Source organism: Caulobacter segnis (genome assembly GCF_003243465.1).
Lineage (GTDB): Bacteria > Pseudomonadota > Alphaproteobacteria > Caulobacterales > Caulobacteraceae > Caulobacter > Caulobacter segnis_A.
Map to the genome: position 1 here is coordinate 1 of NZ_QFQZ01000011.1, position 57,671 is coordinate 57,671.

Genomic DNA, 57,671 nt, shown 5'->3' on the forward strand with positions numbered 1-57,671 from the left:
CAAAGTTCAGATAGCGCTCCAGATAAAGCGCCGTCATGTCGATATTGTCCGGATTATCAAACCACGCACGCGAACGAAGCTTGGGGGCGGCGCCAGACGGAGACGACATGGGTAGTCCTGCGAAATCTATGAAGACGCCGCCCCCGAGGCCGGACGCAAATTCGGCCTCGGGGCGCGCCATCCCTAGGATGATCTTGTCTGAGTATATGGCCGCCCGTGGAGCGTCAATTCGACGTCAACGCCTAAGGGCTGCGTCGCCCCAGGTGACCGGATCAGCATTGCCCTGTCCGGTGGTCCGCGCGACCAGCTCGATCAGTTTCACGCCCGACACATCCACGTCCAGATCCTGCGGGGCTTGTCCCCATTTGGCGGGCTTCGAGCGCGCCAGCAGTTTGCCATCGCCATAGACCTGGAAGGTGACGACGCGCGCCTTATCGACCGCCGAGTCGTCGACGCCGACGATGGCGGTGAAGCGGCGGAAGCCGGCGTTGCGAACCTCCAGGCGCGAGTTCCCTAACACGCCGATCCCGGTGTCGAACGCGCGGCCGGCGATCGCCAGCTCCTGGTCGAAGGGCGTGCGGTCGGCCTGAGCCCCGCCCCAGCCGCCATAGCGAGGCCGCTCCCCAAAGCCCCGCGTGCCCCGCCAAGGTGGCTGGGCGCGATGGATGATCGGGTCGGCGATGGGCGTGATCACGCCGTCGAAGGCGGGATTCACCGCTCCCGGCTGCTCGGACAAGAAGATGCCGTCAGCCAGTCGGCGCGAGCCCTTGGCCCGGAACAGCAGGGTCTGGCGCGGCGCTAGTTGCAGCTTGCGTTCGCCCTTGAAACGCTGCGCCTCGCCAGACCAAAGATTGGTCAGGTCGACGTCAGCGCTAGCCACGAATTTCAACTGCTCCGCCGTCAAGATCACCTCAGCGGGTGCGTCCGTGCGGTTGAAGACCGCCACCGCCTTGCCGCCATCCGCGAGCGTCTTCACAAAAACCTGGACCTCGTCGGAGTCGAAAGTCAGCACCGCCTGGTTGCCGGCGGGGTCCTGGTTCAGGGCGATCACCTCGCGCGCGCCCAGGATGTCCAAAAGGGCTGGCGACGCCTTGCGCAGGTCATAGCCGATCAGGAGGGGCGCGTTCACCATGGCCCAGAGGGCGAAGTGCGACCGCGCCGCCTCCGGATGCTCGAGGCCAAAGTCACCCTTGCCGACGAACAGCATGTCCGGATCGTTCCACGTGCCCGGATGGGCGTACAGCGCGCGACGCGAAACGCTGTCGAGGTTGTGCAGCATGCGCCCCCAGGTCGGTGAAATGTCCTCGCTGGTCCGTGACATGGCGCCGACGTCCTTGCCCCAGGACCGCACGTCCGCCGAACCCCACAGGCACAGCGAGAAGATGAAGTCGCCGTCGGGATTATGCTTGTCCAGCGCCCGTCCGACCTCCTCGTAGAGCTCGCGGACCTTGACGATGTTGGTGCGCCCCAGGGAGTCGATGTCGATAATCGGCTCGAACGCGCGATACTCGCCGGCCTTCACCCGCTTGTCGCTGGACGGCAGGCCGCGGACGCCGCAGCCATCGACCTTGATCAGGTCGAAACCCCATTCTGCGAAATAGAGCGCGATGTCTTGGTCGACGTGACCGTAGAGGCCGACCTCGCGCTCGGCGACGTTGCCCTCCGGCTGGTTCGGGAAGGTCGAGGTGAACACCTGGCCGCAGCTGTTGCGGCCGATATCCGAATAGATGCCGGCCTTCAGCCCCATGCCGTGCAGGCGATCGGTCAGCGGCCGGAAGCTGGTCGCGCCATCGGCCGTGGCCGCCGACGGGAAACGCGCGGCGCGGGCGATCATCCGGCCGTCCGACTCCCGCCGCTTCAGCCACCAGCCGTCGTCGAGGTTCACATAGCGATAGCCCTTGGCGGCGAGGCCAGTGTCGACCAGGGCCTGGGCCGAGCCCATGACCTTGTCCTCGTCGAGGTCGCTGGTGAAGGCGTTCCAGCTGTTCCAGCCCATCGGCGGCGTCTGGGCCGCCGCGCGGCTATAAGCGCTCCAGCGGCCGGTGGGCGCCAGGGGATCCGCCAAGGCGGCGCTCGATGTCGAAGCCAGAAGCACGACGGCCAGGGCTGCGCCTGCGCACGAACGCCATTTCATACGCATACTCCTCGAAACCCTGTGCTTTGTTTAGCGCGCCTGGAACGCGAGATTCTTGCCGAAGAACGGCAGGACATAGTCCTGAAACCGAGTCGCCACGTCGCTTGTGTGGTCGCCAGGATAGATCTCGAAATTGTTGGCCAGGCCATAGCGATCGAAGACCTCGTGCAGCTTGGTCGCGTCGTCCTTCAGCCCATCACGGTCGCCGACGTCCATCGCGATCGCCTTATAGCGACGCAGATTACCGATATACTGGTCGACGAAAGCCAGGGGCGCGTTGGCCGCCCACTTGGCCAGGACGTCGGTCCGCACCGCGCCATTCTCGACCGGCAGGTCGAGATACAGCGGCGGACGCTTGGGATTGGGCGACCAGGCCGCGGCGGTCGCCAGCTGGGCGCGCAGGCCCCACGGCAGCTTCGTCGCCTCCTCCGGCGTCTTGATCGCGGCGAGGGTGGCGGCGGCTTCCGGATCCACCTTGCCAGGCTCGCGCGGCGACAGGCAGCAGGGGCTCATCATGTAGAGCGCGCCAAAGACATCGGCATGCCGCATGCCGATCCGGCTGGCGCCGTACCCGCCCATCGAGTGACCGACCAGCCCCCGGCTCTCGCGCCTTGGGATGGTGCGGTAGTGCTGGTCGACATAGGCCACTAGGTCGCGCGAGACGAAGGTCTCAAAATCGCCGGTGGTGGGCGAGCTCGAATACATCGAGCCGTTGTGCAGCGTCTTGCTGTCGGGCAGCACGACGATCATCTCGGCCACGCCCTTGCCGAACGCGCCCTCGACGGTCTGGGGAACGTGGATCTCGCGGCTCCACTGCTCGGCGCCGATGGAATAGCCGTGCAGGGCGTAGACGACCGGATAGCGCTTCTTCGGATTGGCGGCGTAGCCGGGCGGCAGGACCACAAGCACGTCGCGGTCAGCGCTCTCGGCTTCGAGATTGCCCTCGATGGCCACCGAATGGACCTTGATGCGCTGGATCGTCACCGGCTTGGCGCCCGCCACCACGGGCGGCGCCTTGGTGCCGACCTGCGCCAGAGAGACCGCGGGGGCCGCCAGAACGCAGGCCGCCATAAGCATCGCGCGAACTCCGCCGCGCCTGGCCTCTTGGTTTGAGTTGCGCTGCCTGCCTGCTGGCATTTGGTCCTCCCTGGCCGCCGCCTGGGCGCGTAGCCTGGCGATCTCGATGTGAGCGTTACCTTTTGTCCGCTTAAACGAAACCGCGTCAATCGTCTTTCCTTCGTCGGCAATTTCGTTGGTAAGCCCGACCAAGGTCGTAAAACGGGTATTTTCACGCAAAAATCTGACTCGCCTGCCACGCCTCACCGACCTAAGGTCGAGAAAAATAGACAGAGTAATCGGGAGGGTTCTATGCGTTACGGACTGATCGCCAGCGCCTGCATGGCCTCGGTGATGGCGAGCTCGGCGAGCGCCGCCCCGACGGCTCCGATAAAGGTGGACATCGATGGGACCCGCCGCGCGGCGGCAGTCACCAAGTACGAATATGGCATGTTCATCGAGCCGATCGGCGGCCTCGTGGCCCGCACCCTGTGGGCCGAGATGCTGGATGACCGCAAGTTCTATTATCCGGTCGTTCCGCAGGCGCGAGACACCCCTCCTCCCCTGAACGCCGAGGGACGTCCCGGCGTCTCCTATCGCAAGTGGCGTCCCGTTGGCGGCGACGATGTCGTCGTGATGGATACGAAAGCGCCCTATGTCGGCGCTCAAACACCCACCATCGCCGTGGACGCCGCCACTCAGCGCGGGCTTTCCCAGTCGGGGATCGGCCTCGCCAAGGGCAAGCGCTATGACGGCTATGTCCAGCTCTCGGGCGATCCAGGCGCCAAGGTCGAGGCGACGCTGGTCTGGGGCCCTGGCCCCGCGGATCGGCAGACGGTCAGCCTGGCCGCGCCGAGCGCAGACTGGAAGCGCGTCGACTTCAGCTTCACCCCGACGGCCGACGCTGCGAATGCGCGCCTGGAGATCACCGGTCAGGGCCAGGGCCAGTTCAAGATCGGCGCGGCTTCGCTGATGCCGTCCGACAACATCCGTGGCTGGCGCGCCGATACGACCGCCATCGCCAAGTCGCTGAACTCCGGCTTCTGGCGACTGCCCGGCGGCAATTTTCTGTCGGACTGGGACTGGCACAGCGCGATCGGCCCGCGAGACAAGCGCCCGCCAATGTTCGACCACGCCTGGAGCGCCATGCAGCCTGACGACATTGGCATGGACGAGTGGCTGGACCTGACGAAGATCATCGGCGTCGAGCCCTACATCACCGTCAACGCCGGCCTGGGCGACGCCAATTCGGCCGCCGAGGAGGTCGAGTACATCAACGGCCCGGCGACCAGCTACTGGGGTGCCAAACGCGCCGCCAACGGCCACCCCGAACCTTATCGCGTGAAGTTCTGGAACATCGGCAACGAGCCCTACGGCTGGTGGCAGATCGGCAAGACCACGCTCGACTACTACATGATCAAGCACAACCACTTCGCTGCAGCCATGCGGGCGGTGGATCCCAGCATCACCCTGATCGCCTCGGGCGCCATGCCCGACCAGCTGCACCCGCGCGACGTCAAGGAGAACTCCACGCTGGAAAGCATCGCCCACAAGTTCGGGACCGAGGAGGACTGGACCGGCGGCTTCCTGGCCAAGGCCTGGGGCAATTTCGACGGCATCTCCGAGCACTGGTACGACCGCCCCGAGGAGCGCCCCAACGCGCCAGCCGACATCGAACTGATGGAATGGGCCCGCTCGCCTTCGAACCACGTCCGGATGAAGGCCGAGGAGTGGAAGATCTATCAGTCCCGCTTCCCGGCGATGAAGGACAAGAACATCTTCCTGTCGATCGACGAGTACGCTTATTTCGGCCAGGTCAATCTGAAGTCCTCGCTGGCCTACGCCATGGTGCTGCAGGAGATGCTGCGCCACACCGACTTTTTGACGATGTCGGCCTTCACGACCGGCGCCTCGACCATGGACATCACGCCGACGACCTCGGCGATGAACGCCACGGGCCTGGTGTTCAAGCTCTATGGGGAGCGGTTCGGGGCGGGCGTGACGCCTCTGGCGGTCGACGGCCAGTCGCCGCAGCCCGCGCCGAAATATGTGGTCGGCTCAGCCCACCCGCAGGTCCGGGCGGGCAGCTCGACCTACCCGCTTGACGTGATCGCGGGCTTGAGTCCCGACGGCAAGGCGCTGCGCATCGGCGTGGTCAACGCCACCTTCGACACCCAGACGGTCGCCCTGAACCTCAAGATGCTGAAGCCCAAGAGCGCCGGCCGCCAGTGGGTTCTCACCGGCGCGTCGCTGAAAGCCGAGAACAAGGTCGGCCAGCCGGCGGGCGTCACGATCGCCGAGCGCGCCGCGAAGCTGTCGGGCGGTCGCCTGACGGCCGCGCCGACATCCGTGACCGTCTTCGAGTTCCCGCTCATCGAGCAGTGACGGGGAAGTCGACGATCCGATGACGCCATTCAAGTTTCATTTCGAGGGGAAATCCATGTCTCGGCCTTCACGGCGCCATCTGGGCGCGAGCACGGCTCTCTGCCTCAGCCTGATCCTGGGCCTGGCGCCGGTCGCCCAAGCCCAGACCGCCACACCCCGCCAGAAGGCCGACCAGATGGCTGCCGACCTCGTGGCCAAGATGACCATCGACGAGAAGCTGGACCAGCTTCTCAACACCGCCCCGGCGATCCCGCGGCTGGGCGTGCCCGCCTACAACTGGTGGACGGAGTCTCTGCACGGCGCGCTGGGCTCGCTGCCGACCACCAACTTCCCCGAGCCAGTGGGCCTGGCGGCGACCTTCGACACCAACCTCGTGCAACAGGTCGGCAGCGCGATCGGGGCCGAGGTGCGCGGGCTGCACACGCTTTCGCGCGCCACGGGCCGAATGGGTCGCATCGGCACGGGCCTGGACACCTGGTCGCCCAACATCAACATCTTCCGCGATCCGCGCTGGGGCCGCGGCCAGGAGACCTACGGCGAGGATCCGCACCTGACGACGCGCATGGGCGTGGCCTTCATCGAGGGCGTTCAGGGTCCCGATCCGGATCTGCCGCAGGTGATCGCGACGCCCAAGCACTACGCGGTGCACAGCGGGCCGGAGTCCACGCGCCACCACGCGAACGTCTATGTCTCGCGCCACGACATGGAAGACACCTACCTGCCGGCCTTCCGCGCGGCGATCGTCGAGGCCAAGGCGGGCTCGGTCATGTGCGCCTACAACCGCATCGACGGCCAGCCGGCCTGCGCCAGCGACCTGCTGCTGAAGGACCACCTGCGCGGCGCCTGGAAGTTCGACGGTTATGTCGTTTCGGACTGCGACGCGGTGAAGGACATCAACGACAACCACAAATACGCCCCAGACGCGGCCACGGCCGTCGCGGCCGCCGTGCGCGCCGGCGTCGATAACGAGTGCAACGGCGCGACCCTGACCGATACGGCGGGCCTCTCGAACCGCTACCGGGACGCGCTGCAGCAAGGCCTGATCACGATCGGCGACGTCGACCGGGCGCTGGTGCGCCTCTATTCGGCGCGCCTGCGGGTTGGCGACCTGCCCGGCGTTCGTCCCGTAGAGACCGCGCCCAAGGCGCCGACGGCGGTGGTGACGCCCGAGCATGAAGCCCTGGCCCTCGCCGCCAGCGAGAAGAGCCTGGTCCTGCTGAAGAACGATGGCCTGCTGCCGTTGAAACCGGGCCTGCGCGTCGCGGTGATCGGGCCGCTCGGCGACGCCACCCGCGTGCTGCGCGGCAACTACTCCTCGGCCCTGTCCGCGCCGCCGATCTCGGTGGTCGAGGGCCTGCGCCGCGCCCTGCCCGGCGCCAAGGTGACCTACGCGCCGTTCGCCCCGTCCTTCACCGACGGCGACAAGGTCCCGACCTCGGCCCTGCGGTCGCCGGACGGCAAGCCCGGCCTGCTGGCGCGCTACTTCAACCCGACCGAACCGCCGCCCAAGCGCTTCGAGCCGGGGACCTTCGGCCCGATCGTCGCCAAGATGCGCTTCGCCGACCAGCCGGTCGTCAGTCGCGTCGAGGCCAATGTCGCCGCCCGTAGCCTCGATCTGCCCAACGTCCTCGACCATCACAAGGTGGTTTGGACGGGCTTCCTGGTCCCGCCAGAGACCGGGACCTATCGCCTGGGCCTGACCGGTTTCAACGGCGAGATGAAGCTGGACGGGAAGCCGTTCGCCGATCTGAAGAAGTCCGGCTGGGGCAGCCTGCCGACGATGGAGACCCTCAAGCTGAAAAAGGGCCGCCGGTATCCGATTGAGGTCACCTCGGAGGCGCACGCCCTGTCCGGGGTTGATCTGGTCTGGAAGCGCGTGGCCGACGATCCGAAGGCCGAGCTGAAAGCCGCGGCAGCGCAGGCTGACGTTCTCGTCGCCGTGGTCGGCCTGACCTCGGACCTGGAGGCCGAGGAGTCGCCGGTCGAGATCCCCGGTTTCAAGGGCGGCGACAAGACCACGCTCGACATCCCGCCTGACCAGCAGGCGCTGCTGGAACAGGCGAAGGCGCTGGGCAAGCCTCTGGTCGTGGTGGCGATGAACGGCAGCCCCCTGAACCTCTCCTGGGCCAAGGATAACGCCTCGGCGATCCTGGAGGCCTGGTATCCGGGCCAGTCCGGCGGTCTCGCCATCGCCAACATCCTGACCGGCAGGACCAATCCGTCGGGCCGCCTGCCGCTGACCTTCTACAAGTCGGTCGACGACCTTCCCCCGTTCGGCGACTACCGCATGGAAGGACGGACCTATCGCTACTTCACCGGCCAGCCGGTCTATCCGTTCGGCTACGGCCTCAGCTACACCCGCTTCGACTACGCGCCGCTGAAGGTCGAGCCGGTCAAGGGCAACGCGGGCCAGGGCCTGCGCGTGACGACCACGATCCGCAATGTCGGCGCGCGGGCTGGCGACGAGGTGGCGCAGCTCTATCTGAACTTCCCCAATACGCCCGGCGCGCCGCGCGTCGCCCTCCGCGGCTTCCAGCGCGTCAGCCTCAAGCCCGGCGAGGCCAAGTCGGTGACCTTCTCGCTGTCGCCTCGCGACCTGAGTTCCGTGGACGCGGACGGGATGCGCCAAGTCGCTGTCGGGGCCTATAAGGTCAGCGTCGGTTCCGGCCAGCCGGACACCGGCGTTCCCAGCCGCTCGGCCGAGTTCGCGGTCGCCCAGTCCGTGGCCCTGCCGAAGTAGGAGAACGATTTGAGGATCCAAGCTCTTCTCGCGAGCGCCGCTCTTCTGGCGCTCGCGACCTCGTCGTTGGCCGCCCCGCTCGTCGACGGCGCCCTCGGCGACCACGCCGTTCTCCAGCGCGGCCGGCCTATCGTCCTGACCGGCAAGGCGCTCCCGGGCGAGGCGGTTTCGGCCAACCTCGCCGGTAAGACCGTCAGCGCGCCGGCTGACAAAGCCGGCCGCTTCCGTCTCGTCCTGCCTGCTCTGCAAGCTGGCGGCCCCTACCGGCTGCTGATCGACGCGCCCAGCGGCCAGCAGCTGATCGACGACCTCCTGATCGGCGACGTCTTCCTGTGCTCGGGCCAGAGCAACATGGAGCTGACGACCGAGCAGGCGCAGAACAGCTTCCAGATCTACGGCGCCAGCGATCCTCAGATCCGTCTGATGAGCGTGCCCAAGCGCCTGGCCTTCGCGCCGCTGGACAAGCCGGACGCCCCGCCGGCCTGGACCGCCGCGACGCCGGCGACGATCGGCAAGTTCTCGGCGGTCTGCTTCTACATCGGCCAATCGCTGCGCGAGACGACCAAGGCCCCGATCGGCCTGATCCACGCCAGCTGGGGCGGCTCTCGCATCTCGGCCTGGCTCTCACCGGACGGGCTTGAGCAGGCGGGCCTGGGTGAGCCGGCAAAGACGCTCGCGCTCTATACCCGCGACACGGCGGCGGCGGAAAAGGCCGCGGCGGGCCAGTGGGAGACCTGGTGGCGCGACACCTCAGGCCTTGCGCAGGGCCGCGAGCCCTGGCGGGACGATACGGGCCTGGCCTGGAAACCGGTCCCGGTGATCGGCTCCTTCAACCGCTGGGGCCTGCCCGAGATGAAGGGCTACCTCGGCATGGTCTGGTTCAAGACCGAGGTCACCCTGACCGCCGAGCAGGCCCGTCAGGCCTCGGTGCTGAATCTTGGCTCGATCGACGACGCGGACCGCACCTGGGTCAACGGCCAGCCGGTCGGCGGGACCAGCCTGGGCCGCGCGCGCCAGTATCGTCTCAAGCCAGGCGTGCTGCGCGAAGGGCGCAACGTCATCCTGGTAAACGCCGACAACGTCTATGCCGACGGCGGCATGCTGGGTCCGGCCAGCGCTCTGAAGCTGCAGTTTGACGATGGGACGAGCCTGCCGCTCGATCAGGGCTGGCTGTACGCGCCGGCCGGGCGCTCGAAGTCCAACGCGCCGCGCTCGCCTTGGGACGATATCAACGGCGCGGGCACGCTCTACAACGGCATGATCGCGCCGCTGGGGCCGGTCAGCCTGAAGGGCGTCGCCTGGTACCAGGGCGAGTCCGACACCGGCCTGCCCGGCTATGACCGTCGTCTCGCGGCGTTGATGAAGGACTGGCGCACGCGGTTCGAGACGCCGAACCTCGCCTTCGCCATCGTGCAACTCTCGGCCTATGGCGACACCGCCAAGCGGCCGGTGGAGAATGGCTGGGCGACCGTGCGCGACGTCCAGCGCCGCGTCGCCGAGGCCGACGGCCACGCCGCCGTCGTCGTGACGATCGATCACGGCGATCCGCTCGACATCCATCCGGGAGAGAAGCAGGAGGTCGGCCGCCGCGCCGCCCGCGCCATGCGCGCCTTGGCCTATAGCGAGGCGGTCGCGCCCTCCGGCCCCCGCATCGCCGGCGCTGCCCGCGACGCCGGCGGCGGCGTGACCCTGACCTTCAAGGATGTCACCGGCGCCCTCTCCCCGCGCAGCGGCGCGGTCGCGATCGGCTTCGAGCTCTGCGGGGCCGGCGTCTGCCGCTTCGCGAACGGCCTTGCGGAAGGCGCCAAGGTGGTGCTGAGCGGTGATGGCCAACCGATCGACCGCGTCCGCTATGCCTGGGCCGAAAGCCCGGTGGTCAATCTGTTTGATGACGCGGACCTGCCGGTCGGTCCGTTTGAGGTTGCCGTGCCCTAAGGCCGGGAGCGGTCGCCGCTTCCATACGCGGCGGCCGCGAGCACCCTACTTCTTGCTCATATAGCCGTGCATCGCCATCCAGCTCACGTAGGCGTCGAACCAGCCCGTGCTGGTGGTCTTCTTCCTGTACATGCCAAAGCCGTGGCCGCCCTGTTCGTAGAGGTGGAACTCCACGGGCCGCTTGGCCGCGCGCCAGCTCTCGATCAGGCCAAAGCCGCTGTTGCCGAACAGCGGGTCATCGGCTGCGAGGGCGAAGAACATCGGCGGCGCGTCGGCCGGCACAGTCGCCGGCGCCAGGGAGCCGTAGATCAGGCCGATGAACGCCGGCTTGGCGTCCTCGACGGCCAGGGTGGTGGTCAGGGTCAGCATGGCGCCGGCCGAGAAGCCGACCATGCCGATGCGGTCGGGATCGACATGCCACTCGGCCGCCCGCGACCGGATCAGGGCGAAGGCGGCGCGGGAGTCGGCCAGTTGCGGCTGGAGAGCCTGGACCGCCGACTGCGGATCCATGCGCGGCGCGCGGGCCATGCCTGAGAACATCGCCTTCATCGAAGCTTCGAAGCCGGGCATGTCAGCGGGCGTCTGGTTCAGGCGGTACTTCAGGACGAAGGCGGCGACGCCCTTGTCGGCCAGGGCCTTGGCGACGTCCCAGCCCTCGTTCTCCATCGACAGGGTCCGGAAGCCGCCGCCCGGCGCGACGATCACGGCTACGCCGGTGGCCTTGGCGGGATCAGGCAGGAAAGGCGTCAGCGTGGCGACCGTCACGTTGCGCGCGAAGACGCTCCCATACTGGCTGTGCCAGCTCTCGGCGTTCGTCGCGCCGGGCAGCGGGCCAGTGTTCAGAGTTATCGCGTTTGGCTGGGCCGGAATGGCGATCGGCGTCATCTTATCGGCCTGCGCCAGGGCGGGCGTCGCCATCAAGCAGGCCATCACCAGACCCGTCGCGATGGCCCCGGCCCGCGCGCCTCTCTTCCCTATGAACCCCATATCGTTCTCGCTCCCAATGCTTGTCGTTCGGCCGCTTTTTGGCGCGGCTCGGCTTTACTCCTACAAATTCTGGAGCGCCTGTCACGACGATTGTTAGCGGTCCCATCAATTTATGGGCCTTGCAGCTTGGCCATCGAACCTAGGGGCGAGCAGTTGAGCCAAGCGTCCAATCGATCACGTCACCCTCGTAGGCGTCGGCGCCCCTGCCGATCGCTGCGATGGCCGAACGCATCGCGCCGCAGCGGTGGAGCATTGTATCCGCCAACGAGATCATCAAGGCGTTTGGAGTCGCCTTCGGCGCAGCTGCGCGAAGCCGATAGGCGATCGACAACTCCTCCCCTGGGACGCTCGCGGCGCACGCCAGTATGTAGGCGGCGGCCGGCGAGCGACTGACACCGGCGAAACAATGGATGAGGAGCGTCGCATTCTCAGGAAGTTCGCGACCCAACTGTATGATCTCACGGATCATTTCAGCGCTGGGCTCCACCAGCCCTGAGCGCGGCCCTGCGATGTCGTTGAACCGCAGCACCGTGTGGGGCACGCGGCGCGCGCTTACCGAGGCGTCCGGGGAAATCAGCGTCAGGACGTGGTCAATAGGTGCGCGCGCCAAGAGCGTCTCGACGGCGGAGCCTGGACAGACAAGAAGCCTCAAGTGAGCGCCGCCACGCCGAGCAGGAAGCCGACCTCGAAGACCTGTTCCACCGCGCCGAGCACGTCGCCCGTGTGGCCGCCAATCAATCTCGTAGCGGTCCTAGTGAGGATCAACGCCGCCACGAGCCCCAGCGCCAGGCCTGCCCCGACGGCTCGCGTCGGCAGAAACAGTAGCGGCCAGGCCGCGATGACCAGGGCGACGACAACCTCCACGGTCCGAACGCCCATCGGCGTCGGCTTCCACTTGCCGGCCTCGCCGGAAGGGGCATAAGGCGTGGACCGCATGACGAAGACCGCCGCCGCTCGTCCGACACCATGGGCCGCCAACAGGGTGACGGCGCCGGCCGACGCGGTGAAGGTCGCGAGCAGCGCCGCCTTGAGACCAAGAGCGACAACCAACGCGCAAACGCCGTAGGTTCCGATGCGGCTGTCCTTCATGATCTCCAGGCGGCGCTCAGCGGTCTGCCCGCCGCCCAGACCATCGACGGTGTCGGCCAAGCCATCCTCGTGGAAGGCGCCGGTGATCAGCAGGCCAACGCCGATCGCCAGCGCCGCCGCCACGCCGACGCCCCAGACTTGAAAGCCAAGGAAGAAGACGCCTGCGGAGATCGCGCCAACCGCCTGGCCTGCAAGCGGAAAATAGCGCGCGGCTCGCGTGATCCATTCGGGCTCGAAGCCCTCCAGCGACGGCGTCGGAATTCGCGTGAGGAACTGGATGGCGCAGAGCAGCAGTTGCGCCTGTCGCCACAGCCAACCCATGGTCACAGCCGCCCGTTAAGAACGTCGTCGAGGTTGGCGACGTCGGTCAGCAAACGCGAAGCCGCGCGGACCAGCGGCAAGGCGAGCAACGCGCCCGTGCCCTCGCCTAGCCTCAGGTCCAGCGCCAGCAGAGGCTCGACATCCAGGGCCGCCAGTAATCGGCCGTGACCCTGCTCGGCCGAGCGATGGCAGAAGATGCAATAGCCCCGGGCTTGTGGGACAAGCCGGATCGCGACCAAGGCCGCGGCCGAGACGATGAAGCCATCGATCAGGACCGGAATTTTGGCCGATGCCGCGCCTATGATTGCGCCGGCCATCATGGCGATCTCCAATCCGCCGAACTCAGCCAGGACGTCCAGCGGCGCTGTCGTGGCGCTGCGAGTGGCGGCGCGGTGCAGGATCGCGACCTTGCGCGCCAAGCCCGCGTCGTCATGCCCAGCCCCGCGCCCGACACAGTCGGTCAGCGGCGCTGGCGCGAGCCGGTGCATGATCAGCGCCGCCGAGGCCGTGTTGCCTATGCCCATCTCGCCGAGCGCGAGGATCTCGAAGCCCTCCTCGACAGCCTCTCGGGCTATGGCGGCGCCGCGCCCCAGCGCCGTCTCGACCTCGGCCTGAGTCAGGGCGGGTTCGACAGCGGCGTTGCGGCTGCCGCGCCGGACCTTGGCGTCCAGCATCTTCGGATGGGGCGGCAAGTCGGCGTCCACGCCCGCGTCGACGACCCGCAGGTCCGCGCCGACCGCCGCTGCGAAGGCGTTGGCGCTGGCCTTGCCGGCCAGGAAGGTCGCCACCATCGCCTGGGTCACGGCCGAGGGATAGGCCGAGACGCCCTCGGCATTCATGCCATGGTCGCCGGCGAAGACGAGCAATAGCGCTCTGTCGAAAGTCGGCGGCTGGCCGCCCGCCATCAGGCCAAGCCGCACGGCCAGATCCTCGATCCGCCCCAGCGCGCCCAGCGGCTTGGCCTTGGCGTTGAGCAGCGCTCGAAAGGCGTCGGCGCCGGAAGGGTCGATCAGGGAAACGGCAGGCAGGTTCATCGGGATGTCTCCAGGCCGGCGATGACCGCGAGGGCGGGAATGTCGAAAGCCGCTTCCAGGGCGGCGGCGATTTCGTCTAGCGCCTGGTCGACGCGCGAGGATTGATCCAGGCGGTCCGAAACCGCGCCGAGCTCGGCCAACAGCTCCGCCCTCGCCTCTCCGTTATCAAATAGGCCGTGGACGTAGCAGCCGCTCACCTTGCCGTCGGCCGAGATCGCGCCGTCCTCTCCGCCATCGTCGAACCGCAGCATCAGACGCCCGCCGCCCTCGGTGCGCCCCACGTGCATCTCGTAGCCGGCGAAGGACGCGCCGCCCGGCAGTCGGCCGGCGACCTGACGCAAGGTCTTTCGCCCGGTCATCACCGTCTCGACGTCGAGCAGACCAAGACCCTCCACCGAGGCCGGCGCGCCCTCGATCCCGTCCGGATCTGAGACGCGCCGACCCAGCATCTGGAAGCCGCCACAGACTCCCAGCACGCGCCCGCCGCGTCGGACGTGGGCCAGGAGATCGATGTCCCAGCCTTGCGCCCGGAAGAAGGTCAGGTCCGCGAGGGTGGCTTTCGTCCCCGGCAGGATGACGAGGTCAGCATCGCCCGGCAGCGGCTGGCCAGGCGGCACGAAGGCGAAAATCACGTCCGGCTCGGTTCGCAAGGCGTCGAACTCGTCAAAGTTGGCGATGCGCGAAAGCATCGGGACGACGATACGGACCTTGCGTCCGTCAGAGCGCGAGGCGCCGTCCAATACGACCGCATCCTCGGCCGGCAGCCGTCGCGCCGCCCCCAGCCAGGGCGCCATGCCGAGGTCAGGCCAGCCCGTCGCCTCGACGATCATCCGGCGACCATCCTGGAAGAGTTTGGGGTCACCCCGGAACTTGTTGATCAAGAAGCCGCGCACCATGGCGCGATCGGCCTCGTCGAGCACGGCATGGGCGCCGACCAGGGCGGCGATAACATGGCCGCGATCGATGTCGCCGACCAGCACGACCGGCACGTTCGCCGCCCGCGCGAAGCCCATATTGGCGATGTCGCCTGCGCGCAGGTTGACCTCCGCCGGGCTCCCCGCGCCTTCGACAATGACGAGGTCGCTTTCCGCCTCCAGCCGCCGGAAACTGTCGACGACGAGGTCCAACAACTCGCCCTTGCGCGCCTGATAACCGCTGGCCTTCCAGGTTCCCGCCATCTGGCCGCGCACGACCAACTGGGCGCCGACATCGCTCTGGGGCTTTAGCAGCACCGGGTTCATGTCGACGGTCGGCGGCGTGCGGCAGGCGATGGCCTGCAGCGCCTGGGCGCGACCGATCTCGCCGCCCTCGGCGGTCACGGCGGCGTTGTTGGACATGTTCTGCGGTTTGAACGGCCGAACGCGAAGGCCGCGATTGGCGAACAGCCGGCACAGGCCCGCGACCAGAACCGACTTGCCGACATCGGAGCCGCAGCCCTGAATCATCAATGCGGCCATGCTAAGCCTCCGCACGCGAGAAGCAGCCACAGGAGCCCGCAGGCCGTCAGATAGACGCGCAGCGCGCGCGGCAGGTCCTTGGTCTCGACCTCCGGGCCATCGCCGAACACAGGGCGATCGGACCGCTCGCCATCGTACCAGGCTTCGCCGCCCAGACGGACGCCCAGCGCGCCGGCCATCGCCGCCTCGGGCCAGCCGGCGTTGGGCGAGGCATGCTTAGGCGCGCCGCGGACCATGACCGACCACCCACGGCTGCCCGCCATGACGATCAGGGCGCCCGCCAGCCGCGCGGGCGCCAGGTTGAGCAGATCGTCGAACCGCGCCGAGGCCCAGCCGAACGCCCGCCAGCGCGGCTCGCGATGGCCGACCAGGCTGTCGGCCGTATTGACCGCCTTGTAGATGAACAGGCCCGGCAGACCGGCGACGACAAACCAGAAGACCGGGGCGACGACGCCGTCATTGAAGCTTTCGGCGAGGCTTTCGATCGCCGCCGCGGCGACGCCGCCGGCTTCCAGGCGCTCAACGTCGCGCCCCACGATCATGCTGACCGCGTCCCGAGCCCCCTCAACGTCTCCCGATTGCAGCGGTCCCAGGACGGCGGCGACATGCTGGTGCAGGCTACGCTGCGCCAGGCCCAGGCTTCCAGCGACGACCACCAGGATGGGACCGCCAAGACGCGTCAACAGCCAGCCCGACAAGCCGCTGACCAGCACGATCGTCAGCAAGGTCGCGACACCTGCGGACCGGCGCTTAAGGTCGCTCCAGTTAGGACGGTTGAGCGCCCGCTCCAAGCTTGAGATCAGTCCGCCGATCCAGACCACGGGGTGCGGGACGCGCCGATGCAACGCGTCGGGATAGCCGACCACGGCTTCCACGGCCGCGGCGGCGAGAACGATCCACGGGCTAGTCCACACGACGCAGGATCTCGATCAGTGGGCCCGCCGCGCCGGCATGTGTGCGAGTTCTTACGCCATACGCCTTCGCCAAAGCCTGAGGCGTCAGAGCCTGCCTGGGCGGACCGTCGGCGACCAGAAACCCCTTGTCGAGCAATAGCACCCGATCAGCGAAGCGCGCGGCTAGCGTCAGATCATGCAGCGTGACGACGACACCCTTGCGCTGCTCGTGAGCCAGCCGCTGGAAGAGGCCGACCGTATCGAGGGCATGTCCGGGATCGAGGCCCGTCAGCGGCTCGTCCGCCAGCAGCCAGTCGGTCTGGCCGGCAAGAGCGCGGGCGATCAGGGCCCTCGCCCGCTCCCCACCCGACAGGCGCGTGATCGCCCGTGCCGCGAAATCATCGAGCCCGGTCGTCGTGATCGCTTGCTCGATAGCGGCGATGTCGTCGGCGCCGGGTCCGAACGCGCCGAGGTGCGGCGTGCGTCCCAGGCCTATGAAGGTTCGCACATCGACATCCCAGGCGATCTCCGGCGTCTGGGCCAGGAACGCCAGCGCCTTGGCCCGTCGGCGCGCCGGAATGTCCGTGACGACCGCTTTTTCGAGCTTGATCTGTCCTTGAGCCGGCCTTCTCAGGCCGGCCATGCATGACAGCAGGCTGGACTTGCCGGCGCCATTCGGACCGACGATCGCTACCAGCTCACCCGTGCGGAACGTGGCCGTGATGCGATCCAGGACGAGGCGGCCGCCAAGGCTAAGACTTACGCTTTCCGCGGACAGCGCCTGGTTCACGCCAGCCTCCTGCGCATAGCCATCAACATCCAGAGGAAGAAGGGCCCGCCAACAGCCGCCGTAGCCACGCCCAGCTTCACCTCTTCGGCGGCCGGGGTTAGGCGGACAAGGATGTCGGCGCCCAGGGTCAGCGCCGCGCCGCCGAGCAGCGACGGCCAAAGCACGGAACCCGGCCTCGAGCCAACCCAAGGCCTTAGCAGGTGCGGCACGATAAGCCCGACGAAGCCGATGACGCCCGTCACTGCTACGCTGGAACCCACCGCCAGAGCCACGCCCAGAACCAGCAGCAGGCGGGTGCGCGACAGGCGGACGCCCAGTGACCGCGCGCCTTGCTCGCCTAGAGTCAAGGCGTCGAGCGCTCGGCCCTGCGTCAGCAAGATAATGCTGCCCGCAAGGATTCCCGGCGCGGCGATGCGGACCTCTTCGACACTGCGGTCCGCCAGCGAGCCCATCACCCAGCTGACGATCTCGTCCACCGCCCACGGGTTAGGGGCTAGATTCAGCGCCAGCGAGATGCCCGCCGTGCAAACGGTCTGGATCACAAAACCCGCTAGGATGAACGTGACGACGCTGGAGGTCACGCCCGACAGCGCCAGCAAGGCCGTGACGCCCAGACCGGCGCCGACCATCGCCGCGGCGGGCAGAACCCAATGCGCGGTGCTCGCCGTTCCCAGATAGAGCGTTAGCACCGCGCCCAGGGCGGCGGATGACGACACGCCTAGGGAGCCAGGATCCGCCAGCGGGTTGCGGGTGTAGCCCTGTAGCGCCGCGCCGCTCAGCCCCAAGGCGCCGCCGACCAGGAGCGCTAGGATGGTGCGGGGTAGCCGCAGGCCAAAGACGATCGCCCAGCGGGGATCTGCGCCGTTGGACACCCAAGCGCTCCAGGGCGTCCAAACGCGCCCCGCGCAGAGGCTGAGTGCGAACAGGAGGATCAACAAACCTGTCAGCAGGGCGCAGGCGAACCAGGTCGATCGTAAGCTCATGCCGCCCCTCGCAGAATTTGAGTCCGCGCCCGAGCCATGGCCTGGGCGGACTCGATCAATACGGGGCCGCCGCAGTACAGCAGGCGCTCGGGAAATCTCGCCTGCCTCATCCGCCCCCTCAGCGCGCCCAGCGCGGGGTGAGTCATGACCCGGTCGGCCCAACTGCGGGCCCCTGCCGCAGGGACACCGACCAACAACACCTCCGGCGGGGCGGCCAGCAACAGCTCAAGCGGCACATTGCCCCAGGACTTCAGGCCGTATCGGCGCGCGACGTTGTCGAAGCCCGCCAGGGTCATCAGCTCGTCCACCAGCGTGTGAGGTCCAGCCGCGAAACCGTTGGGTTGATAGATCAAAGCGGTCAGCCGGCGACTCCCTGGGCGCGGCGTGGCCGCGGCCAGGGCGGCCTGGATGCGTGCCGTCAACCGCTCGCCGCGGTCAGGATGACCGATCAGGCGCGCGACGCGCCGAACCTGGGTGAGGCTCTCGTTGATCGTCTTGGGCACCGCGAAGCGCTCCACCGGCACGTGCAAGCGCTTCAACGCATTGCGGGTGGCCAGCGCCGAGTGCTGGCTGGCCAGAACCAGGTCGGGCTGCAGCGCGATGATCTCCTCGGCGCTCTCCCAGGTGAACGGCAAGGCGCGGGCCTCGGCGGCGACGGTGGAGCCCTGATCCTCCCGCGCATAGTGGCTCAGCGCGGCGATCTGTCCGCGATCGGCCAGATGCACGAGCATGGCGTCCAGGCAGGCGTTCAGCGAAGCGATCCGCCGAGGGGCGGCCGCGGCGGGCGTCGCGGCCCCCAGGGACAGAACCCCGCCGACGATGATCCGGCGGCTAGGCGTCATGGCGCACCGCCTGCAGGGCCTCGCGCAGCCGGTCGAGGTTCCGGCGCGCCGGGATCCCGAAGCGAAGCCGCGTCGGATATTCGGCGAAGGGCCGGGTCAGCACGCCTTGCCGGCAGAGGCTGACGAATACGCGGTGCGCATCCGGAGTCTCGACCCATCGGAAGAGATCGCAGCCGCCGACCACACCGAACCCGGCGGCGCTCAGGACGGCGTCCAGATTGCGCGCCTGCGCCGCCAGGCAGACGGCGGTGGTCGAGCGCCAAGCGTCATCGGCATACCCGCCAAGCCCCAGGGCGAGCGCGTCGGCGCAGACAGGCCAGTCGCCGATCGACGTACGAAGTTTTCGCCCCAACGCCTTGTCGCAAATAACAAATCCGAGCCGAACTCCTGGCAGGCCGTAGAACTTGCCGAACGAGCGAAGCACGATCAGCCGCTCGATCTCGAGATCCGCGACGCTGATCGCGGGCGTCACCTCGGCGAAGGCCTCGTCGACGATAGTCCAGCGCCCCGAGGCTGCTCGCCGCTCGGCGAGCTCAGCGAGCTGGGCCCGCGAGATCTGGCGACCGTCCGGGTTGTTGGGATTGACGAGGACGAGCACATGCGCGTCGACGGCGCGCCGGTCGTCGATCGAGGCGACCATCAGCGGTCTGCGATCGGACCAGGCCTCGACATGACCGCCATAGATCGGCCCGACCAGGGCGACCTCGCCTTCGCCCAGCAAGGTGGGTAACACCCGCAAGGCAAGGTCCGCGCCGCCCAGCGCAACGACGCGCGCGCGATCAGCCACGTTGAAAGCGCGACCGGCGACCGCCTCTAATTCAGTCAGCAGCGCGGGATCAGGCAAAGTTCGCAGCGCGTCTTCCGAGGCCCGCGCGCCCGGCCAAGGCTCCGAGTTGATCCCGGTCGAAAGGTCGAGCCAGGGGCCGCGCGCGTCCGGATAGGCGGCCGTCGCCTCGCGGAGACGGCCGCCATGTCGGAAGGCGCCGAGGTGGGGGATCGACGCCATCTCCGAGCTCTAGAAGCGGGCCCGCAGGCCCACGAAGGCGCCGCGACCGGGCGTCCCGTAGTTCAGGATGGTCTGGTAGTCCTTGTCGAACGCGTTCTCCACGCGGCCGAACACTTCCAGCCCGTCCCTCAGCGGATAGGACGCGCGCAGGTCGACCAGGATGTAGTCTTTGACCACCTGGGTGTTGGCGTCGTTGTTGTAGGTCTTGCCCACGTAACGGACGGCAACGGTGGTCGACAGCTTCACCGGCCAGACATAGGTCGCCGACAGGTTGCCCATGTTCTTCGGGCGACGCGTCAGCTGTTTGCCCTTGTTGGCGCCGGAATCGGTTTCGGCGTCGGTGTATGTGTAGTTCCCCGTCAGAGTCAGGCCTTTGATCGGCTTATATTCACCGATCAGCTCAACACCTTTCGCATTAGTCTTCAGAACATTGTTGTAATAGCCGTAGCGGAAGACGCCGCCGGGCGCGCACATCGGCTGAGCCGCGCTCGAGCACGAGAAGTAGCGGATCTCGTTGTCAGCCTCGCGGTGGAACCAAGTCGCCACGGCGCGGGCCTTGCCGCCGAGGAAGCGCTGCTCGATCCCGGCGTCCCAGCTATCGAACTTCTCGGGCGAGAGGTTCAGATTGCCGTACTCGCTGAACAGCTCATAGAGGCCCGGAGCCCGGAAGCCCTGGCCAAAGCTGGCGCGCAGAACCGTGTTCCCCTCGTTCAGCGCCCAGGCGGCCGAGGCCTGACCCAGGGTATGCGTGCCGTAAGTGTCGTGGTCTTCATAGCGGAGGCCCGCGGTCAGGGTCAGGCCCGGAACCACCTCTGCCTGCAACTGGCCATACAGGCTGTCGACGCCGACCTTGCCGGTGGCGAAGGCCGGGTTCGGCTTGCTGACCGACGGGGAGCGCGTGCGCATCCGGGCTTTTTCCGTCTCGGCGCCGAAGGTGGCGGTCACCAGATCGGTCACCGCGAACACGCCCTGATATTCCCAGCGCTTGTTCTTGCCGGCGGCGTCGAAGGTCAAAGGGACCGCCGGGCGCGCGGGATTGATATTCTCGCGATCGGTGTCGGTGTAGGCGTAGCCCACCCGGTTGTTCCAGCGGCCATCCAGCAGGCCGAAGTTCAGGCCGGTATAGACCACCAGTTCCTCGGTGCGGCCGAACTCGGGGCTGTCGACGCCAAAGCCGTCGAAGTCGTTCTTGCCCTTGGAGTAGACCGAGCGGACCTCGGCGGAAACGTTCTCGGCCAAAGCGACGCGCAGGCGGCCCGAGAGGCCGGCGTTCTGATAGCCGTCCTTCTCCCTGCCCGGCTTGTAGGCCGAGAACCCGTCGGTCGTGTAATAGCCGCCCGCGACGCGCCAAGTGATCTTGTCGCCGGCTCCGCCGACGCCGGCCCGCAGATAGCCGGTCTTGCGCGCGCCGGCTTCGGCGTCGATCGAGCTGGAGAACGGCGTGGTTGGCTCGGCGGTTACGATGTTGACCACGCCGCCAATGGCCTGGCTGCCCCACAGGGTCGACTGGGCGCCGCGCAGGATCTCGATGCGCGAGATGTCGCCGACCAGCAGGTTGCCGCTGTTGAAGCCGCCTTGAGTGGAGGACGGGTCGTTCAGCTTGACGCCGTCGATCAGGACGACCGTGTGCTGGGTCTCGGCGCCACGGATGTTGAGACTTGTGGTGGCGCCCGGACCGCCGTTGCGCGTGAAGCTGACGCCCGGCGCCTGGGCCAAGAGCTCGACGATCGAGATGGCCTGGCTGGCCTCGATCGCAGGCTGGGTGAGGACGGTGACCGACGCGCCGACCTTCTCGATGGGCTGGGCGGTGCGGGTCGCGGTGACGACCAATTCGGCGACGCCGTTGGCGCCACTCGCGCCGGCGACGTCGGCCTCGGGGGCCTTCTGGTCGTCGGCGAACGCGGCCCCGGCGATCAGGGTGGTGGCTAAGGCGGTGGAGCTCAGAAAAGCTCGGATCATGGTTCGACTTCCCTACTGAACGACCCACGCGCCAAGCCGGCCCGCGAGAACACGCGGACACGGACCGTCGCGCGGTCCTTTGACTGTCGCTTCTCGGGAGATCCCGTTCGATCGGCGCACCCCGGCCGAGCGATGAACGACTGCGCCGGGCAGGTCTCCTGGCTCGCGGGTCAATGCTCTTGGCGCCGCCTTCCCAGAACCCGAGGATCCCAGTGGCGTATGGCGCTAAAACTCGCCGCTAACAGTTGCGGGGGCAGCCGAGGCCTTGAACCTCGTTCCCTTTTAATCCTCTTTCGAGGAGCCTGACGCGTCGCAAGGCCTATATGCTGCGTCGCACACCGTCAATGTGGAGCTTTCATGACCGTCACTCTGGTGCTGGGCGGCGCGCGCTCGGGAAAAAGCGGCTTCGCCCAACGGGCGGCCGAGTTGGCGGCGCGCGGAGAGCGAACGGTGATGATCGCCACGGGCCAGGCTTTCGACGACGAGATGGCCGACCGCATCGCCCGCCACCAGGCGGGTCGCGGCGAATCATGGACGACGGTCGAGGCGCCGTTCGAGCTCGCCGCCGCCATCGCCGGCATCCCCTCAGATGCGGCCGCTGTCGTTGATTGTCTGACGCTCTGGCTCTCGAACCACATGCTCGCCGGGCACGATCTCGAGGCGCTCTCGACCGAGCTGGTGGAAGCCGTCGCCGCCTGCCGCGCCCGCCTTTGGCTGGTCAGCAACGAAGTCGGCCTCGGCATCGTTCCGGAAACGCCTCTCGGCCGCCGGTTCCGAGACGAGGCTGGGCGACTGAACCAACGGCTCGCGGCGACCGCCGACGAGGTCTATTTCCTGGCCGCCGGCCTGCCGCTGCGGATGAAGCCGCACGCCTGAAAGTGGCGGGGGGCTGCAAAGTCCAGCCGCTTGTGTTGCCCGGCCTTACTGATCATCTTCGCCACGACCAGGAGAACATCGCGGTTGAACGCCAAGAGACCGACCATCGACGACGTCGCCCGCCTGTCCGGCGTAGCCCGCGTGACCGTTTCCCGGGTGCTGAACGGTGGCCCCAACGTTCGCGACGAAGTTCGCGCGCGCGTGATGCGGGCGGTCGAGGCGCTCGACTATAAGGTCAATCCTCAGGCTCGAAGCCTGGCGGGCGGCGCTAGCCGACTGCTGGCCTTTGTCTTCGCCTCGGACCCGGAAAACGAGCCGAACTCCTATTACGAGTCGGCGCTGGAGCTCGGCGCGCTGCGCGCCTGTCTCGCCCTGGGATACCAGGTACTAGTGCAGAACGTGCCTCATCAGACGCCTGACCGTCACAAGCGGGTGATGGACTTGGTTACCAGTCAGAGGTGCGAGGGCCTGATCCTGTCCCCGCCCTACAGCGACGACGTTCGGCTGATCGAGACGGCGCTGGCCCAGGGCTGCAAGGTCGTCACGGTCTCGCCCGGCGGCCCCGGCCGAGGAAAGGCCGATGCGGTAGGCGTGGATGACGAAGCCGGGGGGCACGATATCGCCCAGGAACTGCTGCGGCTCGGGCACCGGAGATTCGGCTTCATCGCTGGTCTTGAGGGGCACTTGTCGGCAGATCGGCGGCTGCAGGGCTTCCAGCGCGCCTTGACGGAACAAGGCCTGGACGAGGCGGACTATGTGGTATCGCGCGGCGACTTCACGTTCCGCTCCGGCGTCAACCTCGCCCCCTGCCTTCTGGACCATCCCCTGCGTCCGACGGCGATCGTCTGCGCCAACGACGACATGGCCGCCGGTGTCCTCTCGGCCGCTCACGCCCGTGGCTTGCGCATCCCGCAGGATCTCTCGATCACGGGCTTCGACGACGCCCCCGTCGCCGCGATTGTCTGGCCGCCGCTGACCACGGTGCACCAGCCGGTGAAGGTGCTGGGCCAGCGGGCGGTGGAGCTGATTGTCGGTCGCCTTACGGGCGCGCAGGGCGAGCCAGACCCGGTCTTTCTGAAACTGGAACACGCCGTGGTCGCTCGCCAGACCACCGCCATCGCCTGATCTCCACGCCGTTTCGACCTTGACAACGTTGTCGCCTTGACAGCAATTGGAAGCGCTTCCATTGAAGCGTTCCACAGCCGGTTTCGGCTGCATGACAAGCAAGAAGATGGATCGCCTGCCGCAGGCGGGTCAGAGGGGAGAATTCATGCAAAACCGCACCAGCGGCGCGCGTCCGTCCGCACAGAGCTTTTTCGCCACGGCTTCCGCCGTCGCCATCACGCTCGCGGTCGCCGGGCCAGTCTCAGCTCAGACGACCTCGACGCCTGCGAAGGCCGAGGATGACACCGTCGAGGCGATCGTCGTGACCGGCATCCGCGCCGGCATCCAGAACTCGATCAACATCAAGAAGAACGAGACCTCGATCGTCGAGGCCGTCTCGGCCGAAGACATCGGCAAGCTGCCGGACGTTTCGATCGCCGAGTCGATCGCCCGCCTGCCCGGTCTGGCGGCGCAACGCGTCAATGGCCGCGCCCAGGTGATCTCGATCCGCGGTCTGGCGCCAGACTTCACCACCACCCTGCTCAACGGCCGGCAGCAGGCGAGCTCCGGCGACAACCGCGCTGTCGAGTTCGACCAATATCCGTCCGAACTGCTGTCCAGCGTAGTGATCTACAAGACGCCGGACGCCCAGGTCTCGGGCATGGGCCTGTCGGGCACCGCCGACCTGCGAACCGTGCGTCCGCTCGAGTACGGCAAACGCGCCCTGGCCGTGAACCTGCGGGGCGAGAAAACCTCGGGCAAGAAGCTGAACGACGACTCCCGCAACACCGGCGGTCGCTTCAGCGTCAGCTACATCAACCAGTTCGCCGACGACACCATCGGTGTCGCGCTGGGCTATGCGCACCTGGATTCGCCCTCGCAGGTGAAGCACTACAAGGCTTACGGCTACGAGGCGTTCCCCGCCGAATCCACCTCGCCGGATGCGGCCGATGGCGCCCTGATCCTGAACGGCCAGGAGATTTTCGCCACCTCGCGCAACAACAAGCGCGACGCGGTTATCGGCATCTTCGAATACAAGCCCAACGATCGGCTGCATTCGACCCTGGACCTCTATTACTCCTCCTTCAAGCAGAAGGAGCGGACGCGCGGCGCCCAGTGGTTCTCGAACCCCTACGCCGACGGCGTCACCTATTCCGGCGTGACCACCGACACGATCGGCGGCTCGAAGTTCGCGTCCGGCGGCACGCTCAATCACGGCGTCCTGCAGCTGCGCAACGACTACAACAGCCGCATGGACCAGCTGTTCTCGGCGGGCCTGAACAACGAGTACAAGTTCAGCGACACCACCCGGCTGGTCGCTGATCTGTCCTACTCGTCGAACAAGCGAAAAGAACAGATCATGGAGACGTACGCAGGCTATGGCCGCGGCGTCGGCGGCGTGACCCCCGACACCCCGGATGTTGGCCGCACCTATGACACGATCGGCTTCAAGGTCGCCGACAATGGCTTCTCGCAGTATGACGAAGGCCTGAACTACGCCGACTCCAGCAAGGTCACGCTCGGCGACCGCGCGCCTTGGGGCGGCTGGGGTCACGACGGCGCTATCCGCTATCCGCACGTGAAGGAAGACGTTACCGCGGTTGACGTTCGCCTCGAGCACGACATGGATGGCTTCATCACCCAGGTGTCGGGTGGCGTGAACTATACCAAGCGCGACAAGGGTAAGACGGTCTCAGACAATGACCTCTTCCTGAAGAACGGGCGTCAGCAAGTTTATGTCGACGCCGGGGACCTCGTCGCTCCGACCAACCTGGGCTTCGCGGGCTTTGGCGACGTACTGGCCGTCAAGATCGGCGATGTCTGGAAGAAGTACTACAACTCCGCGCCCATTCTGGACGCCAACTATTACGACAAGAACTGGGACATCACCGAGGAGGTCGCGACCTTCTTCGCCAAGGCTAACTTCCAGGCCGGCGACCTGCGCGGCAATGTCGGCGTCCAGGTGGTCAAGCAGAAGCAGGAATCCAGCGGCGTCGTGATCAACGGCCTGGCTTCCGGCCAGCCGATCGTTCCGACCCGGATCGACGCCAAGGACGACTACACCGACGTCCTGCCCAGCATGAACCTGATCTACGACCTGGGCGGCGGCCATCGCCTGCGCTTCGCCCTGTCCAAGACCATGGCTCGTCCGCGAATGGACGATATGCGCGCCAACGTGACGCCGGGCTTCAACGGCCTGGTCTGCTCCAGCCAGCCTTGCGGCCCCGGTACGACGGTCAACCCGTGGTCGGCGTCGGGCGGGAATCCGCACCTGAAGCCCTGGATGGCGAAGGCGGCGGACCTGGCCTACGAGTGGTATGTCAGCCCTGCGACCTATGTCTCGGTGGCCGGCTTCTACAAGAAGCTCGACACCTACATCTATCAGCAGTCCGGCACGTTCGACTTCACGGGCATCCCGCTGCCGCCTGGCGCGAACATCCCGTCGGGCACGACGATCAACAACATCGGCCAGATCACTCTGCCGGCCAACGGCAACGGTGGCACGGTGAAGGGTCTGGAGTTCAGCGGCGCGCTCGACTTCGGTCAGTTCGCCGACCTGATGAAGGGCTTCGGCGTGCAGGGCAGCCTGTCGCTGACCAAGTCGAACCTGAACCCGACCACCAGCACCGATCCCAAGCAGAAGGTGAGGATCCCTGGCCTGTCGGGCACGGTCTACAACGTCACGGGCTATTACGAGCGCGGCGGCTTCCAGGCGCGCATCAGCCAGCGCTACCGCTCAGCCTTCAAGGGCGAGGTGGTGCAGCTGTTCGCGACGCGAGGCTTCACAGAGATCCTGGCCGACAAGCAGGTGGACGCCCAGATCGGCTACACCTTCCAGGAGGGCCCGCTCGAAAACCTCGGAGTCCTGCTGCAGGTCAATAACCTGACCAACTCGCCCTATCGCACGCGGCTTGGCCTCGACGATGGCGGCACCAAGACCCAGAACGGCGGCTCGCTGCCGGAGACCTACGAGAAATACGGTCGCCAGTTCCTGTTCGGCGTCAACTATCGGTTCTAAGCGGGATCGCCCCGCCGCATTCCCCCTTTGCGGCGGGGACGTCCACTAGAACCATCGGAGGCGGGGCCGCACAGCCAGCGGCCCCGACCTTTGACCAAAACGGGAGGCGGGTGGTTGCAACCGCTCAAGAAGATACTGATCGCCGGCGGCGGATCGGCCGGCTGGATGACGGCGGCGCTCTGCGCGCGTCTGTTCCAAGGCCTCTACGAGATCGTTTTGGTCGAGTCCGAGCAGATCGGCACGATCGGCGTCGGCGAAGCGACCATTCCCGCGATCAAGAAGTTCAACGAACTGCTTGGCCTCGATGAGGACGACTTCCTGCGCAAGACGCAAGGCTCGTTCAAGCTGGGCATCCAATTCCGCAACTGGTGGCGTAGGGGCGAGAGCTACCTGCACGGCTTCGGCGTGATCGGCCAGGATCTGGGTTGGTTGCGGGCCCATCAGTATTGGCTTCGCATGCGCGAGCTGGGCCAGGCTCCGCCGTTCGACAATCTTGCGATCAACAACGCCATGGCGCTGAGCGACAAGTTCATGCGCGCCCGCGGGGACATGAGCGAATCCCCGATCGGCCATATCGCCCACGCCTTCCACTTCGACGCCGGCCTCTACGCCAAGCACCTGTCTACCTACGCCCAGGCGCGCGGCGTCAAGCGCAGAGAGGGCAAGATCGTCGATGTCGCCCTTCGCCCCGACGATGGCTTCGTTCAATCTGTCACTCTGGACGATGGCGAGACGATCGAGGCCGACTTCTTCATCGATTGCTCGGGCTTCCGGGGGCTGATCATCGAGCAGGCCCTCAAAACCGGCTACGAGGACTGGACGCACTGGCTGCCCTGCGACCGCGCCATTGCGGTCCCCTCCGAGCGTTCCGAGAACTTCACGCCCTATACCCGCTCGACCGCCCACGACGCCGGCTGGCAGTGGCGGATACCTTTGCAGCACCGAACCGGCAACGGCCACGTCTACTGCAGCCGCTTCATCGACGACGACGACGCCGAGCGCGTCCTGCTATCCAACCTGGACGGCGCCCAACGAGCCGATCCGCTGCGCATCCGCTTCGCAACCGGCAAGCGCAGGAAGATCTGGAACAAGAACTGCGTGGCCGTGGGCCTGGCCGCCGGCTTCATGGAGCCGCTGGAGTCGACCAGCCTGCACCTGATCCAGTCGTCGGTGATCCGCATGGTCCGCCTGTTGCCGGACGCCGGCTTCGATCAGGCGACGATCGACGAGTTCAACCGCCAGACCGACTTCGAATACGAGCGGGTCCGCGACTTCATCATCCTGCACTACAAGGCCACCGAGCGCGACGACACCGCCTTCTGGCGCCACTGCCGCGACATGGTCGTCCCCGCGACGCTGCAGCGGAAGATGGACCTGTTCCGCGCCAACGGCCGTGTCTTCCGAGAAGACGACGAACTCTTCACCGAGGAGAGCTGGATCCAGGTGTTCTTGGGCCAGGGCGTCATCCCGCGGGGCTACGACCCGCTGGTGCGCGTCCAGTCCGACGAGGCCATCGCCCAGTACCTTCGCAACATCGAGACGGTGATCGGCAAATGCCTCGCCGTCATGCCCAGCCACGCCGAGTTCGTGGCCCGGACCTGCGAAGCGCCGTCTCCGGCGGCGCTGCAGGCCGCCACGCTGCTCGTTCCCACCCCCTGACGATGGCACGGAGTAACGCCATGACGACCGCCCAGCCTTCTTCCGCGCTGCGGATCCTGTGCCGGACTAGCGCCGCCGTGGCGTTGCTTTCACTCGCTCCGGTCGCGAGCGCCGTCGCCGAGGTCACGCCGACCAAGGACAGCGCGCCCCTGGCTCCCCGGGTCAACGATCCGGCGTGGGCCCGGGCCGACGCGCTCGTCAAGCAGATGACCCTGGACGAGAAGATCACGTACTTGCATGGCCTCTTCCCGCCCAACACCAGGCCCGCGCCCGCCGACATGATTCCGTCGGCCGGCTATGTTCCCGGCGTGCCGCGGCTGAAGATTCCCACTCTGCGCGAGAGCGACGCCAGCCTCGGCGTCGCCAATCAGGTGGAGCAACGCAAGGGCGACGTCGCCACCGCCCTGCCCTCCGGCCTCGCGCTCGCCTCGACCTTTGAGCCGAAACTGGCCTACGCCGGCGGCGCGATGATCGGCGCCGAGGCGCGCGCCAAGACCTTCAACGTCTTGTTGGCCGGCGGGGTGAACCTGACCCGCGATCCGTGGGCCGGCCGCAATTTCGAATATCTCGGCGAAGACCCGCTGCTGGCTGGCGAAATGGCCGGCGAGTCGATCAAGGGCGTGCAGAGCAACCACATCGTCTCGACGATCAAGCACTTCGCCTTGAACGCCCAGGAGACAGGCCGCCACGTGATGGACGCCCAGATCGGCGAGGCGGATCTGCGTGAAAGCGACCTGCTGGCCTTCCAGATCGCCATCGAGAAGAGCAATCCCGCCTCGGTCATGTGCGCCTACAACAAGGTCAACGGCGACTGGGCCTGTCAGAACGACTTCCTGCTAAACAAGGTCCTCAAGCGCGACTGGAACTATCCAGGCTTCGTCATGTCCGACTGGGGCGCGGTGCATAGCACGGTCAAGGCCGCGCTCGCCGGCCTCGACCAGCAGTCGGGCCAGGAGCTGGACACCCAGATCTTCTTCGGCGACGACCTCAAGGCGGCCGTCGCCAGGGGCGAGGTCAGTCGGGCGCGTGTCGACGACATGGTCCGCCGCATCCTGCATGCCGTGATCTCCTCGGGCCTGATGGACAATCCCACGCCGAGCACGGCCCAGCCCATCGACTACGACGCCCACGCCAAGGTCGCCCAGGCCGTGGCCGAACGCGGCTCGGTGCTGCTGAAGAACGACCGCAGCCTGCTGCCGCTTGCCAAGACGGCCAAGAAGATCGTCCTGATCGGCGCCCACGCCGACGTCGGCGTGCTGTCGGGCGGCGGCTCGTCCCAGGTGCGCTCCGTCGGCGGCGCGCCGGTCGAGATCCCGCTAGACGGCGGCGAGGCGGCTTCGTTCGTCCGCGTCACCTGGCACGCGTCCTCGCCGCTGGAGGCGATCAAGGCCGCCGCGCCGGGCGCGCAGGTAGTCTATGTCGACGGCAAGGACCCGGCCGCCGCCGCGGCCGCCGTCAAGGACGCCGACGTCGCCATCGTCTTCGCCTGGCACTGGCAGACCGAAGCCCAGGACGCGCCCTCGATCGCCTTGCCCGACAACCAGGACGCTCTGATCGACGCCGTGGCGGCCGCCAACAAGAACGCCATCGTGGTGCTGGAGACCGGCGGCCCGGTGCTGATGCCGTGGCTGGACCGCGTCGGTGCGGTGCTGCAGGCCTGGTATCCGGGCCAGCGCGGCGGCCAGGCGATCGCTCGCCTGCTGTTCGGCGAGGTCAATCCGTCAGGTCGCCTGGCCATGACCTTCCCCAGGTCGGCAGACCAGGCGCCGCGCGCGAGCGCGCCGGGCTTCGCCGAGCAGGCCGCGATCGACGAAGCTCGCCGCGCCGGCCAGAACGTGCCCGGCAGCAAGGGCTTCCCGGTGAAGTATGTCGAAGGCGCCGCCGTCGGCTATCGCTGGTACGCTCAGGAGAAGCGCACGCCGCTCTATCCGTTCGGCTACGGTCTCTCCTACACCTCGTTCGCCTACAAGAACCTCAAGGTCGAGGACTCGGCCGGCCTGACGGTCAGTTTCGATGTCACAAACACCGGCAAGGTCGCCGGCGCCGACACGCCCCAGCTCTACGTCAGCGCCGGCAAGCGCAAACCTATGGTAAGGCTGGCGGGCTTCCAGAAGGTCGACCTCGCCCCAGGCCAGACCCAACGCGTGACCCTGAAGGTCGAGCCGCGCATCCTGGCCGACTACGATGTGTCCAAACCTGGCTGGACGATCGCGGCGGGCAGCTATCCGCTCTATGTCGGCCGCAACGCCGGCGAGCCGGTCCTGACTGGCAGGGCCACTCTGAAGGCCTGGTCGCGGAAGCCCTGATGCGTACGCTCCGCACCGCCCTCGTCGCTCTGGCCGTGGCCTTTCCGGCCGCCGCCGCGCCCAAGCTGCAAGCCTGGGTGACAACCGGTGACAAGAGCCAGTTGATGGCCGCCCATCCCTCGTCTGGCCCCGTGTCCGCAGAGGCCGTCAAAGGCCTCCCCCTGATTTCGGTGGACGCTCAGGAACGCCATCAGACGATCGTGGGGTTTGGCGCGGCGATCACCGACGCGTCGGCCTGGCTGATCCAGAACCGGATGAGCCCAGCGCAGCGCGATCAACTGCTGCGCGAGCTATTCGGCCGCGCCAATGGCGGCCTTGGCTTCAGCTTCACCCGCGTCACGATCGGAGCCTCGGATTTCTCGCTGGACCACTACAGCTTGGACGAGACGCCAGAGGGTGCGCCTGATCCAACGCTGGAGCACTTCTCGCTGACGCGGCCCGAGCAGTTCGTCTTCCCGACTGTCCGCGCGGCGCTGAAGATCAATCCGAACCTGAAGGTCATGCACTCGCCTTGGAGCGCCCCGGCGTGGATGAAAACGACGGGGTCTCTGGTCAAAGGCGAACTGAAGCCCGAGGCCTATCCGGTCTACGCCGACTTCTTCGCCCGCTACATCAAGGGGGCCGAGAAGATCGGCGTACCGGTTGACTATCTCAGCATCCAGAACGAGCCGGACTTCGAGCCGGACAACTATCCGGGAATGCGCTGGAGGCCCGAGGGCCGCGCGCGCTTCTTCGGCGAGAACCTGGCGCCGGTGTTCAAGCGCGAGAAGATCACCACCAAGGTCCTCGACTGGGACCACAACTGGGACAAGCCGGAACAGCCGATGACGGTGCTGGCCGATCCCAAGGCCAACGCCTTCCTCGCGGGCGTCGCCTGGCACTGCTACATGGGCGACGTCTCGGCGCAGGAGCCTGTGCGGGCGGCGCATCCGGACAAGGAGATGTTCCTCACCGAGTGTTCCGGTGGCGAGTTCGCGCCGAAGTTCGACGACAGTTTCTCCTGGATGATGGAGAACCTGATCATCGGCTCGACGCGCGGCGGCTCTCGTGGCGTGCTGATGTGGAACCTGGCGCTCGATGAGAAGTACGGACCGCATAAGGGCGGTTGCGGCGACTGCCGTCCCGTCGTGACGATCGACAGCCAAACGGGGGCGGTCACGCGCACTCAGGAGTACTATGCCTTCGGCCACGCCAGCCGCTTCGTAAAGCCTGGCGCGGTGCGGATCGGCTCCCCCGCCAAGTTGGGCGATCTGCGAACCGTGGCGTTCAAGAACCCTGATGGCGGCCGGGTGCTGATCGTGCTGAATGTCGGCCAACAGCCCACAGCCTTCGCCATCGGGGACGCGGGCGAGCGGTTCAAGGCCTCGTTGCCCGCGAGGTCCGCCGCCACCTTCCAGTGGTGAACGGGCTTATGGCTCTGAGACTATAGCGCGATGATGCCGCGGCGATGCGCGACGGTGACCGCCTGGGTTCGATCGGTCACGTCCAGCTTGGCGAAGATGCTGCGCATGTGGCCCTTCACCGTGTCTTCGGAAAGGCGCAAAGCGCGGGCGATCTCCTTGTTGGCTGCGCCACGAGCGACATACCGCAGCACATCCGTCTCGCGATCGCTCAGCGCGTCGGCGATCGCGTTGACGGCGATGTCGTGGGCGACCTCCGGATGCAGATAGCGTTGTCCGCCGATCACCGCGCGGATGGTGTCGATCAGCTCGCGTCGCAGACTGCTCTTCAGCAGATAACCGCTCGCGCCGGCCCGCAAGGCGCTGAGGGCGCGGACATCCCCCGCATAGGTCGTCAGCACGATGATCCGCGCATCGGGCGCGATGGACCGGATGGCGCCGATCGCTTGGACACCATCCATGCCGGGCATCTGCAGGTCCATCAGCACGACGTCAGGGCGCAGTCGCTGAAACTGGTCGACGGCGTCATGGCCATCCGCGGCTTGGCCGACGACCTCAATGTCCTGTTCGGCCTGAAGCACGGCGGCGACGCCCTCACGCAGCAGCGGATGGTCATCGACAATCAGAACCGACAAGGTGCGGCTCATCGCGTCACGTTCTCCCCCTTGGCGGCCGTCAGGCCGGCCAGCAAGCGCGGCCAGCTGCGGCGACGCGCATAGGCCACACCGCCCGGCGTCACCAGTTCCACATCCGTCCCTTCCCCTGGACGGCTATGAACGACAAGGCTAGCCCGAATCTTCAGAGCGCGTTCGCGCATGCCAGCCAAGCCGAAATGACCATCGCGACCGCCGACTTCCAGGATCGCCGGCTCGATGCCGACCCCGTCATCCCGGATGTTTATCCGCAGGCGCTTTCTTTCGAAGGTCACGATCACTTCAATGCGCGACGCATGCGCATGACGGTGAGCGTTGAACAAGGCCTCGACGACGATACGCTCGACCTCGTCCAGGACCAGGGGGTGTAGATCAATCGGTCTGCCCACCGCGGTTGTCACGACCTCCGTGGTGTCCGCGGACCGCATCGACTGGACGACGTCTCGCAGGGTCGTCATCAGATCACCGCCCGCCGTGACGCGAAGACTGCGAACGCGGTCACGGGCCTCGACGACCACCGCCTCAGCGCGGTCGAGCGCGCGCTCGAGCTGACCGCGCGCTGGAAGATCAGGGGGCACTTGCCGCGCCGCGGACTGGAAGGTGAGGATCAAGCCCTGCACGCCCTGCAAAAGCGTGTCGTGAAGTTCGCGCGCGATGCGCTCACGCTCGGCGATCCGTTCTCGCAGGCGAGCGTGGAGGCGCTCGCTCAGTTGCCGCATTCGCCATTGGAAGACGAGTGTCAGCAGCGCGAGGCCTAGCGCCACGCAAAGCACCTGGAACGGCCAGCTCTGCAGCAGGGTGGGAGGAAGCGCGAGCGCAACGCTGGCGCCGTCCTCGTTCCAGACCCCGTCAGCGTTCGCCGCGCGGACGCGAAACACGTACTCGCCCGGCTTGAGGTTGGCGTAGAAGGCTTGCCGGCGTCCGCCAGCGTCGATCCAGTCGTCGTCAACGCCCTCGAGACGGTAGCGGAAGCGCACGCGCTCCGGCGTCGACAGGCTCAGGCCGATATAGTCGATCTGCACCGACCGAGCGCCCTTTGGAAGCCGGACAACCGTGCCTTCCGGCGCGCGCTTCCCGTCCACCCAGACAGCCTTGATGGAAACCGGCGGCGGCACGGTGTTGAAAGGCGCTCGAGAGGGATCAAGCGAGGCGATCCCTGCTGTCGTGGCCACCCAGACGCGGCCATCGCCGCCCACCGCCAGATCGGCGCGGTACTTGTATGACGCCGGACCCGGCAGCCCGTCCTTGAGGTCATAGATACGGGCCGGCAGGCCGGCGGCCGGGTCGGCAAAGGCGCGATCCAGGTCGGCGTTGCGCATGCGCACGAGACCGGCGGCGCCGAGCAGCCATGTCTCCGTCGATGTCTGCGCCAGGCCATGGCTCAGCCCGATAAAGGGGAACCGATCGCGGGAGATGAATTGCGACCCTGTTTCGCGAAACCGTGTCAGGCCAAAATCGCTGCCGGAGATCACGCCTAGCGGACCGTTGGCCATGGGCATGGTCCCACCGCGCTGGGAACGCGGCGTGGTCTTGATCGTCATGACCTTGGGGCCGTCGATAAGCACCGCTTCCCGTCCCCCGTCGGCGATGATGCGGCCGCGAGAATCCGCCAGCAGGGCGGTGACCGCTCGGCCCAACTGCGGAGGCATGGTGTGGGTCCAGGTCCGCCCGTCCCACTTGACGAGGCCGCCGATAAAGCCTGCGCCCCAAAGCGCCCCGCCCGCGTCCATCGCGCACGCTGTTACCTGCACATTGGGGAAAGGCGGCGGCGGCAGGCGGGTGACCCGATCACCGTCGACGCGCAAGACCTCGGTTCCCAACCCCATCCAAAGGCCGCCGTCGGGCGCGTCGCACATCGAGGTGAACGGGCCGAGGCGCCGGATCAACGGCCTCAGTGGTTGGCCGGGCAAGGCGCGGTACAGCGTGTCGCTGTCATGGATGTAGACCACGCCCCCCTTGCTCGCGAACACCCCGTAGCCATAAGGCGAACTGGTGGGCACAACCGGCTCCGGCGCAATGGCGGCGGGGCGGAACCTGTCCAAGCCGCCAACGGTGGCGACCCAGATGTTGCCTTCCCGATCCTCCAAAGCCCTGTAGGCCATGTCGGAGGTGAGCCCCTGCTTGGCCGAGAACGACTCAACCTCAGGCGAGGCCGCGCCGTCCTGTCCTGGCCGGATCCGGAAGACGCCGTCAGGGTGCCTCGCCCCCCATAGGCTGTTGTCGCGATCAAAGAATATGCGCGTCTGGCGGCTGGTCGTTGGCAGTCGGTAGTCTATCCGCCCCGCGCCCTGCCCTTCGACAATCCGCAAACCTCTTGCGTCGGCGGCCCAAAGGCGGCCCTGCGCGTCCTGCGCCAGGGCGACCTCTTCGACGAAGCCGGACTGGATCGTGGTGAAGCGCGCCTCGCCCGGGCGCATGCGGGCCAAGCGGCCCGACCCACATATCCAGACCGCGCCGTCGCGCGCGACGAACACCCAATCGACGGCGTCGGGCATATCGATGAGGGAATCCAGGATCTGCCAGGCGCCGTTCGAGAACCTGACCAGCTTGGCCTTAGGATTGGAGGTGGTCGCCCAGATGGCGCCGTCTCGGCCTTCAGCCAGGGAAACGACCGTGAACTGGAAAATCCTAGGATCGAAGAGAAGCTTGATCTGCCCCTTCTCCAGGACAGCCACGCCGCCCCTTTCGTAGCCGACCCACAGCGCGCCGCTTCGCGTGACCATCAGTCGAACGACGCGATCATTCAGGGTGTAGGTCTTTGGCCGCTGTGGCCTGACGGGTTCGAACGCAACGCCGTCGAAGCGATAAAGGCCCAGCGGCGTACCCAGCCAAAGATATCCGTCGGGCGTCTGGGCGAGGTCCTCGATCGCGCCAGGCGCGCCGTCCTCGACCGTCCATCGGGTGTGCTTGTATTGTGCGATCGCGCGCTGCGGGTCCAGCGCCAGCACTGGCGACGTCAGCAGAAAAGCGGCGAACAGGGCCGCCCAGCCAATCCTTGCAACCGCGTGCGCCATGACCGCCTTCTGTCCCAAGCGTCATGCCTAAGCTCTGACCCGCAAGGCATTCAATATCGATCGAGCTAGATCAAGCCCACCCTTTTGGGAGCGGTGAGCCGGCGAGCGCCATTCTGGTGAAGATCTGCCGCCCAAGGGTGTCATCGCCGCCTAACCCGCCCGAGATTTACCCTATCCCCCCATCGCGAGACGCTTGGCGGCAAGAACGACCAATGCCGACAAGACCCCCGACATCCTTGCGTGTCGTCTGGGCCTGATCGCCGCGGCTTTTTCCATCCAGCTCCGACCTTCTCCCCGAGGGACCAAGATGACTGATCAAGACCCAGAAAACGCGGACGCCACCCGGCGCCACGTTCTCGTCGCCGGCGTCGGCGCCGCGGCCCTGGCGGCTCTGCCGTCCGTTTCCATGGCGCTGGCGAAGCCCGCGCCGTCCACCCAAGCCAAAGGAACCCACGACATGAGCAGCGGCTACGTCACGACCAAGGATGGCGTGCAGATCTACTACAAGGACTGGGGCCCCAAGACCGCCCAGCCGATCGTGTTCCACCACGGCTGGCCCTTGTCGGCGGACGACTGGGACAACCAGATGATGTTCTTTTTGTTGAAGGGATATCGGGTCATCGCCCATGACCGTCGCGGGCATGGTCGTTCGACCCAGACCGACACGGGCAACGAGATGGACACCTACGCCGCCGACGTCGCGGCCCTGACCGACCATCTCGACCTTAAGAACGCGTTCCATGTCGGCCATTCGACCGGCGGCGGCGAAGTCGCTCACTACGTCGCCCGCGCCAAGCCCGGTCGCGTCGGCAAGGCGGTGCTGGTGGGCGCCGTGACGCCGATCATGCTCAAGACAGCCGCCAATCCCGGCGGGCTTCCGATCGAAGTTTTCGACGGCTTCCGCAATGGCACCGCCTTCAACCGCGCCCAATTCTTCCGCGACGTCGCCGCCGGTCCGTTCTACGGCTTCAACCGTCCGGGTGCGAAGGTCTCTGAAGGCGTCATCGACAACTGGTGGCGCCAGGGGATGCAGGCTGGCGTGAAGCCGCTCTACGACTGCGTGAAAGCGTTCTCGGAAACCGACTTCACCGAGGACCTCAAGAAGATCGACGTGCCGGTGCTGGTGCTCCACGGCGAGGACGACCAGGTCGTGCCGATCGACGCCAGCGCCCGTCTGGCGATCAAGCTGCTCAAGCTTGGCAAGCTGATCACCTATCCAGGCTTCCCACACGGCATGGCGACCACCCAGGCCGACGTCATCAACGCTGACCTGCTCGCCTTCTTTAAGGCGTAGCGAACTTGGGGACGCCGTCATGCGCCAAGCAGGCCCTACCCGAACGGTAGAACACGCTTGCGCGCGTGACGGCGGACCTTGGCTCGTGCTTGGGCTCGTCACCATCCGGACGCCTGAAGGCGTCCTCTTCGGACGATTGGAGGCCCGCGTCTCGGATGCGGGTATTCGTCCTGAAAAGTGCATGAAATGGAAATGATGAGTTTCGTTCATTTCCATTTATGAGCCAGGCGGACAGCGGCACAGTCTCCCCATCAGACACCGACACGGCGGCTCGGGGCACGGCCCGCCAAACTTCAAAGGACCAAGACCATGACCCTCCAAGCCAAGGCCATCCCTGGCGCTCGTCTCCTGACGCCGGCCGATCACACGCTGATCATGATCGACTTCCAGTCGCAGATGGCGTTCGCCACCAAGTCCATCGACGCCAGCCTGCTGCGCACTAATGCTGCGCTGGTGGCCAGCAGCGCCGCCGGCTTCGGCGTTTCGACCATTCTCACGACCGTGGCCGAGAAGAGCTTCTCGGGTCCGATGTTCTCAGAAGTCACCGCCCCGTTCCCGGGCAAGCGGCTGCTGGACCGCACCTCGATGAACACCTGGGAGGACGCTCCGGTGATCGCCGAGGTCAACGCCATCGGCAAGTCGCGGATCGTGCTCGCCGGTCTCTGGACGTCGGTCTGCATCGTCGGTCCCGCCCTGTCGGCGCTGGAACAGGGCTTCGAGGTCTTCGTGATCACCGACGCCTGCGGCGACGTCTCGACCGAGGCCCACGAACGCGCCGTCACCCGCATGGTCCAGGCCGGCGCCCAGCCGATGACTTCGCTGCAATATCTGCTTGAGCTGCAACGCGATTGGGCGCGTTCCGAGACGTATGACATCACGACCGGCGTGGCCAAGACGTTCGGCGGCGGCTACGGCCTCGGCATCATCTACGCCAAGACGATGTTCGGCGCGTCGGAAGGTCACGCCTCGGCCTGACGCCCGTTCCGGGGCGGGGTCCCCATGGCTCCGCCCCACCCTTCCTCCCCGACAGGACCGCCGTCATGAAGCCCTATCTGCTGTCGCTCGGCGCTGGCCTGCTCGTCGGCGTCCTCTATTCCCTGATGGGCGTCCGCTCGCCCGCCCCGCCCGCCATCGCCCTACTGGGTCTGCTGGGCATGCTGTTGGGCGAGCAGGCCGTCCCGATCGCCAAGCGCCTGCTGACCAAGGCGCCGGTCAGCGCCTATCTACAATCGTCCGACTGCGCGGGACGGGTGCTCGGCCCTCACGTCGACGCCAAGACGCCCGAAGACCAAGCATGACGCCCCTCAACCGCCGCCAGGCGCTAGCCCTGGGCGCGGCGCTCCTTCCTAATCCCCTTCTCGCTGATCCTCGGAGGTCCGGTCCCATGTCCGCCCAAGCCGATCTGCTGCTCATCAATGGCAAGTTCACGACCCTCGATCGCTCCAATCCGCGCGCGGACGCCGCCCTGATCCGCGACGGCAAGTTCGCCGCCGTCGGCGAGGAGGGCGAGGTCCGCGCCGCCGCCGGCCCGAACCCGACGATCATCGACCTGAAGGGCCGCCGGGTGATCCCGGGCCTGATCGACAGCCACATGCACATCATCCGTGGCGGGCTGAACTACAACATGGAGCTGCGCTGGGATGGCGTGCCGACCCTGGCCGACGCCATGGCCATGCTGAAGAAACAAGCGGCCAACACTCCGCCGCCCCAGTGGGTGCGCGTGGTCGGCGGCTTCACCGAGCATCAGTTCACCGAAAAGCGCCTGCCTACCCTGGACGAGATCAACGCCGCCGCGCCCGAGACGCCGGTGTTCATCCTCCACCTCTACGACCGCGCCCTGCTCAACCGCGCCGCCCTGCACGCCGTCGGCTACACCAAGGACACCCCCAATCCGCCCGGCGGCGAGATCCAGCGCGACGCCTCGGGCGAGCCGACCGGCCTGCTTCTGGCCCAGCCCAACGCCACGATCCTCTACGCCACCCTGGCCAAGGGCCCCAAGCTGCCGCCCGAATACCAGCTGAACTCCACCCGCCACTTCATGCGCGAGATGAACCGCCTGGGCGTGACCGGCGTGATCGACGCCGGCGGCGGCTTCCAGAACTATCCCGACGACTACGAGATCATCGAGAAGCTCCACGCTGACGACCAGCTGACCCTGCGGATCAGCTACAATCTCTTCACCCAGAAGCCCAAGGCCGAGCTGTCGGACTTCCAGACCTGGTCCAAGCAGGTCAAGCCCGGCCAGGGCGACGACAAGTACCGCCACAATGGCGCGGGCGAGATGCTGGTCTACAGCGCCGCCGACTTCGAGGACTTCCGCGTCGCGCGGCCCGAAATGCCGCCGAACATGGAGAGTGATCTCGAGCCGGTGATCCGCCACCTAGTCGAGAACCGCTGGCCCTGGCGGCTGCACGCCACCTACGACGAGACGATCTCGCGTGCTCTGGACGTCTACGAGAAGGTCAACCGCGACATGCCGTTCGACGGCCTGCACTGGTTCTTCGACCACGCCGAGACGATCAGCGACCGCAACATCGACCGGATCGCCGCCCTGGGCGGCGGCATCGCCGTACAGCATCGCATGACCTATCAGGGCGAGTACTTCATGGAGCGCTACGGGGCTAAGGCCGCCGAGGCCACGCCCCCGATCGGCAAGATGCTGCAGGCCGGGATCCCAGTCGGCGCCGGCACCGACGCCACCCGCGTCGCCAGCTACAATCCGTGGGTCTCGCTGAACTGGCTGGTGACCGGCAAGACGGTGGGCGGCACGCGTCTCTATCCGCCGACCAACCGCGTCGATCGCGAGGAAGCCCTGCGCCTTTGGACGACCGCCAACACCTGGTTCTCCAACGAGGAAGGCAAGAAGGGCCAGATCGCCGTAGGCCAGCTGGCCGACCTCGCCGTGCTCAGTGACGACTATCTGACCGTGCCGGAAGACGAGATCCCGCACCTGTCGTCGGTGCTGACCCTGCTGGGCGGCCGGGTGGTCCACGGCGAAGGCGACTTTGGCAAGCTCGCGCCGGTCTTGCCGCCGCCGATGCCTGATTGGTCCCCGGTGCGCACCTTCGGTGGCTATCAGGACCGCTCGCGCGGCCATGCGCGGGCCATTGCCTCGGCCTGCGGCTGCGCCAGCAGCTGCAACGTCCACGGCCACGACCACGCGGCGGCCTACGCCCGCGAAGCGCCCACGTCCGACGCGCGCTCGTTCTGGGGCGCCATGGGCTGCGGCTGCTGGGCGGTATGAGGTGATGCGCTCGCGAGAAACCCCGCGCTTCGTCGCGACCATCCTCGACTGGCCGCCGACGGCGTCCCTGGCCCGCCTGGCCCTGGTGAGCGCCTATCTGCTGGGCGCGGTCGTCAAGGCCGCCGACTTCCCCGGCGCGGTGGCGGAGCAGGCCCACTTTGGCATGGCGCCGCCGGCCTTCTGGGCCGTTTTGACCATCGTCGTCGAGATCGTCGGGCCGTTGCTGATCCTGACCCGTCGCTGGCTATGGCTGGGCGCGGGGATGCTTGGCGTCTTCACCCTGTTGGCGGCCATCAAGGCCAACGCCTTCTGGACGATGCCCGCAGGCCAGGACCGCTTCATGGCCATGAACGCCTTCGTCGAACACATCGGCCTGATCGGCGGCTTCGTCCTGGTCGCGTTGCTTGATCGTCGGGAGCGCGTCGCGTGAGCGCCCAGCGCCCCGTTCGTCTGGCAGGCGTGACCAGCATGAGCATGGCCTTCGTCGGCGGCTACATCGACGTGATCGGCTTCGTGCTGCTGTTTGGCCTGTTCGTCGCCCACGCCACCGGCAATATCGTCATGCTGGGCGTCGGCTTGGCCGGCGACGCCAGCGGCCTGACGACCAAGCTGCTGGCCCTGCCGGTGTTCATCGGGACCGCCACGGCCACCTACGCCCTGATCCGCTGGCGCAACGCCAAGGGGCAGCCGTGCGAGGTGCTGGTCCTGGCGCTGCAGGCGGTCCTGTTGTTGGTCTTCATGATTCTCACGGCTCGCGCCCTGCCCGCCGCCGACGCCAACGCGCCCGCCGTCATGCTGGCCGGTCTGGTCGGGGTCGTCGCCATGGCCGTGCAAAACGTGGCCGCCCGCGTCGTCTTCGCCCATCTGGCGCCCACGACCATGATGACCGGCAACGTCACGCAGATGGCCATCGACATCGTCGATCTGATGGCGGCGCGCGGACGACCAGACGACGCGCTGAAAGCGCGGATCCGCAAGACCTGGCCGCCCGTGCTTGCGTTCGCCCTCGGCGCCATGGGCGGCGCGCTGGGCGTGCTGTTTGCTGGGCCCTGGAGCCTGGCGCTGGGTGTCGCCATAGTCGCCGTCTTGGCGGTGCTGCACGCGCTGCGTGGAGAGCGATCGTGAAGCTGGCTACATCCTTCTTGCTGGCTGTGCTGGCGAGTGCTGGCGCCGCCCAAGCGTCCGAGCCGCCGGCTTTCAAGCTCGTGCGGTCCGACGAGGACTATGGCTATCTGCGCAAGGTCGCCGATCGCACCGGACTGGATCCGCTGCGCTACCTTCCCCTTGGAGGCGACGCCTATCTCAGTTTCGGTGGCGAAGCCCGCCTGCGCGTGGACGCCGTCGACACGCCGCGCTTCGGTCTGGGGGGCGCGCAGACCGACACCTTCGCTCTGGGCCGGCTGCTGCTGAGCAGCGACCTGCACCTGGGACAGGCTTTCAGGGTCTATGGCGAGCTTGGCCTGCACCGAGATTACGGCAAGAAGGACAAACCCGCCGCCACCGATCGCGACGGCGTGGACGCCCAGGCGCTGTTCGTCGACGTCGCGCCGGCCGCCGGCTGGCGCCTGCGCCTGGGTCGGCAAGAGCTCCAGCTCAACGCGACCCAGCGGTTCGTCGCCGTGCGCGAGGCGCCGAACATTCGCCAAAGCTTCGACGGGCTCCGCGTCACCCGTACGCAAGGCGCGTTGAAGCTGGACGCCTTCTATCTCCAGCCCGTCGTTATCTCGACCGGAGCCTTCGACGACACCCGCAGCCGCACCCAACGCTTCTACGGCGTCTATGCTTCGACGCGACTTTCGCCCCGCCAGACCCTGGATCTTTACGCCATGGAACTTGAACGGGACACTGTCCGCTTCGGGACAATCACCGGCGACGAACGCCGGACCAGCCTCGGCGCGAGACTCTCGGGAACCGAGGGCCAGGTCGACTACGAGGTCGAGGGCGTCGCGCAAGGCGGTCGCTTCGCCGGCCGACGCATCCGCGCTTTCGCCGCGTCTGCGGGGGGCGGCTACACGCTGGAACAGCCTTGGAGGCCGCGCCTGGGCCTGAGGTTGGACATTGGATCCGGCGATCGGAATGCGGCGGACGGGCGGCTTGGGACCTTCAATCCGATGTTCCCGAAGGGCGCCTACTTTAACGAGACGGGCCTCTTCAGCTGGGGGAACCTCGCCGCCCTGCGCACCAGTATTGGCGCCGCGCCGTCGAAGGCCGTCACCGTCGAGGCCAGCTATACGCTGCATCGCCTGGCGACGAACGCGGACGCCATCTACCTGCAGCCGCTCGTTCCGTTCGCCGCGGCGCGTCGCGGCCAGTCCAAGGACGTCGGCGACACCTTACAGCTGGACGCGAGCTGGCAGGTGAGCCGCAACCTGAAACTTCAGGGGCAGCTGGCGCGACAAGACGCCGGCCCCGCCGTGCGAGCGCTGGGCGGCAAAGCCACGAACCTTGCGGTGCTCTTCGCTCAGTTCAGGTTCTGACGGTCCGTTAGCGGGTCGCCCAGGCGCGCCCGATCTCCGCCAGAGGCACGCAGCCGTGATACTCGCCGGGCACGGGGTCGTACTTCAACGCCATCGTGGCGCCAGGCTCGGACGTGAAGTAGCCGACCGTCACCCAATCCTCCAACGCCGCGAAGAAGTGCGGCTGGCCGGGATTCTGCCCCTTGGCGACGGCCGCCTCCTGGTCATAGGCGGTCAGCATGGCGACCTGTTGCTCGGGCTTCAGCGCGACGAAGACGTCGCCATGTGAGGCGCGGGCGTCAGCATCCATCCGCGTCAGGCCGCCGATCAGCAAGTCCTTCTGGGACTTGTCGCAATAGTTCGCCAGGGCGCGGTCGATGAACTGCGGCACGCCGGCCTCGCGAGCGCCCGGCGTGTCGGTCGCGGGGATGATCAACTCGGCCACTACATCGACCAGGCGGGCCTGATCACCGGTCAGCGCGGCGGGAGTCCAATTCAAGGCCGGCGCGGCCGCGGCGGCCGCGCGTCCGGCCCATCCGGTGGCCGCCGCCCCGGCGACAAGCGCCAGGCCCTTCAGGGCGTCGCGTCGATGCAGCATCACAGATCTCCCCGCTTGCGAGCCTTCACCGCGTGGTCGGCCGCCCTGGCAGTCAGCGCCATATAGGTCAGCGACGGGTTCACGCAGGAGGCGGAGGTCATGGCCGCGCCGTCCGTCACATAGACGTTCTTGCACTCGTGAACCTGGTTGAAGGCGTTCAGCACGGAGGTCTTGGGGTCACGTCCCATGCGGGCCGTGCCCATCTCGTGAATCCCCAGCCCAGGCGCGAAACCGTTGTCGTAGCCGCGAACGTTCTTGAAGCCGGCCGCCTCCAGCATTTCGGCGGCGGCGTTCTGCATGTCCTTGCGCATGGCCAGTTCGTTCTCTCGAATGGTCACGTTCATGGTCAGGGTCGGCAGCCCGAACTCGTCCTTCACGTCCCGGTTCAGGGTGACGCGGTTGTCCTCGTAGGGGAGGATCTCGCCAAAGCCGCCCAAGCCCATGCTCCAGGGACCCGGCTGCGTGAGGGCGGCCTTGCGATCGGCGCCGAACCCCCGCCCGGCCTTCCTCAAGTCGCGCTCCCAGCCCGCCCGCGAAGCGCCGCCCTGGTAGCCGAAGCCGCGCAGGTAGTCAGAGCGCTTGGTCGCCGCGTCGCCGAGGTTCCGGAAGCGCGGCACGTAGATCCCGTTGGGCCGGCGTCCCGAGTAGTACATGTCAGCGAAGTCGGTGGCCTCGCCGCTGGCGCCGACACCCAGATGGTGGTCCATCACATTGCGGCCCAGCTGGTCGCTGCCGTTGCCGAAGCCATTCGGGAACCGCGAGCTGGTCGAATTCATCATCAGCCAGGCCGAGTTCAGGGCCGAGGCGCACAGGAAGATGACGTCGGCGTGGAATTCCTCGTCCTTGCGAGTCGTCGCGTCGAGAATGCGCACGCCGCTGGCCTTGCCCGCCTTCTCGTCATAGATCAGTTCGGTGACGATCGAGTTCGGCCGGATCACGAGATTTCCAGTACGTTCGGCCGCCACCAGCCCGCCGGAGTTGGAGCTGTAGTAGCCGCCGAACGGACAGCCCCGCATGCACATGTTGCGGTACTGGCACTTGGTCCTGCCCAGGCTGAGCTGCTCCTCGGTCGGCGCCGTCAGGTGCGCCGTGCGGCCCATGGTGATCCGCCGCTCGGGGAAGCGCGCCTCGGACTTGGCCTTGAACGCCTTCTCGACGCAGTTCATCTCCATTGGCGGCTGGTAGACGCCATCGGGAAGCTGCGGCAGGCCCTCGGCTTGCCCGGAGACGCCGATGAAGCGCTCGACATGATCGTACCACGGCGCCAGGTCCTCATAGCGGATCGGCCAATCCACCCCGATCCCCTCGCGCGCATTGGCTTCGAAGTCGATCGGGCTGTGGCGATAGCTTTGCCGACCCCAGGTCAGCGAGCGGCCGCCGACATGATAGCCACGGATCCAGTCGAACCGGTTTGTCTCGGTGTAGGGATTGGTGTCGTCACGGACGAAGAAGTGCTGGGTGTACTCCGTCATCGTATAGCCCGTCCGGCGCTGAACCTTGTAGCGCTCGGCCAGCTCGTCGGGCGGCAACTGCCCCTGGGGGTACTTGGTCTGCCAGGGGTCGAGGGTGGCGGTCGGATAGTCCTCAAGGTGGCGCACCATGCGCCCACGCTCAAGCACCAGAACCTTCAGGCCCTTCTCCGTGAGTTCCTTGGCGGCGATCCCGCCGGTGATGCCGCTTCCCACCACGATGGCGTCATAGGTGTTCTTACGCCGCGCTCGACCGTTCAGGTTGGCCATGTTCGCTCCCTTTGCGGTCCGCTCGCCAGACCGCGCCGGCATGCTTACGCAACACGACGCCACCTCTGGATGGAACCCATCATTCTTGCCTGGAGGCTTCCATGAAATGGGTTACATTGCAAGAAAGCTCGACATTCGATCGTGAAAAGTGGGCGTAAGGGAGGAAAAGCCAGTCATGACCATCTTATCCGGTTCTGCGCGTTGCAGCCTGGCCGCCATGGCGCTCGGCCTGGTCGCCACGACTTCGCCTGTCCAAGCTCAGGACCTGAAGGCGGGTCCCTGGCGTTCGCTGTTCGATGGCAAGAGCCTGAATGGCTGGATCCCGAAGATCGCTAAACACCCGGTGGGTGAGAACTATCAGCAGACTTTCATCGTCGAAAACGGCGCGATCCGCGTCTCCTATGCTGGCTACAAGACGATGGACGGCCAGTTCGGCCACCTCTTCTACAAGGCGCCGTTCAAGGCCTACCGCCTGCGATTGACGTACCGCTTCCTGACGGACGGAGCCTTGCCCGACACGCCTGCCTGGGCCCGCAGCAATAGCGGCGTCATGTTCCATAGCCAGAGCCCGGAGAGCATGACGGTCAACCAGTCGTTCCCGGTTTCCGTCGAGTACCAGTTGCTGGGCAAGGACGGTGACGGCCGGCGCGCGACCGCCGCGGTCTGCACGCCAGGCGTGACGATCACGATCGACGGCCAGAAGGTGAAGGAGCACTGCACGCCGTCAGCCAACGCTCCAACGATCCCGAACGGAACCTGGGTTAAGGCCGAGCTGGAAGTGCGTCCGAACGGCGAGGTGTTCGAGAAGATCGATGGCGTCGTCGTCCACCACTATGCCGAAATCACGCTGGATCCGGAAGACACGGTCGCCGACGGCGCCAAGCCCTATATCATGGCGCGCGGCGCGCAGCGGGTGACGGAAGGCTACATCGCCCTGCAGAGCGAAGGCCATCCGATCGAGTTCAAGGACATCGAAATTCAGGAGCTGACGGCGCGCTAGGCGCCGTCAGCGACGGCGCTACTTCTTCACCGTCGAGAGGTATTGGATAACCGCCGCGCGATCTTCCGGGTTCGGGGCGCCCAGCAACATCTTGGTCCCCGGCACAGCCTTGCCCGGCGCCTTCAAGAAGGCGTCCAGCTGGTCCGGCGTCCAGGTGATCCCGGAGGCCTTCAGGGCGCTGCTGTAGGCATAGCCGGGCGCGGCGCCAGCCTTGCGGCCGACGACGCCGGCCAGAGGCGGCCCCATCTTGCCCGGCGCGGGCTGGACCGAGTGGCAGACAGTGCAGCGTTGCTGGAACACCTGATCGCCGGACGGCGGCGCGGCGGCGGCGCTGGTGGTCAGGCCCGCGAGGACGGCGGCGAAGGCAAGCAGGAACTTCATCGGATACTCCGTCGGAATCGGCGGCTATAGGCCCAGAAGGCGGCGGTTGCGACCAGGATGGGATGCGCCGCCGGCGAAGTCGTCAAACGCCTTGTCCGTCACCTGGATGATGTGGTCGCGAATGAATGGCGCGCCTTCTCGGGCGCCCTGTTCGGGATGTTTCAACGCGCATTCCCACTCAAGCACCGCCCAGCCGTCGTAGTCGTACTGGGCCAGCTTCGAGAAGATAGCCTTGAAGTCCACCTGGCCATCACCCAAGGAGCGGAACCGGCCTGGGCGCTCGGCCCAACCCAGATAGCCGCCATAGACACCGGCCTGGGCCGAGGGGCGGAACTCGGCGTCCTTGACGTGGAACGCCTTGATCCGCTCGTGGTAGCGATCGATGTAGCCGAGATAGTCCAGCTGCTGCAGCACCAGGTGGCTGGGATCGTACAGGATGTTGGCGCGCGGGTGGCCGCCCACCTCGTCCAGGAACCGCTCGAAGGTCGCGCCGTCATGCAGGTCCTCGCCCGGATGGATCTCGTAACAGGCGTCGACGCCGTTCTCCTCGAAGACGTCCAGGATCGGTTTCCAGCGCCGACCAAGCTCGGCGAAGGCTTCTTCGACCAACCCCGCCGGCCGTTGCGGCCACGGATAGAAATAGGGCCAGGCCAGCGCGCCCGAGAAGGTGGCGTGGGCGTTGAGGCCCAGGCGCCGGCTGGCGACGGCGGCGGCCTTGACCTGCCCGACCGCCCATTCCTGGCGTTCCTTCGGCTTGCCGCGAAGCTCCGGCGGGGCGAAGCCGTCGAACAGCTCGTCATAGGCCGGATGCACCGCGACCAGCTGGCCCTGCAGGTGGGTCGAGAGCTCGGTGATCTTCAGGCCATGGTCGGCCAGCAGGCCGGCGATGTCATCGCAATAGCCTTGGCTCTCGGCCGCGCGCGCGAGGTCGAAGAATGAGTCCGCCCCGCCCGTCGGCATCTGCACGCCGACATAGCCGAGGTCCGCGACCCATTTGGCCATGGTCTCGAGCTTGTCGAAGGGCGGCTTGTCGCCGATGAACTGGGCCAGGAAGATGCCAGGTCCCTTGAGCGTTTTCATCACGCGCCTCCTTCCAGGCTCACCCAGCCGGCGTCCTCGTGGCTGGCGGCCACGGCCCGCTCGACGAAGGCCATACCCCGCAAGCCCTCGCCGATGTCGGGAACCAGCACGCCCTCCGCGCCCTCGATGGCGTCGGCGAAGTCGCGATAGATGTTGGCGAAGGCTTCGATAAAGCCCTCGGGATGACCGGTCGGCAGGCGGGTCACCGCACGGGCGGCCGGGCTCAAATAGCCGGAGCCAGCGTGCAGCACCTGGCTGGGACCGTCCAGCCAATCGAGGGTCAGGACGTTGGGATCCTCATGCGACCAGGTCAGGCCGCCCTTCTCCCCGTAGACGCAGAGCTTGAGGCCATTGCGCGCCCCCGCGCTGATCTGCGAGGCGATCAGCACGCCCCGCGCGCCATTGTCGAAGCGCAGGAGCACGTTGCAGTCGTCGTCCAGCGGACGCCCCGGCACGACCGTGGCGACATCGGCGCACAGGCGTTCGACCCGACGCCCCGTCACGAATTCGGCGATGTTGAAGGCGTGGACCCCGATGTCGCCGATGCAGCCGCCGACGCCGGACTGCGTCGGATCGGCGCGCCAGCTGGCCTGCTTGTTGTCGGCGTCGCGCTCCAACGGCTGGGACAGCCAGCCCTGCGAATACTCCACGACCACCTTGCGGACGGCGCCGAGGTCGCCGCGCGCGACAATCTCCCGCGCCTCGCGGACCATTGGATAGCCCGTGTAGGTGTAGGTCAGGGCGTAGCGCTTGCCGGAGGCGGCGACGATGCCGGCCAATTCCTTGGCCTCAGCCAGGTTCAGGGTGGCCGGCTTGTCGCTGATGACGTTCAGTCCACCGCGCAGGGCCGCGGCGGAAACATCGAAGTGCAGGTGGTTAGGCGTGACGACCGACACCAGCTGAATCCCATCGGCCCGTGCGGCTTCGGCGGCGATCATCGCATGATGGTCAGGATAGACCCGGTCGCGAGCAACGCCCCAGGCCTCCGCGGCCTGCGCGTTCTTGGCCGGATCCCGGCTGAAAACGCCGGCGACCAGGCGTATGCGGCCATCCAGCTCGGCGGCCATGCGATGCACGGGGCCGATGAACGAGCCGGGGCCGCCGCCGACCATAGCCATCCGCAGGCTCATCAGGCGACGACCTTGGCCAGGTAGTCGAAGCTGATCTTGGCAGACTCCAGCCGCGTGTGGGCGAACGGCGGCTCCTGCTCGTAGAAGAAGCCGCGCACGCCGGCCGCATAGGCGGCGGGGAGGAGTTTTGGCCAATTGATCATGCCCGAGCCGACCTCGGTGGGATCCTGACGCAGTTCGAAGTTCGGCTTGGTCGTCGGCTTGATGTCCTTGACGTGCATATGGGTGAAGCGACCCGGATACGCCTTCAGCATGGCGAAGGGATCCTGGCCGGCGGCCGTCACCCAGCCGGCGTCCATCTCGAAGGTCACCAGGCTCGCATCCGTACCCTTCAGCAGGATGTCCATGCCGGTGGTGTCGCCCAGGGGCGCCAGCTCGAAGTTATGGTTGTGGTAGCCTGTGGCGATACCGGCCTTCTTCAGGACGGCCGCCTTCTCGTTCAGGAAGTCGGCGTTCCACTTCCAGTCGTCGGCGGTCATCTGGGTTCCAGCCTTCCGCAGATCGGCGCCGGTGAAGCGGTCCGGGATGTAGAGGATCGGCATGATCGCCGTCTTCACGCCGATCACGTGCAGATCGTCAGCGAGCTTGGCCAGGTCGCCGCTGAAGGTGGGGCCGGCGCCCTTCGGCTGAACGTGGGCGCTGGTGCAGGCGAGGCCCGCGCGATCAAAGGCGGCTCGCAGTTCCGCCGGGGTGCGGCCAAGGTAACCCGCCAGCTCCACCGTCTTGAAGCCGATCTTGGAGACCGTCGCCAGCTGGGCGTCGAGCTCCTTAGCCAGATCCGGACCCAGGCTGTAGAGCTGGATGCCCAGCGGCAGCTTGCGGCTCTGGAAGAATGTCTTGCCGGCCGCGCCGGCGGCGCTCGTCCAGCCCGCCGCCAAGGCGGCCACGCCGGTCGCGATCAGCCCGCGCCTGGAAAGGGCGGCGGCTCGGGTTTCGTCAGCAGTCGTGCGCACGAGGCTTTCCTCTCAGGCTTAAGGTTGGGCTGGGCTGGCGGCGCCCACTGGTTCGTCGGCTTGCATCTCGGCGACCGGACCACGCGACGGGGGACGGAAGAAAATGGCCAGCAGCAGGGTCGCGACCAGGGCGAGGCCGGTCGGGACCATGAACAGGCTGGTGTAGTCCACTTGGCCGTTCGTGCTGAGACGGCTGATCAGCTCGGGGAACAGGAAGCTGGCCGCGACATTACCGACGCCCAGGATCAACAGGTTGAACAGGCCCTGGGCGCTGGAGCGCACGTCCTTGGGGAACACGGCGTCGACGAAGATGTAGACCGTGGCGAAGAAGAACGCGTAGCAGATCCCGTGCAGCAGCTGGACGGCGACGATGACCGGGATGCTGTCGGCGAAGAAGGCGAACACGGCGAAACGGGCGGCGTGCCCCAGCACGCCGATGATCATGGTGACCTTCCAGCCTAGCCGCGCCAGGACGCGCCCCAGGAAGAACATGGTCAGGATTTCGGCGACCTGCCCGAGGCTCAGCACGACCATCGACAGGTTGCCGGCGATCCCGACGCGGTTGGTCAGGAAGGCGTCGGCCATCACGAAGTAGCCGTTGTGGATCACGGAATCGATGAAGGTGACGATGAACAGCACCAGCACGAACGGGGCGCCCAGTAGCTTGAAGGCTCGCCGCCAGGCCAGTTTGTCGACCCCCGCCTCTTCCTTGCGCGGCGGGGTGTGCGGCAGGGTCAGCGAATAGGCGGCGAAGGCGAAGGACAGGATCGCCGCAACCAGGAAGATCCATCGCGTCTGCTCGGCCGTGGCGTGCGCGCCGAGCAGGAAGACGAAGGGCCAGCTGACCAGCACCCAGCCGACCGTGCCGCCCATGCGCACGGCGCCGAACTCGCCGGCGGGATCGCGCAGGTTGGCGAAGGCGATCGAGTTGGTCACTGACAGCGTTGGCACATAGACCAGACTGAAGATCAGATAGCAGGCGAAGAACGGCCAGAAGCTGGTCGAGAACGCTGTGCCGACCAGGGCCAGGCCGCCGATCAGGTGGCTGGCGGCCAGAAACCTCTCGGCCGAGAAATTGCGGTCCGCGAACTGGTTCGAGAAAAAGATGCCGACAAGGGCCGCGACGCCCCACGCGCTGCCGACCAGCGACTGCTGCCAGGGCGCGAAGCCCAGCATGCCCATGTAGGGAAAGATCTTCGGCGCCCAGGCGCCCCAGATCGCCAGCTGCAGCACCATCATCAGGAAGAGCCTGAAGCTCGTCTTCATGGTCCCTGGTCCTCCCCGACCGTCTGGGCGGCGTTTCGGGTGCATTTATGCCCCAGCCGCTCCGATGTAATCGAAATCATGGATAACAGGGGTCGTGCCCCTCGGCAACCGACTCATCCTGCGTTCACCACTCGAGCTTCGCCTTGCCAAGCCACGGAGCAGTCGCCAGTGTCGCCACGATGGCGACCATTCAAGATGTTGCGCGGGCCGCAGGCGTGTCGACGGCCACGGTCTCGCGGGTGTTCAGCGCCCCCGAGCTGGTGATCGAGCCAACGCGCCAGCGCGTGATGGCGGCGGTCGCCCAGCTGGGCTACGAGCCCAACTTCGCCGCCAAGAGCCTGCGCACCCTGCGGACCGAGAAGATCCTGGTCACGGTCCCGGATATCTCCAATCCCTTCTTCTCACAGGTCATCCGCGGCGTCGAAGAAGCCGCCCTCGCCGCCGGCTATTCTGTGCTTTTGGGCGACACGCGGCACGAGGAAGCGCGCGAGGAGCAGTATGCGGCCATGTTCCGGCGCAAGGAGGCCGACGGGCTCATCATCCTGGGCCACCGGCTCCCCGAGACGCTCGCCGAGATGGTCGCCGCCAAGGGGGTGAAGGCGCCCATCGTCAATGGCTGCGAGTTTCGGCCGGGCCTGGCGGTCTCCAGCGCCCACATCGACAACGAGGGCGCCGCCGCCGAGGTCATGGAGCATCTGTACGGCCTGGGCCACACACGGGTCGGTGTCGTGACGGGTCCGTTGGCCAGCCCGATCAGCAGCGACCGCCTGTCCGGCGTCCTGGCGGCCGCCCAGCGTCACGGTCGCGCCAGCGCCCTGCGCATCTCGATCGGCGACTTCTCGATCGAGTCGGGCGTACGGCAGGCCGGCGAGCTGCTGGACGAGCCCGGCCCTCCGACCGCGATCTTCTGCTTCAGCGACGAAATGGCGATGGGAGCGCTGGAAGCGATCCGTCGGCGAGGCCTCGCCTGTCCGCGCGAGGTCTCGCTGGTCGGCTTCGACGACATCCGCTTTTCCCGCCACCTCGATCCGCAGCTGACGACAGTCAGCCAGCCTATGGAGGAGATCGGCCACGAGGTCGTGCGCCTTCTGCTCGACATCCTGGCCGGCCGCGCCACCACACTCCAGAACGTGACCCTGCCGCACCAGCTGATCGTGCGCGGCAGCACCTCGGCGCCGCAGCCTTAAGGCCTTGGCGGAAGTTCGCGCACCCAGATATTGCGGAAGCTGATCGGCTTGCTGGGATCGCCATGCGCCTGCAGCTTGATCGGCGCGGGGGGGTGTGGCTTGTAGGCTGGCTTGCCTATGTAGACCGTCTCGCCCGCAAGGACGGCGTTGTCCTGCACCAGGACACCATTGTGTAGCACGGTGACGGTCGCCGGGGCGGCCAGGGTCCCGGTGGCGGTGAAGCGCGGCGCGCGCCAGACGATGTCATAGGTTTGCCACTCGCCCGGCCGGCGACTGGCGTTCACAAGCGGCGGATGCTGCTTGTAGACGCTTGCGGCCTGACCGTTGACGTAGGTCTGGTTCTCGAAGGAATCGAGTATCTGAACCTCATAACCCTCGTCCCGTGACCCAGTGGACGCGAGGAAGACGCCGCTGTTGCCGCGCCCCTGCCCGCTCCCGTGGATGTCCTTCGGGACCCGCCACTCCAGGTGCAACTGGTAATCCTGGAAAGCGCGCCGCGTCTCGATGTTGCCGCTGGACTTGTCGACCGTGAACACGCCGTCGCCGACGGTCCACTTGGCCGGCGACCTGTCTTGGCTCGACACCCACTGATCGAGTGACTTGCCGTCGAATAACACGATCGCGTCGGACGGCGCCGCGCCGGCCAAAGCCCCGGGCGCCACGGCGGCCGGCTTCGGGCTCCAGACCTCCGTGTCTTCGGGACGCGCCTGAGCGAGCGCCGACGATGACGAGAAAAGACCCATCAGGCCAAATGCGCCCAGAACAAACCGGATCATCGTGCGCTCTCTCCCAGCCCTGTCTTCATTCGGCAATGCGGATCGACGAAGGCTCATGGCGGCAGGGCGCAGAGCACTTCGATCAATCCGCCCGACCGATGCTTGGGCGTCATACGGGAAGAGATCAGGCTGCGAAGCGCGCGTCCAGGGCTTCCAGGCGGACCAGGATGCGATCCAGGGTCGATCGTTTGACCGGCTTGCCGTCCCTCAGCTTGGTCCAGGTGGTCTCGCTGATCGCGTAGCATTCGAACAGATGCTCACGCGTGACGGCGGGCAGACGCGCCCGCAGGCGCTGAAAAATTTCTCGGGAGGCGGTGACGGTTTCGGCCATGGAATAGCGTTGAGCAGTTACGCGCGAGAAAGATGTCTCTACCGCGTCCGTATGACGGTCTTGTTGGTCGGTCGTATTTCAACGCTGTTACTTAGGGCCAAGTTTCGAACGAAATCGGCTTGGATCACAGGTCCAGCGCTGGCATCTGGAACCGCATGCCGTCATAGGCCGGCTCTACGCCCGGCGGCAGCCGCGCGGCCAAGGCGTTGTAGTCGAGGTCGATGTGCAGGTTCGTCAGGATGGCCCGCTTCGGCTTGGCCCTGGCGATCCATTCCAGAGCCAGGTCGACATGGGCGTGGGTTGGGTGCGGCGTCCAGCGCAGCGCGTCGACGATCCAAACCTCGAGATCAGCCAGATCGGCCCAGCTGCTTTCAGGGATAGCGCGGACGTCTGGCGTATAGGCTACGTCGCCGATCCTGTAACCAACGGCGCGGACCTCACCGTGATCGACGTCAAAGGTGTGCACAGAGATGTCGCCGCTGGGTCCCGACAGGTTGAAGTCGTGACCCAGGGGCGGCAGGAGCCTGGGCTCGCAGATCGCGGGATAGCCGCCTTGGGTGCGGAAAATGTACTCGAAGCGCCTCAGCAGGCCGTCGTGCGTGGCCTGGTCCATGTAGGTGGGAATGCGGACACGCTGGTTCAGGAAGAACGGCCGCAGGTCGTCGACGCCGTGGGCCTGATCCGCGTGATCGTGCGTGAAGAGCGCCGCATCGACGCGCCGGACGTTGGCGGCGGCGGTTTGAAGACGCAGGTCGGGCGCGGTGTCGATAATGACCGTCGTCTGGTGGGGCCGCCCCCCCTCGCCCAGTCGCCGCACCAACAAAGAACAGCGCGAGCGATGGTTCTTGGGCTCGGCCGGATCGCAATCGCCCCAGTTGCCGTCGGCGCGGGGAACGCCGCCGGAAGAGCCGGAGCCCAGGATGGTGAACTCCAGCGTGGCGGTCATGGGTGTGGGATCCGATCGAACAGGGCGAAGAAGGCGTCCTCGGTGCGTTGCTCGGTCTCGGACCGGCTCCAGCCTCGGATTTCGGCCAGCTTGTCGTAGATATGCGGCAGATAGGCGGGCTCGTTGCGGCGTCCGCGCATCGGGACGGGCGCCAGGTACGGACAGTCGGTCTCGACGATGATCCGATCGGCGGGCATATCGCGGATAAGCGCTCTCACCTCTTCGGCGGCTTTGAAGGTGGCGATACCGGAGACAGAGAACCAAGCCCCAAGATCGGCGGCGCGCCGGGCGAGCTCGGGACCGCTGGTGTAGCAATGCATTAGGATCTTGAACGGTCCCGCCGCATACTCGGTCTCGAGAATCTCGGCCATCACGTCGTCGGCTTCGCGGGTGTGGACCACCAGCGGCAGGCCGCTTTCCCGGGCGGCGACGCAGTGCTGTCGGAAGACCTCGGCCTGCACATCGCGTGGCGACAGATCGTAGTGGAAGTCGAGGCCGCACTCGCCGATGCCGATTACGCGCGGACGACGGGCCAGCTCGACCAGACACGCGGCGGTGAGGCCGGGATCTTCCTTTGCCTCGTGCGGGTGCGTGCCGACCGTGCACCAGATGTCAGGCTCGGTCATGGCGATTTCATGCACCGCTTCGAACGCCGAGACCTTGTCGCAGATGGTGACCATGAGGCCGATCCCCGCCTCTCGGGCCCGGGCGATCACGGCGTCGCGGTCCTCGGCGAACTGGGGCGCGTGGAGATTCACATGGCTGTCGATGAGCATGCGGCTCACATCGCCGCCTTGGCCGCCGCGCGCAAGTCCGAGATGACGCTCCAGAACACATCGCCTCGGTCCAGGTTCACGGCTTCGGCCTCGCCGGGCACGCTGGACAGCCTCTCCCAGGCCGCCGCCCAGCGGTCGAGACCGGGCGAGTTCTTGCCATCCGCTGCGACCTGGGTAGCGAAGATCCGTACCTGGTCGGCCATGCGGTCCATCAGCAGCTCGAAGCGCGCCGCGCCTTCCGCGCCTCGGAAGGTGTCGGCCATGGCCAGCAGTGCGCCTTCGTCGATCTTCGGCAGAGCCCGCAGGATCTCGTTAGCGGCGTCGTCGATCGCGATCGCGCCCGCAGCGGCCAGCTGTAGCGCCTTGCCGGGCGCGCCGTGAGCCATCCGCGCCAGACGTTCCGCCTCCCGGTGCGGCAGGTCGGCCATGCGCTCCACCATGTCGGCCGCGGCGGCCACGCCCGGCGCCGGAACCGGCAGGCGGCGGCAGCGGGAACGGATGGTCGGCAGCAGCTTGCCAGGCGCGTGGCTGATCAAGAGGATCGCCCCGCGGGCGGGCGGCTCCTCCAAGGTCTTGAGCACGGCGTTGGCAGCGTTGACGTTCAGGTCGTCAGCGGCGTCGATGATCGCCACCCGGTAGGGCGAGACAGCCGGCGAGTTGGCGAAGAACTCCGGCAGCTTGCGCGCCTCGTCGACGGGAATGGCCTTCCTCGCCTTGCCGTCGTCCGTCAGTCGCTCCAGAACCATCAGGTCGGGATGCGATCGCGCCGCGACCTGGCGGCTGACGACGTCGGACGGCGCGGCGCCCAGCAGGCCGAGCGACGGCTCGGGCCGCGCGCCCAGCAGACGCCGCGCCATGCGGTAGGCCAACGTCGCCTTGCCCACGCCTTCCGGTCCCGTCAGCAGCCAAGCGTGGTGTAGGCGTCCGCGATCGAGCGCGTCGAGGAACGCCGCCTCGGCCGCCGATTGACCGTCTAGCGTATAGACGTCGCGAGGATGCGCCGGCGCGTGCATCAGCGCGTCAACCTCTGGTCGACCGCCTCGCCGATGGCGGCGGTCACGTCGTCGATAGCGGCGTTCGCCTCGATCACGACGCAGCGTTCTGGCTCGCGCCGCCCGATCTCCAGATAGCCGGCGCGCAGACGTTCGTGGAAATCCAGGCCCTTCGACTCAAAGCGGGCCGCGCCGCCCCGCGCCTCGGCGCGCTGCAGGCCGACCTCGGCCGGAAGGTCGAGAATAAGCGTGAGGTCTGGAACCGTGTCTCCGAGAACATGGCCCTCTAGAGAGGCGATCAGGCTGGCGGGCGCGTCGCCGCCGGCGCCTTGGTAGGCGCGCGTCGAGTCGGCGAAGCGGTCGCAGAGGACGATGGCGCCTCGGGAAAGAGCTGGCCGGATCACCCGCTCCACGTGATCCCGCCGGGCGGCATACATCAGCAGGGTCTCCGTGACCGGCGACCAGCGATCGGCGGCGCCATTGACCAGGAGCTCGCGGATCGCCTCCGCGCCGGGGCTGCCGCCCGGCTCACGGGTCACGACGACGTCATGGCCGGCGGCCTGCAGCCGGTCGGCCAAGCGGCGGATCTGGGTGGACTTTCCAGCCCCCTCGCCGCCTTCGAAACTGATGAAGAAGCCCTGAGTCACTGGTCTCCATTCGACCGGATTCCGAGGCTTGTCCAGAGGCTCTAGGGACGAAGAACCGTGGCGCCCGCATAGCCCAAGGCTTCGACCCGCTGGCGCAGGCTCCAGGCCTCGCCCTCATCGTCGCCGGCGGCCACCACGACCCGGTACAGGGTGCCGCTGGCGCGCTCCAGCGGCTCGATCCTGGCACTTCCCGCCAGAGCCAGCTGCTGGACAGCCTTCTCGGCGTTCTCACGGCTTGCGAAGGCCGCGGCCTGTATCCGGAAGCCCGACTTCGGGGGCGGCGCCGTGGCCGGAGTCGATTTCACGGGATCAGGCGGGTTGATTGGCGGCGCGGAGAGCTCGGGCGCCGCGGCTGTCGACCATTCTGGCTCGGGCTTCGGCGGCAAAACCTGAACGCGCTGCTGCGGCTCCCGAATATCCGCGAAGCTGCGCGTCGGCGGATCGGCGCGAACAGTCGCCTGCGCGTACTGACGCGGCGGATCGAAGATGCTCTTCGGCGCAGGCCCAATATACCTGACCCGCACCTTGGCTACGCCTTGCCGACGATAGCCCAGCTCCTCGGCGGCGGCCTTTGAAAGGTCGATGACGCGATCGCCGACGAACGGCCCCCGATCATTGACCCGCACGATCATCCGCCGGCCGTTGTCGAGATTCGTGACCTCGACCAGACTGGGAAGAGGCAGTGTCTTATGGGCGGCCGACGGGATATCCATGTCGAAGACTTCGCCGTTGGCGGTGCGGCGATTGTGGAACTGCTCGCCATACCAGGAGCCGATCCCGACGACGTTATAGTCGCGGTCTTCCTTCGGATAGTACCAGACGCCGTTGATCTGATAGGGCTTTTCGGTGCCGCGCAGGGGTTTGCCGTTGGAGCCGATCATGTCACTGGCGCGCGGCGCGCTATTACGGGCGCCGATCGCGGGGCGGCCTACGTCGTATTTGGGCGTGGCACAGGCGGCGAGGCTGAGCGCCGCGAGAACGAAGAGCCCGTGGATGCGGACCAGCCGCCAGATGCGATCGATGTTCTGGTCCATGCGCAACCGCCTAGACGAGAGGCGCGCCCCTCTCAGCGTAACAGGGTGAGCGAATTGTTTTGAAGTCTGGTTAATAGTCTTTGGCGTCTGGTTAAGACCCTGCCGCGCTGATATAGCCGCCTGCTCCGGACAGGTGGCCGAGTGGTTTAAGGCAGCGGTCTTGAAAACCGCCGTAGGTGGAAGCCTACCGTGGGTTCGA

At 66.9% G+C, this 57,671-nt stretch carries 48 protein-coding genes, 1 tRNA gene and 1 riboswitch (1 of these 50 running past the window's edge); of the genes, 19 read left to right on the forward strand and 30 right to left on the reverse strand.

Going from position 1 to position 57,671, the window contains the following annotated elements:
- The 3 genes from DI526_RS05385 to DI526_RS05395 all read right to left on the reverse strand — a co-directional run.
- A partial coding sequence (locus tag DI526_RS05385) for a hypothetical protein (RefSeq protein ID WP_304275176.1) occupies window positions 1-109 on the reverse strand: 109 nt, incomplete at its 3' end.
- A gap of 126 nt (window positions 110-235) precedes the next feature.
- Entirely contained in the window at window positions 236-2,134 is a 1,899-nt protein-coding gene (locus tag DI526_RS05390) for an NPCBM/NEW2 domain-containing protein (RefSeq protein ID WP_304275036.1), read from the reverse strand.
- A 30-nt stretch (window positions 2,135-2,164) separates the two neighbouring features.
- Window positions 2,165-3,205 carry an alpha/beta hydrolase family protein gene (locus DI526_RS05395; RefSeq protein ID WP_304275179.1) on the reverse strand — a complete coding sequence of 347 codons (1,041 nt, stop codon included), beginning with the start codon at window positions 3,203-3,205 and terminating at the stop codon, window positions 2,165-2,167.
- A 297-nt stretch (window positions 3,206-3,502) separates the two neighbouring features.
- Between DI526_RS05395 and DI526_RS05400 the strand changes: the two genes are divergently transcribed.
- The 3 genes from DI526_RS05400 to DI526_RS05410 are packed head-to-tail and all read left to right on the forward strand — an operon-like array spanning window position 3,503 to window position 10,250.
- The gene (locus DI526_RS05400) at window positions 3,503-5,575 is read left to right on the forward strand and encodes an alpha-L-arabinofuranosidase C-terminal domain-containing protein (RefSeq protein ID WP_304275038.1); all 2,073 of its coding nucleotides are present in this window, start codon (window positions 3,503-3,505) and stop codon (window positions 5,573-5,575) included.
- Window positions 5,576-5,630: 55 nt separating this feature from the next.
- A complete protein-coding gene (locus DI526_RS05405; RefSeq protein ID WP_304275041.1) occupies window positions 5,631-8,315 on the forward strand; it encodes a glycoside hydrolase family 3 C-terminal domain-containing protein in 2,685 nt (894 codons plus the stop codon).
- A gap of 9 nt (window positions 8,316-8,324) precedes the next feature.
- Window positions 8,325-10,250 carry a sialate O-acetylesterase gene (locus DI526_RS05410; protein WP_304275044.1) on the forward strand — a complete coding sequence of 642 codons (1,926 nt, stop codon included), beginning with the start codon at window positions 8,325-8,327 and terminating at the stop codon, window positions 10,248-10,250.
- Window positions 10,251-10,295: 45 nt separating this feature from the next.
- On the opposite strand, the gene DI526_RS05415 is transcribed toward DI526_RS05410, so the two are convergent.
- From DI526_RS05415 to DI526_RS05465, 11 genes are all read right to left on the reverse strand, one after another.
- Complete coding sequence (locus DI526_RS05415; protein WP_304275046.1) at window positions 10,296-11,168, reverse strand: alpha/beta hydrolase; 873 nt, start codon at window positions 11,166-11,168, stop codon at window positions 10,296-10,298.
- A 208-nt stretch (window positions 11,169-11,376) separates the two neighbouring features.
- Window positions 11,377-11,847 (reverse strand): tyrosine phosphatase family protein, encoded by a 471-nt coding sequence (locus tag DI526_RS05420; protein ID WP_304275049.1) that lies wholly within the window; start codon window positions 11,845-11,847, stop codon window positions 11,377-11,379.
- A 38-nt stretch (window positions 11,848-11,885) separates the two neighbouring features.
- Window positions 11,886-12,647 (reverse strand): adenosylcobinamide-GDP ribazoletransferase, encoded by a 762-nt coding sequence (gene cobS, locus DI526_RS05425; protein WP_304275051.1) that lies wholly within the window; start codon window positions 12,645-12,647, stop codon window positions 11,886-11,888.
- A gap of 2 nt (window positions 12,648-12,649) precedes the next feature.
- The gene (gene cobT, locus DI526_RS05430; RefSeq protein ID WP_304275053.1) at window positions 12,650-13,681 is read right to left on the reverse strand and encodes a nicotinate-nucleotide--dimethylbenzimidazole phosphoribosyltransferase; all 1,032 of its coding nucleotides are present in this window, start codon (window positions 13,679-13,681) and stop codon (window positions 12,650-12,652) included.
- Window positions 13,678-15,138, reverse strand: a complete 1,461-nt coding sequence (locus DI526_RS05435) for a cobyric acid synthase (RefSeq protein ID WP_304275056.1) — start codon at window positions 15,136-15,138, stop codon at window positions 13,678-13,680. The genes cobT and DI526_RS05435 overlap by 4 nt, the downstream gene beginning before the upstream one ends.
- Complete coding sequence (gene cbiB / locus DI526_RS05440) at window positions 15,126-16,052, reverse strand: adenosylcobinamide-phosphate synthase CbiB (protein WP_304275058.1); 927 nt, start codon at window positions 16,050-16,052, stop codon at window positions 15,126-15,128. The genes DI526_RS05435 and cbiB overlap by 13 nt, the downstream gene beginning before the upstream one ends.
- Complete coding sequence (locus DI526_RS05445) at window positions 16,042-16,821, reverse strand: ABC transporter ATP-binding protein (RefSeq protein WP_304275061.1); 780 nt, start codon at window positions 16,819-16,821, stop codon at window positions 16,042-16,044. The genes cbiB and DI526_RS05445 overlap by 11 nt, the downstream gene beginning before the upstream one ends.
- The gene (locus tag DI526_RS05450; RefSeq protein WP_304275063.1) at window positions 16,818-17,804 is read right to left on the reverse strand and encodes an iron ABC transporter permease; all 987 of its coding nucleotides are present in this window, start codon (window positions 17,802-17,804) and stop codon (window positions 16,818-16,820) included. The genes DI526_RS05445 and DI526_RS05450 overlap by 4 nt, the downstream gene beginning before the upstream one ends.
- The gene (locus DI526_RS05455) at window positions 17,801-18,646 is read right to left on the reverse strand and encodes an ABC transporter substrate-binding protein (protein WP_304275066.1); all 846 of its coding nucleotides are present in this window, start codon (window positions 18,644-18,646) and stop codon (window positions 17,801-17,803) included. Before DI526_RS05455 ends, DI526_RS05450 begins: the two co-directional genes overlap by 4 nt.
- Window positions 18,636-19,652 carry a threonine-phosphate decarboxylase gene (locus DI526_RS05460; RefSeq protein ID WP_304275068.1) on the reverse strand — a complete coding sequence of 339 codons (1,017 nt, stop codon included), beginning with the start codon at window positions 19,650-19,652 and terminating at the stop codon, window positions 18,636-18,638. Before DI526_RS05460 ends, DI526_RS05455 begins: the two co-directional genes overlap by 11 nt.
- A gap of 9 nt (window positions 19,653-19,661) precedes the next feature.
- Window positions 19,662-21,611 carry a TonB-dependent siderophore receptor gene (locus tag DI526_RS05465; RefSeq protein ID WP_304275071.1) on the reverse strand — a complete coding sequence of 650 codons (1,950 nt, stop codon included), beginning with the start codon at window positions 21,609-21,611 and terminating at the stop codon, window positions 19,662-19,664.
- Between the two features lie 130 nt (window positions 21,612-21,741).
- Window positions 21,742-21,932, reverse strand: a riboswitch (cobalamin riboswitch).
- Between the two features lie 36 nt (window positions 21,933-21,968).
- On the opposite strand from DI526_RS05465, the gene cobU reads away from it, so the two are divergent.
- From cobU to DI526_RS05495, 6 genes are all read left to right on the forward strand, one after another.
- Complete coding sequence (cobU, locus tag DI526_RS05470) at window positions 21,969-22,487, forward strand: bifunctional adenosylcobinamide kinase/adenosylcobinamide-phosphate guanylyltransferase (protein ID WP_304275073.1); 519 nt, start codon at window positions 21,969-21,971, stop codon at window positions 22,485-22,487.
- 84 nt (window positions 22,488-22,571) lie between these two features.
- Window positions 22,572-23,612, forward strand: a complete 1,041-nt coding sequence (locus DI526_RS05475) for a LacI family DNA-binding transcriptional regulator (protein ID WP_304275076.1) — start codon at window positions 22,572-22,574, stop codon at window positions 23,610-23,612.
- A gap of 145 nt (window positions 23,613-23,757) precedes the next feature.
- Entirely contained in the window at window positions 23,758-26,610 is a 2,853-nt protein-coding gene (locus tag DI526_RS05480; protein WP_304275078.1) for a TonB-dependent receptor, read from the forward strand.
- 114 nt (window positions 26,611-26,724) lie between these two features.
- Window positions 26,725-28,269 carry a tryptophan halogenase family protein gene (locus tag DI526_RS05485; RefSeq protein WP_304275081.1) on the forward strand — a complete coding sequence of 515 codons (1,545 nt, stop codon included), beginning with the start codon at window positions 26,725-26,727 and terminating at the stop codon, window positions 28,267-28,269.
- Between the two features lie 20 nt (window positions 28,270-28,289).
- Entirely contained in the window at window positions 28,290-30,575 is a 2,286-nt protein-coding gene (locus DI526_RS05490; RefSeq protein ID WP_304275083.1) for a beta-glucosidase, read from the forward strand.
- A complete protein-coding gene (locus tag DI526_RS05495) occupies window positions 30,575-31,978 on the forward strand; it encodes a glycoside hydrolase family 30 beta sandwich domain-containing protein (RefSeq protein WP_304275086.1) in 1,404 nt (467 codons plus the stop codon). The genes DI526_RS05490 and DI526_RS05495 overlap by 1 nt, the downstream gene beginning before the upstream one ends.
- A 20-nt stretch (window positions 31,979-31,998) precedes the next feature.
- On the opposite strand, the gene DI526_RS05500 is transcribed toward DI526_RS05495, so the two are convergent.
- Both DI526_RS05500 and DI526_RS05505 read right to left on the reverse strand, forming a co-directional pair.
- Window positions 31,999-32,622 carry a response regulator transcription factor gene (locus tag DI526_RS05500; protein WP_304275087.1) on the reverse strand — a complete coding sequence of 208 codons (624 nt, stop codon included), beginning with the start codon at window positions 32,620-32,622 and terminating at the stop codon, window positions 31,999-32,001.
- Window positions 32,619-35,642, reverse strand: a complete 3,024-nt coding sequence (locus DI526_RS05505; protein ID WP_304275089.1) for a sensor histidine kinase — start codon at window positions 35,640-35,642, stop codon at window positions 32,619-32,621. Before DI526_RS05505 ends, DI526_RS05500 begins: the two co-directional genes overlap by 4 nt.
- 457 nt (window positions 35,643-36,099) lie before the next feature.
- On the opposite strand from DI526_RS05505, the gene DI526_RS05510 reads away from it, so the two are divergent.
- From DI526_RS05510 to DI526_RS05540, 7 genes are all read left to right on the forward strand, one after another.
- Window positions 36,100-36,936 carry an alpha/beta fold hydrolase gene (locus DI526_RS05510; RefSeq protein WP_304275182.1) on the forward strand — a complete coding sequence of 279 codons (837 nt, stop codon included), beginning with the start codon at window positions 36,100-36,102 and terminating at the stop codon, window positions 36,934-36,936.
- A 309-nt stretch (window positions 36,937-37,245) separates the two neighbouring features.
- Window positions 37,246-37,911, forward strand: coding sequence for a hydrolase (locus tag DI526_RS05515; RefSeq protein WP_304275091.1), 666 nt, complete (start codon window positions 37,246-37,248; stop codon window positions 37,909-37,911).
- A 65-nt stretch (window positions 37,912-37,976) separates the two neighbouring features.
- Window positions 37,977-38,234 (forward strand): DUF1427 family protein, encoded by a 258-nt coding sequence (locus tag DI526_RS05520; RefSeq protein ID WP_304275093.1) that lies wholly within the window; start codon window positions 37,977-37,979, stop codon window positions 38,232-38,234.
- 86 nt (window positions 38,235-38,320) lie between these two features.
- Entirely contained in the window at window positions 38,321-40,180 is a 1,860-nt protein-coding gene (locus DI526_RS05525) for an amidohydrolase (RefSeq protein ID WP_304275096.1), read from the forward strand.
- A 4-nt stretch (window positions 40,181-40,184) separates the two neighbouring features.
- On the forward strand, window positions 40,185-40,610 hold the full coding sequence (locus DI526_RS05530; RefSeq protein ID WP_304275098.1) for a DoxX family protein: 426 nt from the start codon (window positions 40,185-40,187) through the stop codon (window positions 40,608-40,610).
- Entirely contained in the window at window positions 40,607-41,305 is a 699-nt protein-coding gene (locus tag DI526_RS05535) for a YoaK family protein (RefSeq protein WP_304275100.1), read from the forward strand. Before DI526_RS05530 ends, DI526_RS05535 begins: the two co-directional genes overlap by 4 nt.
- Window positions 41,302-42,657 (forward strand): alginate export family protein, encoded by a 1,356-nt coding sequence (locus DI526_RS05540; RefSeq protein ID WP_304275103.1) that lies wholly within the window; start codon window positions 41,302-41,304, stop codon window positions 42,655-42,657. The genes DI526_RS05535 and DI526_RS05540 overlap by 4 nt, the downstream gene beginning before the upstream one ends.
- Before the next feature lie 7 nt (window positions 42,658-42,664).
- Here DI526_RS05540 and DI526_RS05545 read toward each other — a convergent pair whose 3' ends face one another.
- A complete protein-coding gene (locus DI526_RS05545) occupies window positions 42,665-43,234 on the reverse strand; it encodes a gluconate 2-dehydrogenase subunit 3 family protein (RefSeq protein ID WP_304275105.1) in 570 nt (189 codons plus the stop codon).
- Window positions 43,234-44,973, reverse strand: a complete 1,740-nt coding sequence (locus DI526_RS05550) for a GMC family oxidoreductase (protein ID WP_304275108.1) — start codon at window positions 44,971-44,973, stop codon at window positions 43,234-43,236. Before DI526_RS05550 ends, DI526_RS05545 begins: the two co-directional genes overlap by 1 nt.
- Window positions 44,974-45,148: 175 nt before the next feature.
- On the opposite strand from DI526_RS05550, the gene DI526_RS05555 reads away from it, so the two are divergent.
- The gene (locus tag DI526_RS05555) at window positions 45,149-45,973 is read left to right on the forward strand and encodes a DUF1080 domain-containing protein (protein WP_304275111.1); all 825 of its coding nucleotides are present in this window, start codon (window positions 45,149-45,151) and stop codon (window positions 45,971-45,973) included.
- Window positions 45,974-45,991: 18 nt separating this feature from the next.
- On the opposite strand, the gene DI526_RS05560 is transcribed toward DI526_RS05555, so the two are convergent.
- The 5 genes from DI526_RS05560 to DI526_RS05580 are packed head-to-tail and all read right to left on the reverse strand — an operon-like array spanning window position 45,992 to window position 50,783.
- Window positions 45,992-46,354 (reverse strand): cytochrome c family protein, encoded by a 363-nt coding sequence (locus DI526_RS05560; protein ID WP_304275114.1) that lies wholly within the window; start codon window positions 46,352-46,354, stop codon window positions 45,992-45,994.
- Window positions 46,355-46,378: 24 nt separating this feature from the next.
- The gene (locus DI526_RS05565) at window positions 46,379-47,434 is read right to left on the reverse strand and encodes a sugar phosphate isomerase/epimerase (RefSeq protein WP_304275118.1); all 1,056 of its coding nucleotides are present in this window, start codon (window positions 47,432-47,434) and stop codon (window positions 46,379-46,381) included.
- A complete protein-coding gene (locus tag DI526_RS05570) occupies window positions 47,434-48,564 on the reverse strand; it encodes a Gfo/Idh/MocA family protein (RefSeq protein ID WP_304275121.1) in 1,131 nt (376 codons plus the stop codon). Before DI526_RS05570 ends, DI526_RS05565 begins: the two co-directional genes overlap by 1 nt.
- Window positions 48,564-49,517: a sugar phosphate isomerase/epimerase gene (locus tag DI526_RS05575; protein ID WP_304275123.1), complete on the reverse strand. Its 954-nt coding sequence runs from the start codon at window positions 49,515-49,517 to the stop codon at window positions 48,564-48,566. The genes DI526_RS05570 and DI526_RS05575 overlap by 1 nt, the downstream gene beginning before the upstream one ends.
- A gap of 18 nt (window positions 49,518-49,535) precedes the next feature.
- Entirely contained in the window at window positions 49,536-50,783 is a 1,248-nt protein-coding gene (locus DI526_RS05580; RefSeq protein WP_304275125.1) for an MFS transporter, read from the reverse strand.
- A 179-nt stretch (window positions 50,784-50,962) separates the two neighbouring features.
- Between DI526_RS05580 and DI526_RS05585 the strand changes: the two genes are divergently transcribed.
- Window positions 50,963-51,970 (forward strand): LacI family DNA-binding transcriptional regulator, encoded by a 1,008-nt coding sequence (locus tag DI526_RS05585; RefSeq protein WP_304275127.1) that lies wholly within the window; start codon window positions 50,963-50,965, stop codon window positions 51,968-51,970.
- Here the strand turns inward: DI526_RS05585 and DI526_RS05590 are convergent.
- The 7 genes from DI526_RS05590 to DI526_RS05620 form a co-directional block, all read right to left on the reverse strand.
- Window positions 51,967-52,746, reverse strand: coding sequence for a DUF1080 domain-containing protein (locus DI526_RS05590; protein ID WP_304275128.1), 780 nt, complete (start codon window positions 52,744-52,746; stop codon window positions 51,967-51,969). The genes DI526_RS05585 and DI526_RS05590 overlap by 4 nt on opposite strands.
- Window positions 52,747-52,870: 124 nt before the next feature.
- Complete coding sequence (locus DI526_RS05595) at window positions 52,871-53,077, reverse strand: hypothetical protein (RefSeq protein ID WP_013079239.1); 207 nt, start codon at window positions 53,075-53,077, stop codon at window positions 52,871-52,873.
- A 124-nt stretch (window positions 53,078-53,201) separates the two neighbouring features.
- Window positions 53,202-54,023: an MBL fold metallo-hydrolase gene (locus DI526_RS05600; RefSeq protein ID WP_304275136.1), complete on the reverse strand. Its 822-nt coding sequence runs from the start codon at window positions 54,021-54,023 to the stop codon at window positions 53,202-53,204.
- Window positions 54,020-54,808 (reverse strand): TatD family hydrolase, encoded by a 789-nt coding sequence (locus tag DI526_RS05605; RefSeq protein WP_304275139.1) that lies wholly within the window; start codon window positions 54,806-54,808, stop codon window positions 54,020-54,022. The genes DI526_RS05600 and DI526_RS05605 overlap by 4 nt, the downstream gene beginning before the upstream one ends.
- Complete coding sequence (locus DI526_RS05610; RefSeq protein ID WP_304275184.1) at window positions 54,805-55,815, reverse strand: DNA polymerase III subunit delta'; 1,011 nt, start codon at window positions 55,813-55,815, stop codon at window positions 54,805-54,807. Before DI526_RS05610 ends, DI526_RS05605 begins: the two co-directional genes overlap by 4 nt.
- Entirely contained in the window at window positions 55,812-56,438 is a 627-nt protein-coding gene (gene tmk, locus DI526_RS05615) for a dTMP kinase (RefSeq protein ID WP_304275141.1), read from the reverse strand. The genes DI526_RS05610 and tmk overlap by 4 nt, the downstream gene beginning before the upstream one ends.
- Window positions 56,439-56,479: 41 nt before the next feature.
- Window positions 56,480-57,472, reverse strand: a complete 993-nt coding sequence (locus tag DI526_RS05620; RefSeq protein ID WP_304275146.1) for a septal ring lytic transglycosylase RlpA family protein — start codon at window positions 57,470-57,472, stop codon at window positions 56,480-56,482.
- 127 nt (window positions 57,473-57,599) lie between these two features.
- On the opposite strand from DI526_RS05620, the gene DI526_RS05625 reads away from it, so the two are divergent.
- A tRNA-Ser gene (locus DI526_RS05625) sits at window positions 57,600-57,671 on the forward strand (it continues 18 nt past the right edge of the window).

Coding starts and splice junctions, on each gene's coding strand:
- DI526_RS05390 (WP_304275036.1), bottom strand. CDS start 2,134: ATGAAATGGCGTTCGTGCGCAGGCGCAGCCCTGGCCGTCGTGCTTCTG.
- DI526_RS05395 (WP_304275179.1), bottom strand. CDS start 3,205: ATGGCGGCCTGCGTTCTGGCGGCCCCCGCGGTCTCTCTGGCGCAGGTC.
- DI526_RS05400 (WP_304275038.1), top strand. CDS start 3,503: ATGCGTTACGGACTGATCGCCAGCGCCTGCATGGCCTCGGTGATGGCG.
- DI526_RS05405 (WP_304275041.1), top strand. CDS start 5,631: ATGTCTCGGCCTTCACGGCGCCATCTGGGCGCGAGCACGGCTCTCTGC.
- DI526_RS05415 (WP_304275046.1), bottom strand. CDS start 11,168: ATGGCGACGCCCGCCCTGGCGCAGGCCGATAAGATGACGCCGATCGCC.
- cobS (WP_304275051.1), bottom strand. CDS start 12,647: ATGGGTTGGCTGTGGCGACAGGCGCAACTGCTGCTCTGCGCCATCCAG.
- cobT (WP_304275053.1), bottom strand. CDS start 13,681: ATGAACCTGCCTGCCGTTTCCCTGATCGACCCTTCCGGCGCCGACGCC.
- DI526_RS05435 (WP_304275056.1), bottom strand. CDS start 15,138: ATGGCCGCATTGATGATTCAGGGCTGCGGCTCCGATGTCGGCAAGTCG.
- DI526_RS05450 (WP_304275063.1), bottom strand. CDS start 17,804: ATGAGCTTACGATCGACCTGGTTCGCCTGCGCCCTGCTGACAGGTTTG.
- DI526_RS05455 (WP_304275066.1), bottom strand. CDS start 18,646: ATGACGCCTAGCCGCCGGATCATCGTCGGCGGGGTTCTGTCCCTGGGG.
- DI526_RS05460 (WP_304275068.1), bottom strand. CDS start 19,652: ATGGCGTCGATCCCCCACCTCGGCGCCTTCCGACATGGCGGCCGTCTC.
- DI526_RS05465 (WP_304275071.1), bottom strand. CDS start 21,611: ATGATCCGAGCTTTTCTGAGCTCCACCGCCTTAGCCACCACCCTGATC.
- cobU (WP_304275073.1), top strand. CDS start 21,969: ATGACCGTCACTCTGGTGCTGGGCGGCGCGCGCTCGGGAAAAAGCGGC.
- DI526_RS05480 (WP_304275078.1), top strand. CDS start 23,758: ATGCAAAACCGCACCAGCGGCGCGCGTCCGTCCGCACAGAGCTTTTTC.
- DI526_RS05490 (WP_304275083.1), top strand. CDS start 28,290: ATGACGACCGCCCAGCCTTCTTCCGCGCTGCGGATCCTGTGCCGGACT.
- DI526_RS05495 (WP_304275086.1), top strand. CDS start 30,575: ATGCGTACGCTCCGCACCGCCCTCGTCGCTCTGGCCGTGGCCTTTCCG.
- DI526_RS05500 (WP_304275087.1), bottom strand. CDS start 32,622: ATGAGCCGCACCTTGTCGGTTCTGATTGTCGATGACCATCCGCTGCTG.
- DI526_RS05505 (WP_304275089.1), bottom strand. CDS start 35,642: ATGGCGCACGCGGTTGCAAGGATTGGCTGGGCGGCCCTGTTCGCCGCT.
- DI526_RS05510 (WP_304275182.1), top strand. CDS start 36,100: ATGAGCAGCGGCTACGTCACGACCAAGGATGGCGTGCAGATCTACTAC.
- DI526_RS05515 (WP_304275091.1), top strand. CDS start 37,246: ATGACCCTCCAAGCCAAGGCCATCCCTGGCGCTCGTCTCCTGACGCCG.
- DI526_RS05520 (WP_304275093.1), top strand. CDS start 37,977: ATGAAGCCCTATCTGCTGTCGCTCGGCGCTGGCCTGCTCGTCGGCGTC.
- DI526_RS05525 (WP_304275096.1), top strand. CDS start 38,321: ATGTCCGCCCAAGCCGATCTGCTGCTCATCAATGGCAAGTTCACGACC.
- DI526_RS05530 (WP_304275098.1), top strand. CDS start 40,185: ATGCGCTCGCGAGAAACCCCGCGCTTCGTCGCGACCATCCTCGACTGG.
- DI526_RS05545 (WP_304275105.1), bottom strand. CDS start 43,234: ATGCTGCATCGACGCGACGCCCTGAAGGGCCTGGCGCTTGTCGCCGGG.
- DI526_RS05550 (WP_304275108.1), bottom strand. CDS start 44,973: ATGGCCAACCTGAACGGTCGAGCGCGGCGTAAGAACACCTATGACGCC.
- DI526_RS05555 (WP_304275111.1), top strand. CDS start 45,149: ATGACCATCTTATCCGGTTCTGCGCGTTGCAGCCTGGCCGCCATGGCG.
- DI526_RS05560 (WP_304275114.1), bottom strand. CDS start 46,354: ATGAAGTTCCTGCTTGCCTTCGCCGCCGTCCTCGCGGGCCTGACCACC.
- DI526_RS05565 (WP_304275118.1), bottom strand. CDS start 47,434: ATGAAAACGCTCAAGGGACCTGGCATCTTCCTGGCCCAGTTCATCGGC.
- DI526_RS05570 (WP_304275121.1), bottom strand. CDS start 48,564: ATGAGCCTGCGGATGGCTATGGTCGGCGGCGGCCCCGGCTCGTTCATC.
- DI526_RS05580 (WP_304275125.1), bottom strand. CDS start 50,783: ATGAAGACGAGCTTCAGGCTCTTCCTGATGATGGTGCTGCAGCTGGCG.
- DI526_RS05585 (WP_304275127.1), top strand. CDS start 50,963: ATGGCGACCATTCAAGATGTTGCGCGGGCCGCAGGCGTGTCGACGGCC.
- DI526_RS05590 (WP_304275128.1), bottom strand. CDS start 52,746: ATGATCCGGTTTGTTCTGGGCGCATTTGGCCTGATGGGTCTTTTCTCG.
- DI526_RS05595 (WP_013079239.1), bottom strand. CDS start 53,077: ATGGCCGAAACCGTCACCGCCTCCCGAGAAATTTTTCAGCGCCTGCGG.
- DI526_RS05600 (WP_304275136.1), bottom strand. CDS start 54,023: ATGACCGCCACGCTGGAGTTCACCATCCTGGGCTCCGGCTCTTCCGGC.
- DI526_RS05620 (WP_304275146.1), bottom strand. CDS start 57,472: ATGGACCAGAACATCGATCGCATCTGGCGGCTGGTCCGCATCCACGGG.